Below are 56,548 nucleotides of genomic sequence, written 5' to 3'. Positions count from 1 at the left end.
GGAGTTGAAACCAAAACCGTACGGCTATTGCAGGGGGAGGAGCAAACAACTAACTCTGCATCCTCCCCAGTACCGATGCCCCCACTAATCCACCGTCGGTCAGGAATTTCCCCGGTATCAGCAACGGTTCTGCATAAGTGTGCAGCACACCGCCGCGTACTTTCTCATCCAGCGCCGCGATAAGTTCTTTTGCCGAGGCCAGACCGCCACCTGCCACGATCCGCGAAGGGCCGAGGATGTTGATCAGCAGCGCCAGCGGTTCGGCGACCAGTTCCAGCCAGGCATTCACGGTCAGAGAACAGTCGGGATGCCCCTTCAGCCAGCCGGTTACAATGTCCAGACTGGTATTTTCCTGACGGTGGAAATGCTGATGCAGGCGTTCCATGCCGCGTGCGCCGCCGAGCATGTCGAGGCAGCCGGTCTGGCCGCAGCCACATCTGAGGCGTGGCACGGCGTAATGTTTGCTGCCGAGGGTCAGCTCCGTGCGGGTGATCGCACCGTGTCCCCATTCCCCGGTGACGCCACCGTGGCCGCGCACCAGCTGGCCGTTAATCACCAGACCGCCACCGACGCCGGTGCCTAAAATAATCGCCGCTACCACGGAATGATGTTGTGCATTACCCGCATGCGCTTCGGCGAGAGCGAAACAGTCAGCGTCATTGGCGGCAGTGACCGGGCGCTCAAGGGCTACGCTCAGATCATTCGCCAGCGAATGGCCGGTAAACGCGGGGATATTGGTTGCCAGCATTTCACCGGTTTGCGGCGACACCAGACCGGCGGTGGAAATCGCCAGCGGAGTTCCCGCCGGTAAATCCGCTCCGTAGGTATCGATCAGATATTGCATTGCGCCGACAAAATCCTGCCATGAGGCAACGGGTGTCGGGACTTTGCCACATTCTTCCACTTCGCCGGAACGGCGTGAAACACCAAATTTAATAAAAGAACCGCCGATATCGGCGCAAAAAACCGCAGAGTTCATGAGCGTGTGTCCAGTAAATCTCGCAGCCCGTCGCCCAGTACGTTAAAACCAAGCACGGTCAGCATAATGGCCAGACCCGGGAACAGCGAAAGGTAAATATTTATGCCGAGGAAGTTCCGGCCATCGCTCATCATGGTACCCCATTCCGGCATCGGCGGCTGTACGCCAAGCCCCAGAAATGACAGACTGGCCGCCGCGAGGATCACCGTGCCGGCGGTCAGGGTGGATTGCACGATTATCGGCCCGATAGCATTGCGCAGAATGTAATGCACGATGATGCGGTAATTCGACAAACCCAGCGCCTGCGCGGCTTCCACGTATTCCATCTGCTTTAAACCCAGCGTCAGGTTACGGCTCAGACGGGCATACACCGGTATGGCAAACAGTGAAATGGCGATCAGTAAATTCACCAGTCCGCCGCCGAGAATACTGACCACCAGAATGGCCAGCACGATGCCCGGAAAGGCAAACAGCATGTCCATAAACCACATGATGATCATGTCGGTATAACGGCCCGCCATCCCGGCGATAATGCCCAAAGGAATGCCGATGATCATCGCCAGACCGACGCTCAGCACCACTTCGATAATCGAAATCCGGGCACCGTAAATAACGCGGGCAAAGATATCGCGGCCATAATCGTCGGTACCAAACCAGTGGTCGGCACCCGGCGCAAGCAGGGTATCAATCAGATCCTGTGCGTACGGATCATGACGGGCGATCAGCGGTGCAAACAAACCCAACAGCACGATCAGGCTGACGATAAACCCGCCCGTCGTGACGGCAGGATGACGCCATAACCAGCGGAACAACCGCAGCGTGCGCGGTTTGCGACGGGGTAATTGCGTGATAATGGCAGACATTAATCGAACCTTATTTTTGGATTCAGGAAAGCAATCAGTAATTCACCGAGCAGGTTCATTACCACCACGCCGCAGACGGCAACCAGCGCCACGCCCTGAATCACCGGGTAATCACGATAGCGCACGGAATCCACCAGCAGGCGGCCGATACCCGGCCAGTTAAAGACGGATTCGGTGACCACCGCGCCACCGATCAGGCTGCCGAAATTGAGCGCCACAATGGTGACAATCGGGATCAGCGCATTGCGGAACGCATGGCTGCAATAGACGGTAGTGGCGGATAACCCTTTGGCGCGCGCGGTGCGGATATAATCTTCCGACAGCACGTCGAGCATGCTCGATCGCGTCATGCGCGCCATCACCGCCATCGGTAAAACCGCCAGCGTGACGGAAGGCAGAATGTAGCTTTTCCACGATGTCGCACCGAGTAATGGCAGCCAGCCGAGATTTACCGAGAAGGTGTTCATCGCCATCAGACCCAGCCAGAAGTTAGCGATCGACGCCCCGGCAATCGCCAGTAACATCACGCCAAAATCCGGCCAGCGGTTGCGATACACCGCGCCTATCATGCCCGCCGGAACGCCAACCGCCACCGCCAGAAAATAAGACAGAATGGCCAGCGCCAGCGTATACGGCATCCGCTCGCCGATTTCCTGCGTCACCGGTTGTTGCGACTGCAACGAGACGCCGAGATTGCCCTGCAACACGTTACCGGCGAAATGCAGATATTGCGTCACCAGCGGTTGATCTAACCCGAGGCGAACGCGCATGGCATCAACGGCTTCCTGCGTGGCTTCAGGCCCGGCCATCAGACGCGCCGGATCCCCCGGAAGCGCGCGGATCGACACAAAAATCAGCATCGACACGCCGATCAGGATGACCGGGAAGGCGATGAGTTTTTTGGCAAGATAGGCTTTCATGGCTATTTTCCACTGTAAATGCTGCGGTTATTTTTTCTGTGCATCTTTCACCACAATTTGTCCGCCGGGGATCATGGTGACGCCCGATACCCCGGTGCCGGTGGCATACAAATCGTTCTGGTAATACAACAGAACCTGCGGCGCCTGCTGGTTAATCTCCTTCTGCGCATCGACGTAAATGGCATTGCGGGTATTTTCATCCAGTGTCGAGGCCGCGTTGTCTAACATTTCATCGAGTTTTGCATCACTGAAGAAGCCCAGATTCGCGCCGCCCGGTGCGAAGCTTTTGCTGTAGTAAAGCGGACGAAGTTGCAGATCGGCGCCATTCGCGCCGGAAGACCATGACGCCAGCACCGCGCCGGTGTTATCGGCCTTTTTACCCGCCTGATCGGCAAACGCGGCTTTCGTCCACACGCCGCTTTCCATGATTTTCACGTCCAGTTTCACCCCGATTTTCGCCCACATGCTTTGCAGCACCTGACCGATACGCGCGTCCTGACCCTGCACGGCAATTGACATCGTAAAGCCGTCGGCAACGCCTGCTTCTTTCAGCAACGCTTTGGCTTTCGCCAGATCCAGCGGATACGGGTTCAGGGTTTTGTCATAACCGGCGGTGACCGGTGCCAGCGGGGAATTTGCCGGTTGTGCGAAGCCCGACATGATGGCGCGCACCAGTCCATCGCGGTCCGTGGCGTAGTTCAGTGCCTGACGCACGCGGACATCGCTCAGCGGTTTGAGGTCGGTATTCAGCGCGACCCAGAACACGGCCGCTCCCGGGCTTTCATGCAGACTGAATTTTGGATTGTTTTTCAGTAGACGGGCAAATTGCGGAGGGACCGGGTTGATAACGTCGGCTTCACCGGCCTGCAGGGCCATGTTCATGACGGACGGCTCGGCGCTCCAGGTCCATTTGATGTCGTCCGGCCCGGCGGCTTTATCGCCCCAGTAGCCCGGATATTTTTGTTCCAGCACGAATTCGCCGGTTTTGTATTGCACCATTTTGTACGGGCCGGTGCCGACAGCTTTGCTGTCCAGCGTGCCGGTTTTATCTGCCGCCGGACTGACCATCAGACAGGCGCCGGTGGTCAGTAAATTCAGGAAGGCCGGATACGGTTTTTTCAATTTGAACACGACGGTGGACTCGTCGGTTTTGGTCACGCTGTCGAGGAAGGTGCGCAGACGTCCGCTGGCGGCCAGACCGCGTTTTGTGTCGAGATGGCGGGCAAAGTTGGCGACCACCGCATCGGCGTTAAAAGGCGTGCCGTCGTGAAAAGTCACGCCGCTGCGTAGTTTGAATGTCCACACCAGACCACTTTCATCGCTGCTCCAGGAGGTCGCCAGCGCCGCTTCCGGCTTCAGTTGTGGCGACATGCGCAGCAGACCTTCATACATCGGATCCAGCACCGTGCCGGTAAAAGTCGCGGTCTGGTTGCCCGGATCCATGCTGCGCGGCGCTTCGTTTTGCATCACGTTCAGCGTGGCGGCAAACACCGGCAGCGAAAAGACGGCGAGAAGTGCGCTGCTCAGCAGCGATAACTGCACGGGACGCCGGATGTAACGGGTAATCTTCATGTTCTGCCCTCTGGGTAAAAATCGGATGAAGTGGCTCTGGCTCAGTCTGCCGGTTCGCTAAAACGCCGGTTTTAATCACAGTTTGTTTTAACAAAGAGATTTCATTAATAGTTCATATGAAATACTTATATCGCAACATTTAGTTTATTTTGTGAACTAATTAGCATTGATATATCCATTTCTACCGTTTAATGTCAATGCAGATGAGCGAAAACTGAGAGCGCCAAAACGAATATGCTAACAACTTTGCAACGTCAGATTTTAGGCGCAGTGAATGCCTCCGGCCATTTGAGTCGCACCGAACTGGCGCAAATCTCAGGAATGAGCAAGGCGGCGATCGGCGGCGTGGTGCGCGAGATGATTGAGGCCGGTTTTCTGCATGAAGCGGAAACGGTGCCGGGCAGCGGGCAGGGCAGACCGTCGGTCCGGCTGGTGGTGCATCCGGACGGGGCGTGGTTTGCCGGCGTTTCTTTGCTGCAAAATCCGGCGCAGATGGCGCTGATCAATTTGCACGGCGAAATCCTTTCGCGGGTGTCTTTTGCGGCCGATGCCGATCCGCAACAGCTGGCAGCGAATATCGCCAGCGCCTTACCGGCATTACTTGAGCCTCATCCCGAGGCGGCAAAAAAGCTGGTCGGGTTGGGCGTGACGCTCTCCGGTCTTATCGATGAACATCAGTCGACCTGCGTGCAGTCGGCGCTGCTGGGCTGGCGGGATGTGCCGCTGGCGAAGCTGATTTCGCAGGCCACCGGCATGGAAGTGGCCATTGAAAATGATGCCAAGGCACTGGCGGTGAGCGAGAAAAGTTTCGGTCAGGCGCGGGATCTCAGCAGCTTTACGCTGGTCAGCCACGACGCGGGGATCGGCAGTGCGCATTTTATTGCCGGGCAGTTGCATCGCGGTTTGCATGGCGGTGCGGGGGAAATCGCCCACTGTACGCTGGAGCTGAACGGCTCGCCGTGCCGCTGCGGCAAGCGCGGCTGCCTCGACACGCTGGCGTCACTCAATGCGATTGCCGAAATGGCGAAAACGGAGGGGCTGGAGGCCACGACGATCGGCGGGCTGGAACAGCTGGCCATGCAGGGCCAGACGGCGGCCATCCGCATTCTGCACCGCGCGGGTTCTGCGCTGGGTTTAGCCATATCGCATCTGATTCAAATCAATGACCCGGACTTGATCCTGATTGCCCATCAGGATGCCGATTTTTCCGGGCTGTTTGGCACGGTTGTCCATCAGTCTGTGGAGGCCAACGTGCTGCCGGGCAATGCCGGTAAAACGCCGGTTCGCACTTTTACCCTAAACGACGACACCTGGGCGCGCGCGGCGGCGAGTATTGCCGCACACCGCTTTCTGGTCGGTCTGAAGCCTGTCTGAGGAATGAGCAACATGCGTATAGCGGTCAGCGGTATCCATATTGAATGCAGCACTTACAATCCGGTGCTTAATGAGGAAAAGGATTTTACCGTGGTGCGCGATGCGCAGTTACTGGCATCGCCGCGTTTTCGTTTTTTGCAGGATTATCCGGCGACGTTTTTACCGACAATCCACGCCCGCGCCATTGCCGGTGGCCCGGTCGCACGGGCGACTTACGATAAATTTAAAGCGGAAATGCTGGCAGGATTAGAGGCGCAAAAGCCGTTCGACGGCGTGTATCTGGCGATGCACGGCGCGATGTATGTTGAAGGGCTGGAAGATGCCGAAGGTGACTGGATTGCCGCCGCCCGTAAGGCCGTCGGGCCGGATTGCCCGATCAGCGTCAGTTACGATCTGCACGGCAATGTCTCGCAGCGCATCATTGACGCCATTGATATGTTTTCGACCTACCGCACCGCGCCGCATATCGACGTGGAAGAAACTATGCGTCGTTCTGTCGCCATGCTGGTTAAGCATCTGCAAACCGGCGTGAAACCGACGTTGCTGTGGGTGCCGGTGCCGGTGGTGTTACCGGGCGAGCGCACCAGCACGGAAGATGAACCGGCGAAAAGTTTGTACGCCCGTCTGCCTGAAATGGATGAAGTTGACGGCGTGTGGGACAGTTCGCTGATGGTCGGTTATGTCTGGGCCGATGAGCCACGGGCAACAGCGGCGGTGATCATGACCGGCACTGACCGCGCTGTGCTGGAACAGCAGGCGACTCAACTGGCGCAGGCTTACTGGGACGCGCGGGAAGATTTTGTGTTTGGTTGTGAGACTGACACGGTGGAAGCCTGTGTGAAAAAGGCGATTGCCAGTGAAACGCGGCCGGTGGTGCTGGCGGATTCCGGCGATAATCCGACCGGTGGCGGCGTAGGTGACCGCGCGGATGTGTTGCAGGAACTGATCAAACAGTATGCACAAAATACCCTGGTGGCCGGGATTGCCGATGCACCGGCAACGGATGCAGCCTTTAATGCCGGTGTGGGATCCACACTGACGCTGACACTCGGCGCGTCACTTGATCATTCCAGCCCGCAGGTGAAAGGCGAGTTCGACGTGGTGTTCCTGCTCGACGCACTGACACCGGCTGACCGTCAGGCCGTGCTTCGCATTGGTGGAATTGATGTGGTGGTCTCGGCGCGCCGCCGTCCGTATCACAACATCAGCGATTTCACCGCGCTGGAACTGGATCCACATAACGCAGACATCGTGGTGGTGAAATCCGGTTACCTTTCGCCGGAACTGGCACCGATTGCCAGCCCGAACCTGATGGCGCTGTCGAACGGCGTGGTCGATCAGTTTGTCGAACGTCTGCCACGCAACCGCAAGCCGCGCAAAACTTTCCCGTTTGATCGTGATTTCAGCTATGTGCCGCAGGTGCAACTTTCCTCCAGGAGCAAATAAGATGAACCAGACCACCGGACAGCCTGTAAACCGTCAGCCCGTGCTGAGCGTGAAGCATCTCACCACCTCGTTTCGCGGCGATGACGACTGGCTGCCGGTGGTGCGTGATGTGTCTTTTGAGGTGTATCCCGGTGAAACGCTGGCGATCGTCGGGGAATCCGGCTCCGGGAAAAGCGTGACGTCGCTGTCAGTGATGCGTTTGCTGAAAGCGCAAAGCAGCCGGATTGAGGGCGAAGTCTGGCTGAATCAGCGCAATTTGCTGACCCTTTCGGATAAGCAGATGCGCGATATTCGCGGCAACGAGATGGCGATGATTTTTCAGGAGCCGATGACCTCGCTGAATCCGACTTTCAGTATCGGCAGGCAGATTGCCGAGAGCCTGAAGCGGCACCGTGGGATGTCGTCGGCGCAGGCGCGGGCGGAAACACTGCGGTTGCTGGAAAAGGTGCGCATTCCCAATGCGGCCAAAAGATTTGATGAATATCCCCATCAATTTTCCGGCGGTATGCGCCAGCGCGTGATGATTGCGATGGCGCTGGCGCTGAAACCTAAATTACTGATTGCCGACGAACCCACCACGGCACTGGATGTGACCATTCAGGGACAGATTCTGGATCTGATTAAAACGTTGCAGGAAGAAGAAGGAATGGCGGTGCTGTTTATCACGCACGATATGGGCGTGGTGGCGGAAATCGCCGACCGCACGCTGGTGATGTATCGCGGTGAAGCCGTGGAAAGCGGGGCGACGGAGGATATTTTCCATCGTCCGCAACATCCTTATACCCGCGCGTTGCTGGCCGCCGTACCGAAACTCGGCTCAATGCAGGGGCGTGGTTGGCCGTTACGGTTCCCGCAAATCAATCTGCAAACCGGTGAAGCCAGCGTGCCGGAGGAAGTGGCGGGAACAGTCGATACAGGGCTGACGCCTTTGCTGTCGGTGAAAAATCTCAGCGCCCGTTTTCCGGTTTATGGCGGTATTTTCAGCCGCCAGGTCGGTGCGGTGCATGCGGTGGAAAACATCAGCTTTGATTTATTTCAGGGCGAAACGCTGTCACTGGTCGGCGAATCAGGTTGCGGGAAATCGACCACCGGCCGCGCGGTAACACGTCTGCTGAAACCGCACAGCGGGGCGATCGATTTTGATGGCTTTGATGTGATGAATCTGGGAAAACGTGACGTTTTGCAGATACGCCAGCGTATCCAGATGATTTTTCAGGATCCGTTTGCCAGCCTGAACCCGCGTATGCGCATTGGCGACGCACTGATCGAACCGATGCTGCAACACAAACTGCACAACCGCCGTGATGCCAGAGAGAAAGCCGCTTCACTGCTGCAAAAAGTCGGGCTGTCACCGGACATGCTGCGCCGTTTTCCGCATGAGTTTTCCGGCGGTCAGCGCCAGCGGATTTGCATCGCGCGCGCCCTGACACTGGATCCGAAAGTGATTGTCGCCGATGAATCCGTCTCTGCGCTGGATGTCTCCGTGAAAGCGCAGGTGGTGAATCTGCTGCTCGATTTGCAGGAAAGCATGAATCTGTCTTATCTGTTTATTTCGCACGATATGGCGGTGGTCGAAAGGGTGAGTCATCGCGTGGCGGTGATGTATCTCGGGGAGATTGTGGAGATCGGCCCGCGTGCGGCGATATTCGATAATCCGCAGCATCCGTATACACGCAAACTGATGGCGTCAGTGCCGGTGCCGGATCCGTCGCGCAGAATGCTGAAACGACAAATGCAGGTGGATGAACTGAAAAGTCCGGTACGCGACAACGGCTATATTCCACCGCAAAGGCAGTATCAGGAAGTGTCAGCAGGACATTTTGTTCAGATTTAATATAACAGGAAGGTTTTTCTACAGAGAAACTCGAGGATGAATCTGGAAGATGGTGGTGGGGGAAGGATGACCCGGCCTTTGGCCTCGCCCTGCGGGTCGTTGCTGCGCAACGCTGTCTCGCTTCGCTCGGCTCAAACCTTCGGGTCGAAGGTTCTCTATCCTTCCCGATTTGTATTTTTATTTTGGTTTGGAGTTTTCGAAAGAGGCGGGAATATCTGGAAGATGGTGGTGGGGGAAGGATTCGAACCTTCGAAGTCGATGACGGCAGATTTACAGTCTGCTCCCTTTGGCCGCTCGGGAACCCCACCACAACTTTTGTGGCATTTACTACTTACTTCTGGCCTAAATCATCATGTGCTACATGGATGATTTTTGTCGCTGCAGCGGTTAGCTGCGAACGGGGCGCATAATACCAAATAAGCCGAAGGTGTAAAGCGCTGAAAGCGATAATAAAGTTCGTTTGCGGTTTTTTTGCCCTTAACGGTGTTTCTCTGAGCGAAAAACACCGTCAGGACGCGGATTACAGAATGACGGTACGGTTTCCGTAAACAAACACGCGTTGTGCCAGTACACGGTATAACGCACGGCTGAGCACGTTTTTCTCAACGTCACGCCCGGCACGCATCATATCTTCGGCGGTATAGGTGTGATCGACGTTAATCACGTCCTGCATGATGATCGGGCCTTCATCCAGATTGTCATTAACGTAATGCGCCGTGGCACCAATCAGTTTCACACCCCGCTCATACGCCTGATGGTACGGACGTGCACCAATAAAGGCAGGCAGGAACGAGTGGTGAATGTTGATCACCTGATGCGGATAATGCTGCACAAAGCCCGGTGTCAGCACACGCATGTATTTCGCGAGAACCACATAATCAGGCTGATACTGGTCGATTTGCGCAATCATCGCGCTGTCGTGCTGTTCGCGGGTCAGACCGTCGTGGCTCACCAGATGGAACGGAATATCAAAGCGTTCCACCAACGTTTGCAGGGTATCGTGGTTGCCGATCACCGCCGCAATTTCCACATCCAGTCCGCCATACGCGGCTTTCATCAGCAGATCACCCAGACAATGGGCTTCTTTGGTCACCAGGATCACGATACGGCGACGGCCGGTGCTGTTCAGTTCACGCACGGAACCCGCAGGCAGCGCGCTGTCGAGATCGGCGAGCAGGGTGGTGTCGTTGAAAATCCCTTCCAGCTCGGTACGCATAAAGAAACGTCCGGTGCGGTGATCCACGAATTCGTTGTTCTGCACGATGTTCAGTTCGTGCTTGTAGCAAATGTTGGTAATTTTGGCGATCAGACCTTTTGCATCAGGGCAAATGGTGCGTAATACCTTGGTTTGTACGTTCTGTTGCGGCATGAGGGAGTGGATCCTGTCCAAGACTTAAAATAATACGGTTGAATTATTTACCGCAGCACTTCTTATATTTTTTACCCGACCCGCACGGGCAGGCGTCGTTGCGGCCTGTCTGCGGTTTAATTCCGTCGATATAGTACCAGCGATCTTTCAAACGAAGAAATCGCGAACGCTCGTGGATCAAATGAAGGGAGTCGCTGCCGGTTTCGGTAAATCGCGCCGCAAACTCAACGAATCCTTCATTCGCATCGCGTCCTTCCGACTGGCTGATCACCTGCAAACCCTGCCAGTGCGTGCTGGCAAAGCCTTCCTGTAAACTGTCACGCCATTGTTCGGGTTGACAATCCGGGTGCCAGGTGGCGATCAGATAACTCGCATTTTTCAGGACGTAAGCAGTGTAGCGTGATCGCATCAGCGCGGACGGTGTGGGCGCCACGCGGGTCTCAGAAATGTATGGCTGGCAACATTCTTCGTAAGGAAGATGGCTGCAACATGGGCAAAGTTCTGACACGGAAACTCCTGATTCGCAGGGCTTACACATTCAATAGCGCAGGTTGCGCTATTGAATGCACCAAAGCGATATGTTACCTAACAACCTCGCCGGGTGACAACGCGCTTCCCCGCTGATTCTAACGCTATGTGCAATATAAGGTCATCAGATGAGCAGAAAAGTCACCATTGGTCTTGCCCTCGGTTCGGGAGCGGCGAAAGGGTGGGCGCACATCGGGGTGATCAATGCCCTGAAAGAAATGGATATAGAGATAGATGTGGTGGCCGGTTGTTCGGTCGGCGCACTGGTCGGCGCGGCGTATGTCAGCAACAGGTTACCGGCCATTGAAAGCTGGGTGCGGTCTTTCAGCTACTGGGATGTGTTGCGGCTGATGGATTTCTCCTGGAAACGTGGAGGATTGTTGCGCGGCGAGCGCGTGTTTAACGCCGTCGGGCAGTTGATCCGCATCGATGAATTTGAGAAGTGTTCGAAGAAGTTTGGTGCCGTCGCCACCAACCTGAGTACCGGACGCGAGTTGTGGCTGACCAAAGGGGATTTGCATGAGGCTATCCGCGCCTCGTGCAGTATGCCGGGGTTGCTGGCACCGGTGTGGCACAACGGTTACTGGCTGGTGGACGGCGCGGTGGTGAACCCGGTGCCGGTGTCGCTGACCCGGGCATTAGGCGCGGATATCGTGATTGCGGTCGATCTCCAGCATGATGCGCATCTGATGCAGCAGGATTTGCTGACCGTGCAGCCGACCGGCGAAGCACTGAATACTGACAAAGAAGTGAGCTGGCGTGACCGGATCCGCCAGCGTCTGACCCGGCCAAATGCCCGCAAGCCGAATGTCAGTCCGTCAGCCATGGAAATCATGTCGACCTCCATTCAGGTGCTGGAAAACCGGCTCAAGCGTAACCGCATGGCAGGCGATCCGCCTGATGTGCTGCTTCAGCCCTATTGTCCGCAAATTTCGACGCTGGATTTCCACCGGGCAGAAGAAGCCATCGAAGCGGGGCGTCTTGCCGTTGAAAAACAAAGAGAGCAATTGCTGCCCCTGATAAAAAATAGACAGTTCTGAACGGCTTAAAATGTGTTTGGGTGAATCTGACAATTCTGCCAAGCAAAAACGGGCTTTATGAGCCACTATTAGAATAAGAAATTCTGGGGGACCCTGATGGACAAGCCACTTACAAGCAAGCATATTCTCATCGTTGAAGACGAAGCCGTTTTCCGATCCATACTTGCTGGGTATGTAAGTTCACTGGGTGCCACCTTTACCGAAGCTGAAAATGGTCTTGAGGCTTTGTCCCTGGTCGAAGACTACCCGCCTGATCTGATCCTCTGTGATTTAGCCATGCCTGAGATGGGGGGCATGGAGTTCGTCGAAAATCTGCGCTTGCAGGGGAATAAAATTCCTGTTCTGGTGATCTCGGCCACCGACAAAATGACCGATGTCGCTTCAATGTTACGTCTCGGTGTAGAAGACGTCCTGCTCAAACCGATTAACGATCTCAATCGGTTGCGTGAAGCCTTACTTTCTTCTTTATACCCAAAGTTGTTCTCATCCCAGGCGATGGAGGAAAGTTCGCTGGTGCAGGACTGGGAGGCGCTGTGCCGTAATCCCAACGAAGCACAACGCCTGTTACAGGAATTGCAGCCGCCGGTTCAGCAGACGCTGGCGCATTGCCGCATTAATTACCGTCAGCTGACCAGTGCGGAAAATCCGGGGCTGGTGCTGGATATTGCCGCGCTGTCTTCCAAAGATCTGGGCTTCTATTGTCTGGACGTCACCCGCGCCAGTGAAAATGGTGTGCTGGCCGCTTTATTGTTACGCGCAATCTTTAACAGCTTATTACGTGAGCATTTGAGCAATCAGAATCAGCGATTGCCGCAGATGTCTACGCTGCTCAAACAGGTCAATCATTTATTCAAGCAGGCGAATCTGGAAGGGCAATTTCCTTTGCTGCTGGGTTATTATCACGCCGGTTTCAAAAATCTCATTCTGGTTTCTGCGGGTTTACATGCCAACGTCAATACCGGCAGCAATATGATCCAGCTCAGTAACGGTGTCCCGCTGGGAACGACCGGCGCGACATACTCCAATCAAATCAGTCAGAAATGCGATGCCTGGCAGTGTCAGGTCTGGGGATCGGGTGGGCGTCTGAGATTAATGCTGTCTGTAGAATGAGCGGATTTATTGTTGTTGATAATAATACGTTAATAATATTGAGTATTTTTTCTGCACGTTATTAGGCCTGCATTTTCCATTTCAATCTTCTAAGACCTATCTTAATGCAAAATATGCCTTTGCAGGCGCACTCCTGTGTGAAACTGGTATAATGCGTGCGGAAAATTCTAGAACGGTAATTTATGTTGTTTGGACAAAACAAATAGGAATTCGCTGATGAAAGTAACAGTTTTTGGTATCGGTTACGTAGGACTTGTTCAGGCTGCGGTTCTTGCAGAAGTCGGGCATGAAGTATTGTGCATCGATGTGGATGCAAAGAAAGTAGAAAACCTGAAAAACGGGCAGATTCCAATTTTCGAACCAGGCCTGACTCCACTGGTTCAGCGCAACTATGAAGCAGGGCGTCTGCTGTTCAGCACCAATGCGGCTGAAGGCGTGGCGCATGCAACGGTCCAGTTTATCGCCGTGGGAACTCCGCCGGATGAAGACGGTTCTGCTGACCTGAAATATGTGACTGCGGTGGCGCGGACCATTGCTGAACATATGACTGAACCTAAAGTCGTGATTGATAAGTCAACCGTTCCTGTCGGTACTGCGGATAAAGTGCGCGCGGTCATGGCAGAAAAACTGAAAGAACGCGGCGTTGATATCAGTTTCGATGTGGTCTCCAACCCGGAATTCCTGAAAGAAGGTGCCGCGGTTGCTGACTGTATGCGACCTGAGCGTATTGTCATCGGTACGGATAACCCGGATGCCATCGACCCGATCCGTGAACTCTACGAACCCTTTAACCGTAATCACGATCGCATGATTCTGATGGATATCCGCAGTGCTGAGCTGACCAAATATGCGGCGAACTGCATGCTGGCAACCAAAATCAGCTTCATGAACGAAATGTCCAATCTGGCAGAGATGCTGGGCGCGGATATTGAGAAAGTGCGTCAGGGCATCGGTTCAGACTCCCGCATTGGCTACCACTTCATTTACCCTGGCTGTGGCTATGGCGGCTCCTGCTTCCCTAAAGATGTGCAGGCGCTGATCCGCACTGCTGAGCATATTGGCTATCAGCCAAAACTGCTGCAGGCTGTGGAGCAGGTGAATTATCAGCAAAAATATAAACTGCCCGCGTTCATTCAGCGCCATTTTGGCGAGGATCTGAAAGGCAAAACGTTCGCTCTGTGGGGCCTTTCCTTTAAACCTAATACCGACGACATGCGTGAAGCATCCAGCCGTGTATTAATGGAACAGCTCTGGGCTGCAGGCGCAAAAGTAAAAGCCTACGATCCGGAAGCCATGAATGAAACCCAGCGTATTTACGGTCACCGTGATGATCTGGAATTGATGGGCACCAAAGAATCCGCGTTACAGAATGCTGATGCGCTGATTATTTGTACTGAGTGGCAGAGTTTCCGCGCCCCGGATTTCGATGTGATCAAAAAAGCTTTAAAAGAACCGGTTATCTTCGACGGTCGCAATTTATTCGATCCTGAACGTTTGGAAAAACGCGGATTTACTTACTACGGCATCGGCCGTGGCGCATCAATCAATCCCGTTTTGTAAGGAGTTTTCATGAAATATCTGGTCACCGGCGCGGCGGGCTTTATTGGCTTCTATGTGTCAAAACGTTTGTTGGCGGCCGGTCATTCAGTTATCGGCATTGATAACCTGAACGACTATTATGACGTCAATCTGAAACTTGCCCGCCTGGCGCAGCTGGAAAATAAAGACGGCTTTGAGTTTATTAAGCTGGATTTGGCTGATCGCGAGGGTATGGCGGCATTGTTTGCTGAACAGCGTTTTGAACGTGTTATCCATTTAGCGGCGCAGGCGGGTGTCCGATATTCAATCGAAAATCCTCTGGCTTATGCTGATTCAAACCTGACAGGATTTGTTAACGTTCTCGAGGGCTGTCGCCATAATAAGGTGGGGCATTTGCTTTATGCCTCATCCAGTTCAGTTTATGGTCTGAACAAAAAACAGCCTTTTTCGACGGATGATTCTGTAGACCATCCTGTTTCGTTGTATGCGGCGACCAAAAAAGCCAATGAATTAATGGCTCACACCTATTCACATCTTTATAGCTTACCTACCACCGGATTACGTTTCTTTACCGTATACGGTCCGTGGGGACGCCCTGATATGGCTTTGTTTAAGTTCACCAAAGCAATACTGGCGGGTCAGAGCATTGATGTTTATAACCACGGTGAAATGCGTCGCGACTTCACTTATATCGACGATATCGCCGAAGCCATTGTTCGTTTGCAAAACGTTATTCCGCAGGCTGATCCTGACTGGACGGTGGAGAACGGTTCCCCGGCCAGCAGTTCAGCACCGTATTGCGTGTATAACATTGGGAATAGCAATCCGGTGAAGCTGATGACGTATATCAGTGCGCTGGAAAAAGCGTTAGGAATTGAAGCAGCGAAGAATATGCTGCCAATGCAACCCGGCGATGTACACGAAACCAGTGCGGATACTGCGCCATTATCCAAAGCCATTAACTTTAAGCCTGAGACGCCGGTTGAGCAGGGCGTACAGCGTTTTGTTGACTGGTATCGGGACTTTTATCAGGTGTAAGTCGGAATGTTTTGCTTACAGAAAGGTCGCTGATGCGGCCTTTTTTTATGGAATCAGTTAAATCTTATGGATATTTAATTCCCTGACGGTGGCGGGTGTTTTATCTGCATTTTTTGTATTTGTCAGAAGAATATGACAGCCTATTAAAAACAAAAAGCCCATCATAAAGATGGGCTTTTTAGTATTAACTCGAGGGTTAATACGGGCAATTACAGCAGGAAATCGTCCAGTGATTTGCCTTGCTCTTCGATTGCTTTTTTGATCACGGCTGGAGTACGGCCCTGGCCGGTCCAGGTTTTGTTTTCGCCGTTTTCATCAACGTATTTGTATTTAGCCGGACGTGCAGCACGTTTAGCTTTACCGGTTGCTTTAGTCGCTGCCATAGTTTGCAGCAATTCATTTGGATCGATGCCGTCAGCAATCAGCATTTCGCGGTATTGTTGCAGTTTACGGGTACGCTCTTCAATCTCAGCAGCTGCCTGAGAATCTTCTTCGCGACGCTCGTTCACAACAACTTCTAATTTTTCCAGCATCTCTTCCAGAGTTTCCAGAGTGCATTCTCTCGCTTGTGCGCGCAGAGTACGGATGTTGTTCAGAATCTTTAATGCTTCGCTCATTATACTAGTCTCAAATTATATTGGTGGGGGGCGTTTGGCTAATAATAGAATGCTCTTCTGTATTCTGCAATAGCCAATTTGTTTACCTGACCTTAATTTACGCATTTAAAGCAAATAACGTTTCCGGAAGGGTAAATATAGCCAGGTCCATTCACGCTATTTATCTGAGGGGGATTACCCTATTTTCAATACTCAGTCGGGGGTAATTGTTGCGTTACGTATGCTGTTTTATAAGCCTGCGATTGTTCACAAATTTAAACGCAAAGTGAAGTTATGTTATGTAAGGATATGGAAAAACAGGGCACTAAGGCCGCACTGCCTCAAAAGCTTCTCTGTGATAAAGCATTCTATTCATCAGGATGAATGTATAGACAAACCAATAACCCTGCGGTATTTGCATATAAGAAATGCGGTCTTTACGGGTATTGAGGCGAGGTGATAACAAGATATTGTTCCATGCCATTATAATTTTTGATTGTAAGTTTCTGTGATTTTTTTAAATGAGACGGTTGTATCCGTTGCGGATTACCCAGATGACGCGCGTTGTTATCGACTGCCGGGCATGTGGTACAATGCACGCCGAAAATTTACGCCATCCATTACTTTATGGGGTCACTCCTTCATGGCTCAGCTTTATTTCTATTACTCGGCGATGAATGCCGGTAAATCCACCTCGTTGTTGCAATCTTCATATAATTATCAAGAACGTGGTATGCGCACGCTGGTACTCACTGCCGAATTAGACCACCGCTTTGGTGTGGGCAAAGTCAGTTCACGCATCGGCCTGTCATCGCCTGCAGAACTCTACAATAAAGATACTGAACTCTTTGACCTGGTCGCTCAGGAGAACCGTTCACAGCGTCTGAGTTGCGTCCTGATTGATGAGTGTCAGTTCCTTACTAAGACTCAGGTTTCGCAGCTCACGGATGTGGTGGATGATTTAGACGTGCCGGTGCTCTGTTATGGCTTACGCACAGATTTTCGTGGGGAGCTTTTCGAAGGCAGCGAATATTTGCTGGCGTGGGCGGATAAGCTGGTTGAGCTTAAAACCATCTGCCATTGTGGCCGTAAGGCAAACCGCAACCTGAGACTCGATGAAAAGGGCAATGCTCTGCACGATGGTGCACAGGTCGTTATCGGGGGGGATGAAAGCTATGTGTCTGTGTGTCGCAGACACTACAAGGAAGCGATGGCCGCGTTAGACATAAAGGATAATGACCCGCTTCTCTGAGGCTTTTAAAATCCCCTGTCAGCATTGTCAGCATTGTCAGCATTGTCAGCATTGTCAGTATGACGCATAAAAAAACCCGCCTTTTCAGCGGGTTTTTTACTATCAGAATCTCAGCAGATTATTTTTTGCTGGTTTTCTTTTCAGCTTTTGGCGCAGGAATAACCACTTCTTCTGCAACATCTTCGCTGAATTCACGGCCGTAGTAAGTATCCATCAGGATTTGTTTCAGCTCAGCAATCAGTGGGTAACGTGGGTTAGCACCGGTACACTGGTCATCGAAAGCATCTTCAGACAGTTTGTCTACTTTAGCCAGGAAGTCAGCTTCCTGAACGCCTGCTTCGCGGATTGAGGTTGGGATACCCAGTTCCGCTTTGATTTCATCCAACCATGCCAGCAGTTTCTGGATTTTCTGTGCAGTACGGTCACCAGGTGCGCCCAGACCTAAATGGTCGGCAACTTCTGCGTAACGGCGACGCGCCTGAGGGCGGTCATACTGACTGAAAGCAGTCTGTTTAGTTGGGTTATCGTTGGCGTTATAACGGATAACGTTGGAAATCAACATGGCGTTAGCCAGGCCGTGTGGAATGTGGAACTCAGAACCCAGTTTGTGGGCCATTGAGTGACAAACCCCAAGGAAGGCGTTAGCAAACGCGATACCTGCGATAGTCGCCGCGTTGTGAACACGTTCACGGGCAACCGGGTTTTTAGCGCCATCTTTGTAGCTGGCTGGCAGGTTTTCTTTCAGCAGTTTAAGCGCCTGCAGAGCCTGACCATCTGAATATTCGTTTGCCAGTACAGAAACGTAAGCTTCCAGTGCGTGAGTCACCGCATCCAGACCACCGAAAGCACACAGTGATTTCGGCATGTTCATGACCAGGTTGGCATCAACGATAGCCATGTCCGGGGTCAGCGCATAGTCAGCCAGTGGGTATTTCTGACCTGTCGCATCGTCAGTCACCACAGCGAACGGTGTGACTTCTGAACCAGTACCTGAAGTGGTAGTGACGGCGATCATTTTCGCTTTCACGCCCATTTTCGGGAACTTGTAGATACGTTTACGGATATCCATAAAGCGCAGAGCCAGATCTTCAAACTGAGTGTCCGGATGTTCGTACAGGACCCACATGATTTTGGCCGCATCCATCGGTGAACCACCACCCAGCGCAATGATGACGTCTGGTTTGAAGGAGTTCATCTGCTCAGCACCTTTACGAACAATGCTCAGTGTTGGATCCGCTTCCACTTCGAAGAAGACTTCAGTTTCAATACCGTGGCCTTTCAGAACACTGGTGATCTGGTCAGCGTAACCGTTATTGAACAGGTAGCGGTCAGTCACGATGAAGGCGCGTTTTGCTCCATCGGTCGCCACTTCTTCCAGTGCGATTGGCAGAGAGCCACGACGGAAGTAGATAGATTTCGGAAGTTTATGCCACAACATGTTTTCTGCTCGCTTCGCTACAGTTTTCTTGTTGATCAAGTGTTTAGGACCGACGTTTTCAGAGATGGAGTTACCACCCCATGAACCGCAACCCAGCGTCAGAGAAGGAGCAAGTTTGAAGTTGTACAGGTCACCGATACCACCCTGAGAAGCCGGGGTGTTGATCAGAATACGTGCTGTCTTCATTTTGTTGCCAAAATAGTTAACACGTTCTGGTTGGTTGTCCTGGTCAGTGTACAGACAAGAGGTGTGACCGATACCGCCCATTTCTACCAGTTTCTCTGCTTTAGAGACCGCATCTTCAAAATTCTTCGCGCGGTACATCGCGAGGGTAGGGGACAGTTTTTCATGTGCGAAAGGTTCAGATTCGTCAACAACACTGACTTCACCGATAAGCACTTTGGTATTTGCTGGCACTTTGATGCCGGCCATTTCAGCAATTTTCACCGCTGGCTGACCCACGATTGCCGCATTCAGGCCGCCGTTTTTCAGGATGATGTCTGAAACCGCTTTCAGTTCTTTCCCTTGCAGCATGTAGCCACCGTGGGAAGCGAAACGTTCGCGAACTGCGTTGTAAGCAGATTCAACCACGATAATGGACTGTTCAGACGCACAGATAACGCCGTTATCGAAGGTTTTGGACATCAGAACGGAAGCCACGACACGTTTGATATCTGCAGTTTCATCAACGACAACCGGGGTGTTACCCGCGCCAACGCCGATGGCTGGTTTACCAGAGCTGTAAGCTGCTTTCACCATGCCCGGGCCGCCTGTTGCCAGAATCAGGTTCAGGTCAGGGTGATGCATTAACTGGTTAGACAGTTCTACACTTGGTTCATCAATCCAGCCGATGATGTCTTTTGGCGCACCCGCAGCGATGGCGGCTTGCAGAACAATATCCGCAGCTTTGTTCGTTGCATTTTTAGCACGTGGGTGTGGGGAGAAGATGATGCCGTTACGGGTTTTCAGGCTGATAAGCGCTTTGAAAATCGCAGTAGAAGTTGGGTTGGTAGTCGGAACGATACCGCAAATCAGACCAATTGGCTCTGCAATGGTGATGGTACCGAAAGTGTCATCCTGACCCAGGATGCCACAGGTTTTTTCATCTTTGTAGGCATTGTAGATATATTCAGAGGCGAAGTGGTTTTTAATCACTTTGTCTTCGACGATACCCATTCCGGATTCTTCAACAGCCAGTTTTGCCAGCAGAATTCGAGAATCGGCAGCAGCCAGGGCGGCGGCAGCGAAAATCTTATCGACTTGCTCTTGACTGAAGTTGGCATATTCGCGCTGTGCTTTTTTGACCCGAGCGACGAGTGCGTTCAGTTCAGCGACATTTGTTACAGCCATAATGCTCTCCTGATAAAGTTAAACTCTTTTAGTAAATAACCTGCCAAAGACTAGTATAGACCTGCTATCAGTCACCGTGAGAAACTAATTAAAGCTAGATTTCTCAATGTGTTGTCTTTGTCTCTTTATTTGCTCAAAGAGCTTTCAGTAATGAAGCACCTGTGTAGTCAAAAAGTTGTCATCCGGCGACATAAATGAACATTTGTTCTACAAGTACCGCTGAGTGACTATGCACTGAGATTACCTATTTGTGGGCAGGGTTAATTTGATCTGGATCACTAAACCATAATGCTGACACCTTTCAGCATGGGGTAAGTGCGATTGATTATCAAATTTGCTCAAATTGAATACAATTTATCTGTGATTTGTGTCGTTAAAATTACGCTGTTTTAACAAAAGTGGTATTCACTGCTTTTTAATCAAATTCTGGTGATAAAAGTTGTGAATCGGCGTGGCGCCTTTACTGCAATTCCAGTACATTAGCGCCCATCAAAACCTTCATCTGCTGGCATAATTGTGCGGAGTTCTGCGTGAGCCAATCTTTATTAGATTTTTCAGGGTATATCAAATTCTTTGTCGGGCTGTTTGCGTTGGTCAACCCTGTGGGGATTTTGCCCGTGTTCATCAGCATGACCAGTTATCAGGCGGCAGCAGGGCGCAATAAAACCAATATGACGGCAAACCTGTCGGTAGCCATTATATTGTCGACCGCACTTTTTCTGGGCGACGCGATTTTACACCTCTTCGGCATCTCCATTGATTCGTTCCGCATCGCGGGCGGCATTCTGGTGGTGACGATCGCGATGTCGATGATCAGCGGTAAACTCGGTGAAGATAAACAGAACAAGCAGGAAAAATCAGAAACCGCGATCCGTGAAAATGTCGGTGTCGTGCCTCTTGCGCTGCCGCTGATGGCCGGACCCGGTGCGATCAGCTCGACGATTGTCTGGAGTTCGCGCTATCACAGCTGGCCAAATCTGCTGGGGCTGACGCTGGCCATTATCTTCTTTGCGTTTTGCTGCTGGTTGTTGTTCCGGGCGGCACCTTTACTGGTTCGCCTGTTGGGTCAAACCGGGATTAACGTTATTACCCGTATCATGGGACTGTTACTGATGTCTCTGGGCATTGAATTTATTGTGACAGGCATTAAAGCGATTTTCCCCGGCCTGCTTTAATCCCTTAGTCCCCGAATTATCACGGAAACACTTATGGATTTCCGTGATAATTATTACCCTTCCTTATAATGCAATGCATTAATATAGTGCAGCTAATGACGTAATTAAGAGCGATTGCACCCAAATGTGGCGTAAAGCCCTGTCTCATTCTTCTTTTTAATCCAAGTCTTCATTTCTTCTAATAAACTTAGCGAATATTTCGCTAAACCCCCCTCTTTATTGCCCGCTTTGGCGCTAATTTATCCACATCATTCTGTAAGGCTTGTGCATGCCGTATCGAGATGTTATTAGTGTTAATACAGCAGTTAACAGGTGTTTATCCTTGAAAACCTCAGAATGTTAACTGATTGTATCAGGATGCTTCCTGAGCAGCCCGCAACCTGAATTTCGCGCCACAACCTGATATAAAGATGATGTAATACAACGGTTTGGGCCGGCGTTCTAAGTATTACTCAACCGGGGTGCTTTACGGTCTGTAACCGGTAAAAGAGAATTGCGTAACAAATTTGCAAAATTTATTGGCGCCGGTATCAGGCTTCTGATAATTTTCAAATCGCCTTCAAAAATGGAATTTTGTTAAGCGGAATGCTCTAAGTGAGAATGAATCTTGCTAGAGACAGAAAGATAGAAGCCATTTCATTTGTTTTTGGAGAGTGTCGTGTCGCATTGCCTGCCACAAAATTATCCTCACCTGCTTTTTGCGAAAAGAAAGCCGGGTATTGCGCTGACGACATTGCACGGCCTGCTGTTGACTCTGTCTGTTCAGCAAAACAACTCTTCAGCTTTTCTTCTGATTAATTGATTTCGGGCGCTTAACCGCGAAGGACTTTCTGTTGCCCTAAGTCGGGCGAATAAGAAAATAATATTGTTAAGGTTCGGAATAACAGTATGTGATTACCTGGTGCGCGGTGAAATGCAGTTTTATTGCGCACGGGGTGGATCTAATGGAGTGGGGTCATCCTTAACGACCCCGGAAACCGCATGGCGAACAACAGCCAGACGTTTCAAGCGCATTATCAGGTAACACGTGCAGTAATAGGGGACAGCCATCTGCGGGTGGCAACAACATGGGGGGCTTTTCTTGAGCAATTCGTTCCTGCTTTTGAAACCCATTGACCCAGCAAGGGTTTATCTTGCACCCCAGCGTGCAAGTTCATAATAAAAACTGGAGTTGAAATACAATGACCAACATCACAAAAAAAAATCTGCTGGCTGCCTGCATTCTTGCTGCAGTGAGCTCAGTTTCCATCAATAACGCATTCGCGGCGAATGTGCCTGCAGGCGTGACACTGGCGGCTAAACAGGAGCTGGTGCGTAACAACGGTTCTGAAGTTCAGTCCCTGGACCCACATAAAGTCGAAGGCGTACCGGAATCCAACGTAATCCGTGATCTGCTGGAAGGTCTGGTGAATACCGACAGCAAAGACGGCAGTGTGATCCCGGGCGTCGCTACCACCTGGGACAACAAAGATTTTAAAGTCTGGACCTTCCACCTGCGTCCGGATGCAAAATGGTCAAATGGCGACCCTGTCACCGCGGCGGATTTCGTCTACAGCTGGCAGCGTCTGGCTGATCCAAAAACAGCCTCTCCGTATGAAAGCTACCTGCAATACGGTCACATCGAAAACATCGATGACATCATCAGCGGTAAGAAAAGCCCTGATACTCTGGGTGTGAAAGCGATTGACGACCATACCCTGCAGGTGACCCTGACCGAACCTGTTCCTTATTTCGTAAAGATGCTGTCTCACACCGCGATGAAACCGGTAAACAAAAGTGTTGTGGAGAAATTTGGCGACAAATGGACCCAACCAGAAAACTACGTGAGCAACGGCGCTTACAAACTGAAAGCCTGGACCGTCAACGAACGTATCGTTCTTGAACGCAGCCCGACTTACTGGGATAACGCGAAAACCGTGATCAACCAGGTCACTTACCTGCCAATCTCTTCAGAAGTGACTGACGTTAACCGCTACCGCAGCGGCGAAATCGACATGACCTACAACAACATGCCGATCGAACTGTTCCAGAAGCTGAAAAAAGAAATCCCAACTGAAGTTCACGTTGACCCGTATCTGTGTACTTACTACTACGAAATCAACAACCAGAAAGCCCCGTTCACTGACTCACGCGTGCGTGAAGCTCTGAAACTGGGTCTGGATCGCGACATCATCGTCAATAAAGTGAAAGCACAGGGCGACCTGCCAGCGTATGGCTATACCCCGCCTTACACTGACGGTGCAAAACTGACGCCTCCGGCCTGGTTCAAAGAAACCCAGGCACAACGCAACGAGCAGGCTAAAAAATTGCTGGCAGAAGCAGGTTACACGTCTGCCAAGCCTCTGACTTTCGAACTGCTGTATAACACCTCTGATCTGCACAAAAAGCTGGCTATCGCCGCTGCCGCTATCTGGAAGAAAAACCTGGGTGTTGACGTGAAACTGGTTAACCAGGAATGGAAAACCTTCCTGGACAGCCGTCATCAGGGTAACTTCGATATCGCGCGTGCAGGCTGGTGCTCCGACTATAACGAGCCTTCTTCCTTCCTGAACACCATGCTGTCTGACAGCAGCAACAACACTGCCCACTATAAGAGCCCGGCGTTTGATAAAGACATCGCTGACACTCTGACAGTGAAAACCGATGACGAACGCGCGGCGCTGTATCAGAAAGCTGAAACCCAGCTTGATAAAGACTCTGCCATTGTCCCTGTCTATTACTACGTGAACGCGCGTCTGGTGAAACCTTACGTCGGCGGTTACACCGGTAAAGATCCACAGGACAACGTCTACGTGAAAGATCTGTATATCATCAAACACTAATCCATCAGTGTCCGGGCAAGGCATCCCCGAGCTGCCTTGCTCGTTCTATTTTGATGAAGGTAATGATTTCAGCACCGGCTTTCGGCGCTGAAACAAAGAGCCACCACGATGTCCTTTGTTCAGGGGCATCGTGACCAAGCCAAAAACTATCAAGCTGTAGTGACAGGCTTAGAAACAGGTACGGGCAATGTTAAAGTTTATTTTACGCCGCTGTCTGGAAGCGATTCCGACGCTATTCATTCTGATCACCATTTCGTTTTTTATGATGCGTCTCGCACCGGGCAGCCCTTTTACGGGTGAGCGTAATCTTCCGCCAGAAGTCATGGCGAACATTGAGGCGAAATATCACCTCAATGACCCAATGTATAAGCAGTATTTCCACTATTTAGAACAACTGGCAAAAGGCGATTTCGGCCCGTCGTTCAAATATAAAGACTACACAGTGAATGACCTGGTGGCGGCGTCGTTCCCGGTTTCAGCAAAACTGGGTCTGGCGGCATTCATCATGGCGATTGTGTTTGGTGTGAGTGCAGGGGTGATTGCAGCACTGAATCAAAACACCAAATGGGATTACACGGTGATGGGCATTGCGATGACCGGGGTGGTTATCCCCAGTTTCGTGGTCGCGCCGTTACTGGTGCTGATATTTGCCATTACGCTTAAATGGTTGCCTGGCGGCGGCTGGAACGGCGGTGGCACGAAATATATGATCCTGCCGATGGTGGCACTTTCACTGGCTTATATCGCCAGTATCGCGCGTATCACCCGGGGTTCGATGATTGAAATCCTGCATTCCAACTTCATCCGTACAGCACGTGCCAAAGGGTTGCCGCTGCGCCGCATTATTTTGCGTCACGCACTGAAACCTGCCTTGCTGCCGGTATTGTCATACATGGGACCGGCCTTCGTAGGGATTATCACCGGTTCGATGGTCATCGAGAGCATTTTCGGATTGCCAGGTATCGGCCAGTTGTTTGTTAACGGGGCATTAAACCGTGACTACTCCCTGGTACTGAGCCTGACCATTTTAGTGGGCGCATTAACCATTTTGTTCAATGCGATCGTCGACGTGCTGTATGCCGTCATCGACCCGAAAATCCGTTATTAATGCCGGAGTACGTCAATGATGTTAAGTAAGAAAAATAGCGACGTCGTGGAAAACTTCAGCGAAAAACTGGAAGTTGAAGGCCGCAGTTTGTGGCAGGATGCACGACGCCGTTTCATGCACAACCGTGCTGCGGTCACCAGCCTGATCGTACTGGCGTTTATTGCGTTATTCGTGGCATTTGCCCCGATGTTATCGCAGTTTGCCTACGACGATACTGACTGGAATATGATGTCAGCGGCACCGGATTTCGCCTCTCACCACTATTTCGGGACTGACTCCTCAGGCCGTGATTTGCTGGTGCGCGTGGCGATTGGTGGACGTATTTCCCTGATGGTTGGTGTGGCGGCTGCGCTGGTGGCGGTGATCCTCGGTACGCTGTACGGATCCCTGTCTGGCTATCTGGGCGGTAAAATTGACTCCGCGATGATGCGTCTGCTGGAAATTCTCAACTCCTTCCCGTTCATGTTCTTCGTGATCCTGCTGGTGACCTTCTTCGGGCAAAATATTCTGCTGATTTTCGTGGCGATCGGGATGGTGTCCTGGCTCGACATGGCACGTATCGTGCGCGGTCAGACCCTGAGCCTGAAACGTAAAGAATTCATCGAAGCGGCGCTGGTCAGCGGTGTGAGCACGCGAAATATCGTGTTGCGCCACATTGTGCCAAACGTGCTGGGTGTCGTGGTGGTGTATGCCTCACTGTTGGTACCGAGCATGATCCTGTTTGAATCCTTCCTGAGCTTCTTAGGATTAGGGACACAGGAACCACTGAGCAGTTGGGGCGCGTTATTAAGCGATGGTGCCAACTCGATGGAAGTTTCACCTTGGTTACTGCTGTTCCCGGCAGGCTTCCTGGTTGTAACTCTGTTCTGTTTCAATTTTATCGGCGATGGCCTGCGTGATGCCCTCGACCCGAAAGATCGTTAAGGAGTGCAACCATGAGCACGATTGAACATATGCCCGCTTCTGCACTGCAGAATGCGAAGGGCAGCCAGACGCTTCTGGATGTCAAAGATTTACGTGTCACCTTTGAAACGCCTGACGGCGATGTCACGGCGGTTAACGATCTGAATTTCGACCTGCGTGCCGGTGAAACCTTAGGCATCGTCGGTGAATCCGGTTCCGGTAAATCCCAGACCGCGTTTGCCCTGATGGGCCTGCTGGCCAGCAATGGTCGCATCGGAGGGTCGGCGAAATTTAATGGTCGCGAAATCCTCAACCTGCCGCAAAACGAGCTGAACAAGCTGCGCGCAGAACAGATTTCGATGATTTTCCAGGATCCGATGACCTCCCTCAACCCGTATATGCGGGTCGGCGAGCAGCTGATGGAAGTCCTGATCCTGCACAAAAAGATGAGCAAGCGCGAAGCGTTTGAGGAATCCGTACGCATGCTGGATGCGGTGAAAATGCCGGAAGCCCGCAAGCGTATGAAGATGTTCCCGCATGAATTCTCCGGCGGTATGCGCCAGCGGGTGATGATTGCGATGGCATTGCTGTGCCGTCCAAAATTGCTGATTGCCGATGAGCCAACGACCGCCCTGGACGTGACCGTTCAGGCGCAGATCATGACCTTGCTTAATGAACTGAAGTCTGAGTTCAATACCGCCATTATCATGATTACCCACGATCTGGGTGTCGTCGCCGGGATCTGTGACAAGGTGCTGGTGATGTACGCAGGGCGTACGATGGAATATGGCCGTGCCCGCGATGTTTTTTATGAGCCGTGCCATCCGTATTCTATCGGCCTGCTCAATGCGGTTCCTCGTCTGGATGCTGAGGGCGGCGCGATGCTGACCATTCCGGGCAACCCGCCAAACCTGCTGCGTCTGCCAAAAGGCTGTCCGTTCCAGCCCCGCTGCCCGTATGCGATGGATATTTGCGCCTCAGCGCCACCGCTGGAGCGTTTCGGTGATGGTCGCCTGCGTGCCTGCTACAAGCCGCTGGAGGAACTGGTATGACAGACAACACAATCATGAACAGCGCGGCGATGAACACTCACGCCCCTGAGAAAAAAGTGCTGCTCGAAGTGGCCGATCTGAAGGTTCATTTCGACATCAAAGACGGCAAACAATGGTTCTGGCAGCCTTCGAAAACCCTGAAAGCGGTGGATGGTGTCACCCTGCGTCTTTATGAAGGTGAAACGCTGGGCGTGGTCGGTGAATCCGGTTGCGGTAAATCCACCTTTGCCCGTGCGCTGATTGGGCTGGTGAAAGCCACCGATGGTCGTGTGGCCTGGCTGGGCAAAGATCTGCTGAACATGTCGGATAACGAATGGCGCCACACGCGCAGCGATATCCAGATGATTTTCCAGGATCCGCTGGCGTCCCTTAATCCGCGTATGACCATCGGTGAAATCATTGCCGAGCCGCTGAAAACCTATAATCCGAAAATGCCTCGTCTTGAGGTGAAGGAAAAAGTGAAGGCAATGATGTTAAAGGTCGGGCTGCTGCCTAACCTGATTAACCGTTACCCGCACGAATTTTCCGGCGGTCAGTGTCAGCGTATTGGTATCGCGCGCGCCCTGATCCTTGAGCCGAAACTGATTATCTGTGATGAGCCGGTTTCTGCGCTGGATGTGTCCATTCAGGCGCAGGTCGTCAACCTGCTGCAACAACTGCAACGCGAGATGGGATTATCCCTGATCTTCATCGCGCACGATCTGGCGGTGGTTAAACACATTTCTGATCGCGTTCTGGTGATGTACCTCGGGCATGCCGTCGAGCTGGGGACGTATGATGAGGTGTATAACAATCCTCAGCATCCGTATACCCGTGCGCTGATGTCTGCGGTGCCGGTGCCGGATCCGGATAAAGAGCGCAATAAAGTGATTCAGTTACTGGAAGGGGAGTTACCTTCGCCGATCAACCCGCCATCAGGCTGCGTGTTCCGTACCCGTTGCCCGATTGCCGGACCTGAATGTGCGGTGACCCGTCCGTTGCTGGAAGGCAGCTTCCGCCACGCGGTGTCCTGCCTGAAAGTCGATCCGCTCTGATTGTTTTCCTCAGACGCAATGCATAAAAAAACCTGCCAGTGGCAGGTTTTTTTTCGTCTTCGTTTTCTTTACGTATCGTTCTGCTACGTCATTCAGATGGGATTAAAGCTGCAATTGAATGAATCCCCGGAATCTGACTTATATCAGTGACCGGGGTGAATGAAAGCCGCCAACACAGCGCCAGTCTGAAGGACGACGGAGACGGTTATTCTTTCCAGAGGATATGGCAAAGCTTATGGTCTTTCTCGCGACACAAAAGAACACGGGCGAAAATATCATTGATTGGCTGATCTTCCGCGTCAGCCAGACCGATCACCACTTCAGCAAAGAAGTCCGGGTTCAGGTCGAAATCCACATGCTCAACCCAGTCTTCTGCCGGGTCATATAATTCAGCGCCGCCGCGTTCTTCAAATTGCAGATTGAAGATCAGGATATCTGCCGGATCGAGGTTATCTCCGGCCAGCTCCAGAAAGATGTCATAGGCTTGTTCAAGCGTTTCGTCTTCGGTCAGGCGATTATTCAGGTCCATATCATTCTCGTTTACAGATGAGTGTATTCTGGCTCTTGCAAGCCGGTACTGGGGGTATTACATCATGCCCGACGCGGCATTTACAGCAGCGGACTGAAAAAGTAGAACAAACGTTCGACGATGCGGTGCCAGAACGGGCGTTTAATCCAGGCTTCAACATCCAGCAGATGTGAGCGGGCAATGTAATCGTCCTGCACGCGCCCGAGATCATCCCCAAAACCGGCATCGTCAATCACCAGTGTTATCTCAAAATTGAGCCACAGGCTGCGCATATCCAGATTCACGGTGCCCACCAGACTGAGCTGACCATCAACCAGCATACTTTTGGTATGCAGTAAGCCATCTTCAAACTGGTAAATTTTGACCCCGGCTTCCAGCAACTCGCCAAAGAATGATTTACTGGCCCAGCCCACCATCATCGAATCGTTTTTCATCGGCAGGATGATACTGACATCAACCCCGCGCTGTGCCGCAGTACAAATCGCATGTAACAAATCATCGCTGGGGACCAGATACGGCGTGGTCATCACCAGTCGCTCGCGGGCCGAGTAGGTGGCGGTCAGCAGTGCCTGGTGGATCATATCTTCCGGGAAGCCGGGACCGGAGGCGATAACCTGAATGGTATGGCCGCTCTCCTGTTCGAAGGGCATCTGATTGCTGTCAGGTTCCGGCGGCAGAATACGCACGCCGGTTTCAATTTCCCAGTCGCAGGAATAGACAATACCCATGGTGGTCGCGACGGGGCCTTCCATACGGGCCATCAGATCGATCCACTGACCGACGCCAGCATCCTGCTTGAAGAAACGCGGGTCGACCATGTTCATGCTGCCGGTATAGGCGACATAGTTGTCGATCAGCACCACTTTACGGTGCTGACGCAAATCCATGCGGCGCAGGAACACACGGAACAAATTAACCTGCAAGGCTTCGACCACTTCAATACCAGCGTTGCGCATCATTGCCGGATAAGGGCTGCGGAAAAAGGCGACGCTGCCTGCGGAATCCAGCATCAGGCGGCAATGAATACCACGGCGCGAGGCGGCCATCAGCGATTCGGCGACCTGATCAACCAGACCGCCCGGCTGCCAGATATAGAACACCATCTCGATATTGCTGCGGGCCAGTTCGATATCGCGCATCATGGCATGAAGCACATCATCGCTGGTGGTCAGCAGTTGCAACTGATTACCTTTTACGCCAGCAATGCCCTGACGGCGTTCGCACAGCTGGAAAAGTGAGGCGGCAATTTCACTGTTTTCGGTGGCAAAAATACGCTTGCAGTCTTTGAGATCATTCAGCCAGCGGGCGGTTGAAGGCCACATGGCTTTCGCCCGTTCAGCACGGCGTTTGCCTAAGTGCAGTTCACCAAACGACAGATAGGCAATAATACCGACCAGCGGAATGATGTAGATGATCAGCAACCATGCCATCGCGGAAGGGACCGCCCGGCGTTTCATCAGAATACGCAGGGTGACGCCGGCAATCAGTAACCAGTAACCGAAAACCAGAAGTCCGCTGATTACTGTATAAAATGTTGTCATAAAGGCGAAAAGTCCTGTTCGCAAGCCATTGGCGTGAGTGTACGTGAAAGGGGCAACCTTTTAACTAACTTTATCCGGCCAATCAATCGGCTACCTCTTAAATCGCTATCCGCTCAGTAAATTGCCACTGTCCTGACTTCAAGGTTAGCTGATAACGGGGAGAAAGGACAAAAACAAGACTTGGATCACACCGCCATCGGCCTATAATGTCCCCGCAGTTTTTTCCGCTAAAAGACACTTAAAGACATTCTTCCGTTAAAGAAGCAGCGACGGCATCACGGGACATAAGTGAATGAAACGCAGTAGAAATGAAGTTGGCCGGTGGCGGATGTTACGCCAGACTCAGCGCCGGAGAAGCCGCTGGCTGGAAGGTCAGTCAAGACGCTATCGTCACATCTATCGTATTCGCCAGATCCACCATCAGCAGCATCAGCGCCTGTCTTTGTATGCCGTTAAGTACGAATGGAATGCCTGATTACCGGGATTTAGGCTGAAACAGCGCGCCACATTTTTTGCAGACCAGCGTTGAGTTTTTGCGCACTTTTGCACTCATCTGTTCGGCAACATAACCGCATTCCGGGCAGGTGACCTTGGTGGTCGTACTGGTTAGAAACTTCAATCCGTCGAAGAATGACATATTGCTTACCTCATGGGCAGGGGTAAGCATCCTAGCACACAAGCGATGAAAGCAATGTGACGGCATTCGGGGAAATCGCGCCATGGGTATTATGCTATGGCGCGGGATGGCAGAAATCAGTCGAAAAGCTCTGAAAGGAAACTCTTCTTTTTATAGGGTTTTTGCGAGGAATAATGCCCGCGATTGTCGTAATTGCCTTGCGGGCGGTGATCGTCCCGGCGGTCGCGTTCCTCGTAGCGCGGCGTTGCTGGCCGCTCTGCGGACTGCGATGCAGCCGATTTCTCGATGATTTTATCCAGCTCACCGCGATCCAGCCACACTCCGCGACAGTCAGGACAATAATCGATTTCAATGCCCTGACGTTCGGACATCACCAGCTGACTTTCTTTGCATACCGGACATTGCATATCAGGTTCTCCGCTCAACGGTTCAAGAAATAGGGCACAGGTAACTGTTTGAGTAACCGGATATTTAGACAATCAACTGACGTAAGCAAAAGTAAAGTTGATTAAAGAGTGGCACGGCGGGGAAGCAGGGCATCGGGCAGTTCGGAAAACTGCCCGCAAAACATCAGAATACGCGTTTGAAGGGCTTTACGGTGACGGATTTGTACACGCCTGCCGCGACGTAAGGATCCGCATCAGCCCAGATTTTGGCGTCTTCCAGCGTTTCAAACTCAACCACCAGCAGGGAACCTGTCATTCCTGCCGCGCCCGGATCTTCGCTGTCGATGGCGGGCGTCGGCCCGGCAATCAGCACGCGGCCTTGCTCGTGCAGGTTTTTAAGGCGTTCGATATGAGCAGGGCGGGCAGCAGCGCGTTTTTCCAGTGAATCTGATACATCTTCAGAATAAATCACGTAAAGCATGAGTCACCTATCAATGGGTTTATGAAGTCCTGTGCGGCAGCCTGTGGCCGCCTGACGATTTTACAGAATTAACATAGCTAAACCTGAAGCCGGGGGAAAGCGCTTTGCGTGGGATCAAAGCAAAGGTTATTTGAGAATAGTTGTCATCTCGGTGTTGAATATGATTGCTATTTACATTTAAACTTGCGGCTTCACGGGGAAAATGAATCATTATGCCGCTAAAAAAGTTTAGATTTATCCGCAAGGTGACGGTGCCTGTCGCGCTGGCTGTCAGTTTACATGTCGCTGTTATCGCTGGCGTGTTGTATATGACGGTCGGCGAGTCAATAAAATTACCGAGCCAGGATCAGAAAGTGATGAGTGTGACGATGGTCAATCCGGCGGATTTTGCGCCCCCACCGCCGCCGCCTCAGCCTGAACCGACGCCGCCGCAACCTGAGCCTGAGCCGGAAGTGGTGCCTGAGCCGCCACCGCCGCCGGAAGCCGTGGTCATTCCGGAACCGCCGAAGCCTAAGCCGAAACCGGTGAAAAAGCCGGTGGTGAAACCGAAGGTGAAGCCGGTTGAACGTCCGGTAGAAAGACCGACCCAGACAGTCCAGACGCCGGTGACCAGTAATCAGCCACTGACCAAACCGGTGAGTCAGCCGCCTGCGTCTTCCAATGCCAAAAGCGACACCGGGCCGCGACCGTTGCAGCGCGGACAGCCGGGTTATCCGGCACGTGCGCTGGCGTTACGCATTGAAGGCCGTGTACGCGTGCAGTTCGATGTGGACAGCGATGGCCGCGTGCAGAATATCCGGGTGCTGTCAGCCGAACCGCGCAATATGTTTGAGCGTGAGGTAAAACAGGCGATGAACAAGTGGCGCTATGAACCTAAAGCGGCCAGCAACTTAATCGTGAATCTGGTGTTCAAAATTAAAGGCGGCACTTCTGTCGAGTAAGCCGACACCGCGGTGTTTGCCCCAATAAAAAAGGTCGCCTCTGAAGGCGACCTTTTTACTTTCTGAAGAGCCGGTTCGTCACTCAGTCCTGAGAAACGCCTTCCGAGTCGACACTGAAATTGCTGCGTCCGTCAGGTAACTGGCGCGATTTGCCTTCGTCATCGACGGCGACATAGGTAAACACCGCCTCAGTGGCTCTGTAACGCTGTCCTATCGGCTCAGAAGAGACTTTCTTCACCCACACCTCAACATTGATGGTAATCGAGCTGTTGCCGGTACGGATGCAGCGTGCGTAACAGCACACCACATCACCGACGGCCACCGGCTTGAGGAAGGTCATCCCGTCAACACGCACAGTCACCACGCGACCCTTGGCGATTTCCTTCGCCTGGATCGCGCCGCCCATATCCATTTGCGACATCAGCCAGCCGCCGAAGATATCACCGTTTGCATTGGTGTCAGCCGGCATTGCCAGCGTACGCAGAACCATTTCACCATTGGGTAAGCTATGTTTTTCGTTCATACGATAAAATTCACAGTGCTCAACAAACTGAAAAAGTAAGGCCTTTCAAAGAAAGGCCCGTGCAGAAGAATGCTTATTTTTTTTCATCATCCGGCATATGCCGGTAAATATAGACGCCGCTTAACAAAGTGAAGACCAGCGTCAGCGCGGTCAGACCAAACACCTTGAAATTGACCCAGATGTTTTGCGGCAACCAGAACGCCACATAAATATTGGCCAGACCGCACAGCAGGAAAAAGATCGCCCAGCTGATGTTCAGTTTATTCCAGACATGATCCGGCAACGTCAGTTCTTTGCCGAGCATACGCTGGATTAACGGCTTTTTCAGCACCAGCTGACTGATCAGCAATGCGCCGGAGAAAAGCACATAAATGACGGTCACTTTCCATTTAATGAATTCATCATTATGGAATACCAGTGTCAGGGTGCCGAAAACCGCCACCATTGCGAAGGTGATCAGCGTCATCTTCTCAATTTTGCGGTACAGAACCCAGGTAATGATTAACGCTAACGCGGTGGCTGCGATCAACGCGCCCGATGCGACAAAAATGTCGTAAAGCTTATAAACCACAAAAAAGACAATCAGGGGAAGAAAATCGAGGAGCTGCTTCATACTTCATTCCATGTTTTATGTATGGGATGACTATACCGGATTCAAATCGCGGACAAAAGAAAAGGGCGCCGGAGCGCCCCTGAAAAACGTATGTCTATATTATGCTTGTAATTTCATGTAAAGACGGAACATATAAATCAGCATAAAGGCGCTGATCATGTTGCTTAATGCGCCGAGGATCACCGCACCGAGCATCGGATTTAACGCGCTCAGTACGCCAACAAACAGCATCAGAACCACCTGAGCCACGATCCACAGCATCACCGCCGGCGCAACCAGACGCACATTACTGAAGGATAACCGGGTACTCATGCCCAGCGCGCGAAAGACGCCGACATTCTCTTTACAGGCAATCACCGGCGACATCGCCCAGGCGATGGCCACCAGGAAAGCAGGCACCAGCAACAGCGCAAGACCGAAGCGGAACATAATGCTGCAAATAAACAGCAGGATGATCAGACGCGGCAGCACCGGCAGCGACGCGGTCATGACCTGAACAACACTGGCCCGAACGCCCTGAGACACCAGCTGAACCAGCGTTAGTACGCCCCCGACCAGAATGACATTCCCGGCCAGTGTGGAAAACAGCGCCGCCAGGCTGTAACGGAAAATCGCGCTTTGCTGCTCAGGCGTGATCTGCTGTTCAAGATACCCCATCATATCGCCGACGCTCATCCCCGTGATATTGCTCATCAGTTGCCCGATAGCGTCGACCTGCTCTGCGGAAGGACTCAATATCCAGCTCAAAATGACGGTAATTAATGCGGCCAGAACGGACAGCGCGAAAACGCTACCCAACTGATTACGCATAAAATTATAACTGTCACGGTACAATGTACTGGCCGTGATAGACATGGACGCTCCTTGGCAAAAAGCAAAAATCAATAAGGCGGCGATTGTACCCTTTAAATGCCCCCCGCCGATAGTTTTGCGCTGACTTCCTGTCAATCTGCCTGATGAATCTCTGCTTATACGCAGGTGACATGCCACAGATCTGACGGTGTGGCATCCATCTCCAGCGGCGGCAGACCATATTGTGCACGCGCGCGGTCACAGGCGGAATTGGCGACGCCATTCAATCCAGACTGATTGAACTCCCGGCACGGTGACGGGCGGTTAAGGTAAACGGAGCAGGAAACCGACTGTCCCACTTCACCTTTCAGGGCGATGCAGCGCGGGCGTTTACTGTTCGTCCCCTGCATACAACTCATAAAAGGAGTGACCTGCTCGGTCAAAGCTTGCGGAACCACGCCGCCGGCCTCTTCAGATTCAGCCCAATAAAATGAAACGCGGAAATAGGCGCAGCACGCGCCACAGGTCATACAGGGATTGTTAATTTCGCTCATCTTGGGAAGCCGCCGACTCCTTACGGCACCAAACCAAAACCAACAGTGAACAAGCAAAGTACGCAGCGTCATTTTTTTTAGCAACTGAAATATCACCTGTTAACAAAACAACAAAATCTCCTCATTTTTGATGCAGATCAATTCCTTTGTTTTTATAGATTTAGATCGCTTTGCGGAAGATGCATTTTCTGACTTTTTGTTTTAAAGATGTGATCCGGCATTGATCAAACCATACCAAAGAGTAGGTATCATTCGCGCGGTTGATAAATAATCCACACAAAGGAAAGGGATAATGAAAGCAGCATATTGGGCATTAGTCGCAGCAGCGGCATTTCCGGCAGTCGCGAGTGCACATCAGGCAGGGGATGTGATTTTTCGTGTAGGGACAGCGACCGTTCGTCCAACCGAAGGGTCAGACAACGTGCTGGGGCTGGGATCGTTTAATATCAATAATAATACTCAGATGGGGTTAACGCTGGGGTACATGTTTACCGACAATATCGGGATGGAGTTACTGGCCGCCACGCCGTTCCAGCATAAAGTCGGACTGAAAAGCACCGGCACCATTGCGGAAGTGAAACAGTTACCTCCGTCCCTGATGGCGCAGTATTACTTCGGTGACAGGCAGGACAAATTGCGTCCGTACCTCGGTGTGGGCATCAACTACACCACGTTCTTCGACACGGATTTCAACCAGACCGGGCGCGATGCCGGGCTGTCTGATTTAAGCGTCAAAGATTCCTGGGGTGTGGCCACCCAGGCCGGTCTCGATTACAACCTGGACGACAACTGGTTAATCAACATGTCTGTCTGGTGGATGGATATTGATACCGAGGTGAAATTCAAAGCCGGTGGTGAGCAGCAAAACATCAACACCCGGATCGATCCCTGGGTCTTTATGTTTGGCGTCGGCTATCGTTTCTGAGTCTTCAGCCCGCGCATAAAAAAAGAGGCGCTTCTGCGCCTCTTCGCTGTGTCACCCGTTCTGTTTCAGGCTACTTCACCCGCATGTCATTCTCAATCGAACGAACCCCGGCCACGCCGCGCGTCACTTCTACCGCACGGTTTGCATCTGCTGTCGAGGTGACAAAACCACTCAGCTGAACACGGCCTTTAAAGGTCTCGACGCTGATTTCCGTGGACTTGATGGTCTTATCTGCCAGCAGCGCGGATTTCACTTTGGTGGTGACCACGGTGTCATCAATGTAGCCACCGGTTCCTTCTGATTTTTTAGTAGGCGCACAGGCTGCAACGGCCATGACCACAACAGCTGCCATGCAGAATGCGGACAATGTTTTGAATAGCTTCATAAATAACTCTCCATGCTTTGTTATAAAACCAAAAGAAACGACCTGCAGACACTCAGACAGGCGATAGCCGCAATGGCCGTATTATCATAGGCCTGATGAGTAGTTTGAGTTTGGTTTATTGATGGCGTTAATACAAATAAATCGAAGTAAAAAAGCGTAAGAATTTAAAAAGAAACAGAACGTTAGCGGGTTCAGCCACGAACGTTCTGTTCAGGGGAGGTTATGCGCGGGTGGCGGCTTTCATTTCACTGACGAAACGGGAAAGCTGTGCCAGCATTTCTGAAGGCTGATGTTGATTGTTTTCGATAATACGCACGGTCGCCGAGCCGGAAATCGCGCCCGCCGCACCGGCAGCCAGGGTTTCCTTCACCTGTGAAGGTTCGGAAATCCCAAAGCCCTGCAATGGCGGTGCTGCGTTATATTCACGAAGCTTATCAACCAGATGATTCAGCGGAGTCAGCGCACGTTTTTCCGTCCCCGTTACGCCTGCGCGGGAAAGCAGATAGGTATAACCCCGGCCATGAGAGGAAATCTCACGCAGCAAATCATCGGATGCATTCGGCGGGCAGATGAAGATTGGCGCGATACCGTGGCGCAATGCGGCAGCACGGAACGGCGCGGATTCTTCAAATGGCACGTCGGCAACCAGCACGGAATCCACACCCACTTCGGCGCAACGCTGATAGAAGGTTTCGATGCCGTTGTGGAAGACCAGATTGGCGTACATCAGCAGACCAATCGGAATATCAGGATGCTTTTCGCGGATGCGCGCCAGCATGTTGAAACACTGCGTCGGCGTCACACCGGCGGCGAAAGCGCGCAGGTTGGCGTTCTGGATTGTCGGGCCATCCGCCAGCGGATCAGAGAACGGAATGCCCAGTTCCAGCGCATCGGCACCGGCTTCAATCAGCGTGTCGATAATGGACAGTGACAGCTCAACGCCCGGATCGCCCAGCGTAACGAAAGGAACAAATGCGCCTTCTTTTTTGCTTTCCAGACGCTTGAATAATTGCTGATAACGTTCCATTAAATTTCTCCCCGGGCAGTCAGGATGTCATGTACGGTGAAAATATCTTTGTCGCCGCGGCCGGACAGGTTCACCACCAGAATTTGTTCTTTCTCCGGGGTTTCCTTGATCAGTTTCAGCGCGTAAGCCAGCGCATGTGACGATTCCAGCGCAGGAATGATCCCTTCGTGACGGGACAGTTCTTTAAAGGCTTCCAGGGCTTCATCATCGGTAATCGACACGTATTCCGCGCGGCCGGTGCTGTTGAGGAAGGCGTGCTGCGGGCCAACCGACGGGAAATCCAGACCGGCAGAGATAGAGTAGGATTCCTCAATCTGGCCTTCGGAGGTTTGCATCATCGGCGCTTTCATACCGAAATAAATACCGACGTGACCGTGTTTCAGCGGCGCGCCGTGCTGTCCGGTTTCAATGCCGAGACCGGCAGGTTCGACACCGATCAGCTTCACGCTGGTCTCGTCAATGAAATCAGCAAACATGCCGATGGCGTTGGAACCGCCGCCCACGCAGGCGATCACCGCATCCGGCAGACAGCCTTCGCGTTCCTGCATTTGTGCTTTGGTTTCCTCACCGATCATGCGCTGGAATTCACGCACAATGGTCGGATAAGGGTGCGGACCCGCCGCCGTCCCCAGCATGTAGTGGGATTTTTCGTAGCTGCCGGACCAGTCGCGCAGCGCCTCATTACAGGCATCTTTCAGCGTGGAAGAACCGCTGTGTACCGGGATCACTTCCGCCCCCATCAGACGCATACGGAACACGTTTGGCGACTGACGCTCAATGTCTTTCGCGCCCATATAAATACGGCATTTCAGGCCGAGCAGGGCACAGGCCAGTGCTGAGGCCACGCCGTGCTGACCGGCACCGGTCTCGGCGATAATTTCAGTTTTGCCCATGCGTTTAGCCAGTAACGCCTGACCCAACACCTGGTTCGTTTTGTGCGCGCCGCCGTGCAGCAAATCTTCACGCTTGAGGTACAGCCTGGTTTTGGTTCCGGCGGTCAGATTTTTGCACAGCGTCAGTGCTGTCGGGCGACCAGCATAGTTTTTCAGCAGATCAATGAATTCAGCCTGAAACTCCGGGTCGCGCTGCGCGCTGACAAAAGCTTCTTCCAGCTGGGCCAGCGCAGGCATCAGAATTTGCGGTACATACTGGCCGCCAAATTCGCCGAAGTAGGGATTAAGTAAAGTCATGTTATTCCGTCCTGTCTGTCAATTTTTGCGTCATTGCGTGCGGCTTAATACGCCCGCAATGTCTGGAATACGGCGGTAATTTTTTCGGCATCTTTGATGCCCGGCTCACTTTCAACACCGGAGTTGAAATCCAGCCCTGCACAACCGAGCTGTGCAGCTTCGACACAATTGTCGGCGCTCAGTCCGCCAGCCAGCAGTACGTTGCTCAGATCCTGCCCGGCCAGCTTGCTCCAGTCGAAACGATAACCGGTGCCACCTTTACCGTTGTCGAGCACATAGCGGTCGACATGATTCAGATCGCGTGCCGGCATCGTGTCTTTCACACTCAGCGCTTTCCAGATCTGAACGGACTGCGGTAATGCGCTGCGTAACGCGTCGATGTACGCCTGATTTTCATCGCCGTGAAGCTGCACGGCAGTCAGGGCTAATGCTTTCGCTGTTTCTGCCACGGTATTCAGGTCTTCATCCCGGAACACGCCGACATACTTCAGCGGTGCGCCGTTTTGTACTTCTTTCGCCAGCGTGTGGGTCACAAAGCGCGGCGAGGTGTCGACGAAAATCAGTCCGCCATAAATAGCCCCTGCGTCGTGCGCGGCTTTGGCATCCTGCGGGCGGGTCAGGCCGCACACTTTATTATCACCCAGCAACACGCGCCGGACGGCGCTGCTGAGGTCTTGTTCTGACATCAGTGCGCTGCCAATCAGGAAACCATTGGCGAAGCGGCTGAGTTCGCGGATTTGTCCGTAGGTGTTAATGCCCGACTCGCTGATGACTGTGACACCATGCGGCACACGCGGTGCCAGCTCGCGGGTGCGGTTCAGGTCGATGGACAAATCGCGCAGATCGCGGTTATTGATACCGACCACTTTCGCTTTCAGCTTCACGGCGCGATCCAGTTCTTCTTCATTACTGGCTTCGGTCAGCACGCCCATATTCAGGCTGTGAGCGACGGCGGCCAGCTGAACGTACTGATCATCATCGAGTACGGAAAGCATCAGTAAAATCGCATCGGCCTGATAAAAACGGGCCAGATGGATCTGATACGGGTCGATAATAAAATCTTTGCACAGCACCGGCTGCGTGACGGTTTTGCTCACCAGCGGCAGGAAATCAAAACTGCCTTGGAAATATTTCTCATCGGTTAATACCGAAATAGCGGAAGCGTAGTCTTTATAAACGCTGGCGATTTCTACCGGATCGAAGTTCTCGCGGATCTTGCCTTTCGACGGAGACGCTTGTTTGCACTCCAGAATGAAGGCAGTTCTGGCCCCTTGCAGGGCATGGTAGAAACTACGCTGGCTCTGAGTTATTTCGTTCTGAAAGCTGGCCAGCGGTTGTTGTTCTTTGCGTGCCGCGACCCAAACTTCCTTATCGCGAACAATTTTGTGGAGCACGGTTTCCTGCTGCATCACTTATCCTCTTGCTGCCAATGCCAGCACGCGCTGGTAAGGTTCACCGCTGCGCATGACGGCCAAAGCCTGTTGTGCGTTTTGCTTTACGTCTTCCTGACCGAACAGACGCAGTAACATCGCCACATTGACGGCTACCGCGGCTTCATGGGCCGGATCTCCTTTACCTTGTAATAAGCGTGCCAGAATGTCACGGTTTTCTTCCGGCTCGCCGCCCAGCAAGGATTCAATCGGATAATTATCCAGACCGAAGTCCTGCGGGGTCAGTTCATACGTGGTAATTTTGCCGTCTTTCAGCTCGGCCACCAGCGTGGCTGCGTGGATTGCCACTTCATCCATTCCGCCACCGTGAACCACTGCCGCACGCTCATAACCCAGCGCACGCAATGTTTCGGCAATCGGCTGCACCAGTTCCGGGCTGTATACGCCAATCAGCGCCAGCGGCGGACGTGCCGGATTAATCAGCGGACCCAGCACGTTAAACAGCGTGCGGGTTTTCAGGGATTTACGTACCGGCATCGCATGACGAAAACCGGTGTGGTATTGCGGGGCGAACAGGAAACACACGCCCAGATCATCGAGCGCCGCACGGGATTGTTCCGCAGGCATATCCAGACGGATGCCAAACGCGGCGAGTAAATCCGATGAACCCGAACGGCTGGACACGCTGCGGTTGCCGTGTTTTGCCACCCGTGCGCCACAGGCCGCCGCCACGAAGGCGCTGGCGGTAGAAATGTTGATGCTGTTGGTGCCGTCGCCGCCGGTGCCGACAATGTCCGCGAACGGATAATCAGGACGCGGGAACGGCTCGGCGTGTGCCAGTAACGCTTTGGCCGCTCCGGCGATTTCAGCCGGTTGCTCGCCACGCACTTTCATGCTGATTAATGCACCGGCCAGTTGCGCCGGTTCCAGTTCGCCATTCACGATGGCGGTAAATAACTGCTGGCTTTCTTCCTGTGTCATCGTCTGAGCGCGGAACAGATTTTCGAGAATGCCGGGAATAGTTTGCGTTTGCATGACAGTTCTCCTTACGCCAAAGCCCAGGCCAGTGTCTGCTCAAGCAGACGGGCGCCCTGTGAAGTTAAAATGGATTCCGGATGGAACTGGAAACCGCAGACGCGATCTTCTTCGTGACGCACTGCCATGACCATGTCACCGAAACGGGCGTTAACGGTCAGCCCGTCAGGGATCTGGCTGCCCACCAGCGAGTGATAACGCGCCACCGGCAGCGGATTGTTCATACCGGCAAACATCGCTTCGTTGTCATGGTTAACAGATGAGGCTTTACCGTGCAGGATTTCACCGGCCTGGCCGACGAAACCGCCATACGTTTCCACAATCGCCTGATGGCCGAGACAGATACCGATAATCGGTAACTGACCGCGCAGACGTTTCAGCAGTTCCGGCATGCAACCGGCTTCGGACGGCGTACCGGGTCCCGGCGAAAGCACCAGCACCGGTTTTTCCAGCTGGCTGAGTTTTTCGATAATCACGTCAGCCGGGATCTGATTGCGGTAAATCACCACGTTGTGGCCGCTGGAACGCAGCTGATCAACAAGGTTGTAAGTAAAGGAATCGACGTTATCGATAAGTAAGATATCGGCCATCTTAAAATACCTCTTTCGCATTGTGGGCGGTGGCGATGGCACGCAGCACGGCACGGGCTTTGTTACGGGTTTCGTCGGCTTCGGCTTGCGGCACGGAGTCCAGCACCACGCCGCCGCCTGCCTGCACGGTGGCAATGCCGTCTTCGACATACGCCGAACGGATCACGATGCAGGTATCTAAATCACCGTGAGCGGTGAAGTAACCCACTGCGCCGCCGTAGCTGCCGCGACGGGTTTGCTCGGAGGCGGAAATCAGCTGCATGGCGCGCACTTTCGGTGCGCCGGTCAGCGTGCCCATGTTCATCACCGCCTGATAGGCATGCAGCACGTCGAGGTCATGACGCAGCGTGCCGACCACGCGGGACACCAGATGCATCACGAAAGAGTAACGGTCAACTTTGGTCAGGTCGGCGACGTAACGGCTACCCGGCTCGCAGATACGCGCCAGATCGTTACGCGCTAAATCCACCAGCATCAGGTGCTCGGCCAGCTCTTTATGGTCGGTACGCATTTCCAGTTCGATACGGCTGTCGAGATCCAAATCCAGCGAGCCGTCAGCACGGCGGCCGCGCGGACGGGTACCGGCAATCGGATAGATTTCAATCTGGCGATTGGTCGCGTCATATTTCAGTGCGCTTTCCGGTGATGCGCCGAACAGGGTGAAATCGTTATCCTGCATAAAGAACATATACGGGCTTGGGTTGTTGTTTTTCAGCGTTTCATACGCGGCCAGCGGCGCAGGGCATGGCAGTGAGAAACGGCGTGACGGCACCACCTGGAAAATTTCACCGGCGCGGATCGCCACTTTCATTTTCTCCACCACCGCACCAAATACTTCATCGCTCTGGTTCACGCTCAGTTGCATCTCCGGCACGCTCTGGTGCGGAATGGCGTGTGGCGGCAGTTGTAACTGATGTTGCAGTTGTTCCAGACGCTCGTGCAGGCGCTGTTTCTCTTCAGCGGAAGGCGTAAACAGGCTGGCCTGCAAACGGCAGGTGCGGTTCTGGTGGTCGAGTACCAGCAGGGTTTCTGCCAGATAGAAGCAGAAATCCGGGCAACGCTGGTCAGAATCTAATGCCGGCAAATCTTCAAAACCGGCGACCAGATCGTAAGCAAACAGACCGCCGAGGAACATCGCTTCGCGCTCATCGGCAGGGGTTTCAACGCAGGTCAGGATGCTGCGCAGCGCATCAAAAACGGAGCGGGAGCGCAGACGCGCGTCTTCGTCCTGCATCTGGTCGATGGCCGGGAAGCTCAGTTCACGGCCATTCGGACGCACATCATTGCGAATTTCAGCCGGTAACGCGGCATCAATCAGTGGCAGTAAAGAGGCGCCGTTTGGCGTCAGTGCCTGAACCGACACCCGGGAACCCAGCGCGGTGATGCGCAGGGCGCTGTCGACAATCAACAGGCTCTTCAGGTTTTCTTTGCTGGTGACTTCAGAGGATTCCAGCAACAGGGTCGCCGGACGGGCGCCGCACAACTGGTGGAAAATGGCCGTCGGGTCGCCGCGATAACATCCTTCTGCGGTCAGCAATTCTAAACGTGGTTTCTGAATAGTCATTGTGCTTCCTGAAATTTTCTCAACGTTTGTATTAAACGGATGACAAAGAGACGGCCACAAAAAAGCCCGCGTTATGCGGGCTTCGGGAATCTTGCAGCGTCTGATGACAGCTATGCGTGATTACTCCGCCCGCCAAGGGGAAGTACGCCACCAGCTGAGAACCGCCATCATGTAAGTTTTCATCATCAGACACTCTTGTTTGTTTATGAAGCTAACGTCTTTAAAACGTAAGCTTTCTGAATCGGTTTGTCACGTTGTTCATTTCTGAACTGTCCCGTGAACTTGCGTACTAGTAAACTAGTTCATGGATGTAATGTCAACCCTCTTTTTCCTGCAAATCCCACCTTTAGTGCGGCTGCATTGTGCAGAAAGTGTTATCGCACCGTAACAGTGCGTAGCGGCCGGGTGAAATCATTCCTGACGCGTGCCTCCCTGACGCGTTATGATGGGGACTGCATTCAGAAACAGGTTAATTCCCCACGTGACGATGACTTTGCCAACAAACACTTCGCCTTCAGCAGACGACCAGACTTCCAGCACCGCCTTCACTCTCTACGATCTTCACAGCCACACCACGGCATCTGACGGCTATTTAACGCCGGAAGCGCTGGTGGCACGGGCCGTAGACATGCGTGTCGGCGTGCTGGCGATCACCGATCACGACAGCACGGAAGGGCTGGCGCGCGCGGCGCAGGCGATTGCGGACCAACAGTTGCCGCTGCATCTGGTGAACGGCGTCGAAATTTCCACGCTGTGGGAAAATCATGAAATCCACATCGTCGGGCTGGGCATCGACCCGGCCCATCCGGCCATGGTGGCATTACTGAAAGTGCAGGCAGATTTACGCCAGCAGCGGGCACAGGAAATGGGCCGTCGCCTGGCAAAAGCGCGCATCGAAGGCGCATGGGAAGGCGCACTGCGTCTGGCCGACGGTGGCGCGGTGACGCGGGCGCATTTTGCCCGTTTTCTGGTGGAATTTGGCGCGGCCGACAACATCGCTCAGGTGTTCAAAAAGTACCTTGCCAAGGGCAAGACCGGCTACGTTCCGCCACAGTGGTGTACAATAGAACAAGCGATTGATGCGATTCATCAGTCTGGCGGACAGGCGGTTGTCGCTCATCCGGGGCGTTATGACCTGTCCACAAAATGGCTGAAACGCTTACTGGCTTTCTTTGCTGAACAGGGCGGGGATGCCATGGAAGTCGCGCAGTGCCAGCAGGCACCGAACGAGCGCGCACAACTGGCGGCGTATGCCCGTGATTACCATTTGCTGGCCTCGCAGGGTTCTGATTTTCATCAACCCTGCTCGTGGATCGAACTGGGGCGCAAACTTTGGCTGCCCGCAGGCGTGGAACCGGTGTGGCAACACTGGCCGGTCGCCGGAAAACAGCCTGAAATTGAACCGGTCTGAAGCCCGACCGCAGAAGAAGAATTAAGAGGGAACAATGAGTCAATATTTTTATATTCACCCTGAAAACCCGCAGCCACGTCTGATTAATCAGGCCGTCGAATTGCTGCGCAAGGGCAATGTGATTGTGTATCCGACCGACTCAGGCTACGCGCTGGGTTGCCGTCTGGAAGAAAAGAACGCCATGGAGCGCATCTGCCGTATCCGTCAGTTAGACGGGAACCACAACTTTACGCTGATGTGCCGCGACCTGTCAGAACTGTCTACCTACGCTTACGTGGACAACTCGGCGTTCCGGCTGATCAAAAACAATACGCCGGGTAACTACACGTTCATTCTCAAAGCGACCAAAGAAGTGCCGCGTCGCCTGATGAGCGAGAAGCGTAAAACCATCGGCCTGCGTGTGCCGTCTAACCCGATTGCGGTCGCGCTGCTGGAAACGCTGGGTGAACCGCTGATGTCGACCACGCTGATGCTGCCGGGCAATGATTTCGCGGAATCGGATCCGGAAGACATCAAAGATCATCTGGGCAAAGTGGTGGATCTGGTGATTGACGGCGGATCACTCGGTCAGCAACCGACCACGGTGATTGACCTGACCGAAGCGACGCCGGAAGTGGTGCGCGAAGGGGCGGGCGATCCGGCGCCGTTCCGTTAACATTGCCTGAAAAATAATCAGTCCGTCATCGCCTTTGCAGGATACAAATTGCAGATAACTGTGTATAATGGCGGGCTGACTTTTTTGTAAGTCGTTGTATTACTACGTAATAACTGAATTTTGGCGGGCAGACGACAATCACGTCGTGCTGCCGGCTCCCCCCGACGCCTGTGAAGGCGACAAATGAGGCTGCTCAATGAGCGAGAAGTATAATTCCCAGAAGCACTCCAGCGACAAGTCCAAACCGGCACGTTCGTCTGGTGACAAGCCAAAAAGCGGCAGAAATTCCGGCGCTGCAAAAGGCCGTCCGGAACTGTCACGGGCTGAAAAGCGCGGCGAAAAGCCACGTACTGACAAACCACGCAGCGACAAGCCACGTTCAGACAAACCACGTTCTGATGCAGGTCGCGGCGATTCACACATTGAAAATTCACGTATCGAAAAACCGCGCAGTGGCAAACCGGGTCGTCCGGAAAATGCCCGCGCTGAAAAACCACGTGCGCCGCTGAAACCGCGTGGCACCAAACCGAAAGCGGAAGCACTGTTTGATGAAAACGGTGACGAAGAAGAAGTGAAATACCAGAAGCCGAAGAACGCACTGGACAGCACCGAAGGACAAAGCGAAAAGCTGCAAAAAGTCCTGGCGCGCGCCGGTCACGGTTCACGTCGCGAAGTCGAAGCGATGATTCAGGCTGGCCGCGTCAGTGTTGACGGTAAAATCTCAACACTGGGCGATCGTGTGGAAGTCACCGGCGGCACTAAAATCCGTCTCGACGGCCACATCCTGTCGGTGATGGAGTCGCAGGACACCGTCTGCCGCGTGCTGGCGTACTACAAGCCGGAAGGCGAGTTGTGTACCCGCAGCGATCCGGAAGGCCGTCCGACCGTCTTTGACCGTCTGCCAAAAATGCGCGGTTCCCGCTGGATCGCCGTCGGTCGTCTCGACGTCAACACCTCGGGCCTGCTGTTATTCACGACCGACGGTGAACTGGCTAACCGCCTGATGCACCCGAGCCGTGAAGTTGAGCGCGAATATGCCGTGCGCGTTTTCGGTCAGGTTGATGATGAAAAAATCAAACAGCTGAGCCGTGGCGTGCAGCTGGAAGACGGTCCTGCGGCATTCCGCTCGATCAAATTCCAGGGCGGCGAAGGCCTGAACCAGTGGTACAACGTGACCCTGACAGAAGGGCGTAACCGTGAAGTTCGTCGTCTGTGGGAAGCCGTTGGCGTGCAGGTCAGCCGTCTGATCCGCGTCCGTTACGGTGATCTGAACCTGCCTAAAGGTCTGCCTCGCGGCGGCTATAAAGAGCTGGATCTGCCGGATATCAACTATCTGCGCACGCTGGTCGATATGACCGAAGAAACAGTCAGCAAACTGCCGGTTGAGCGTGACCGTCGTCGCGTGAAGGCCAACCAGATCCGTCGCGCTGTTAAGCGCCATACGCAGGTTGCACCGGCACGTCGTACCACCGGACCCGCAAAACGGGGTTAATCGCTGACAAGCGACGGACTTCCCACTATGCTCATAAGCCGCAGTCAGTGACTGCGGTTTTTTTTGCTCAAATTTCAGGGCATAACGTCATTACTGACCCCTGTTAAATGAACATACAGAAAGTAAGGAGCCGATTATGATGCTGATTACCGGCGGTGCCCGCAGCGGCAAGAGCCGTTTTGCCGAACAGGTGGCACAAAACCGTGGCGGTGACGTGCTGTATATCGCCACGTCCGTGGTGACTGATGCCGAAATGGCGGACCGCATCCGTTATCACCAGCAGCAACGTCCGGCTCACTGGCATACGTTTGAAAGCTGGCGTGATCTGGGTGAAGTGGTGCTTGCGCATCAGGAACAGTTTCCGACCATTATTATCGAATGCATCACGACGATGATGACTAATCTGTTGTTTGATATAGCCGGTGAATCCCAACCGGAAGAGATGGATTTTGACGCCATTGAACAGCATATCTTTGCGCAAACCGCGCAGTTGCTGGCGGCGGCACAACATCCTGAATCAGAAGTGATTATCGTCACCAACGAAGTGGGCATGGGGATTGTGCCGGATAACCTGCTGGCGCGGCGGTTTCGTGATATTGCCGGTCGGGTGAATCAGCAACTGGCCGCGGCGGCAGACGATGTTTATCTGATCGTCTCCGGGATCCCGGTGCCGGTGAAAACCTCCGAATAACACGACTCAGAAAGGGCATGGGTATGACGACATGGCGTCTGTTTCTGGCGACGTTACAGTTTCTCACCCGCATTCCGGTGAAGGAACGCTGGTGTGACGGCATCGGACTGAAAGATTATCCCCGCGGTATTGTCTGTTTCCCGCTGGTCGGGCTGGTCATCGGTTTACTCACCGCACTGGTCTGGCAGATTCTGATGCCCCATGTCGGCGTGCTGGTGGCGGCGATTGCCGTGGTGGCCACGCACATTATGCTGACCGGCGGTCTGCATCTCGACGGGCTGGCCGACAGTTGTGACGGCTTATTTTCAGTGCGCAGCCGGGAACGCATCCTCGAGATTATGCGCGACAGCCGGATCGGCACCAACGGCGCGCTGGCATTGATCGTGGCTGTTGTGCTGCGGTCGACGCTGATTTACCAGATCAGTATTGAAGGATTACCGGTGCTGGCGTTTCTTATCATCACGCCGGTGGTCGGACGGGGCATGATGGCGGTGATGATGTTTCATCAGGCCTATGCCCGTGAGTCTGGCATGGGAAATTTGTTTATCGGCAAAATCAGCGAGGGACGTTTCTGTTTCACCCTGCTGCTGATGGCGGCGCTGACGCTGGCGATTGGCGGGATATCGTCACTGCCTGCGCTGCTGATCATGCTGTTATGTGTGCTGGGCTTGCGGCGTTTTGTCGCTACCCGCATCGGCGGACAAACCGGCGATACACTGGGTGCGGCCTGCGAGTTAAGCGAGCTGGCCATGCTGTTCTTTCTGTTATGGCACTGAGATAAGGGACAACATCATGAAACTGTATCTGATAAGGCACGGACAAACTCAGGCTAACGTCAACGGGGTATTTTGTGGCAGCAGCGATATCGCGCTGACCGCCGAAGGCCAGCGTCAGGCACAACATGTTGGCCGCCAGCTGGCGTCAACGCCGCTTGATGCGCTGATCCACACCGGTATGCGCCGCAGTCACGAAACCGCCAGCATCATTGCGCAAGGCCGCCAGCTGGCGATGGAAACCCAGCCGCTGTTGCAGGAGATGGCGTTCGGCGACTGGGAAATGCGCCATCACAAAGAACTGGAGGCCACTCAGGCCGAAGGTTATCAGGCATGGTGTCAGGACTGGCAGAAAGCCGATGTTCCGCAGGGCGAATCGTTTACGGCGTTTACCCAGCGTATCCGTCAGGCGTTGCAGCAGCTGCATTTACGTCCGCAGGAAAGCAGGCTGGCAATCGTCGCGCATCAGGGGTCGCTCAGCCTGCTGCTGGCGATGATGCTTAAACTGGCGCCTGCCGACATGTGGCGTTTCCCGTTTAAGCAGGGCTGCCTGTGTGAAATCGATCTGAGTCACGGCGCTTGTGTGATCCAGCGGTTTAACGACAGCGGTATTTAACTTTTTAAACCCGTAAGGACAACCGATGGCTTCGCTGGAAAATATCCTCCGTCAGATTGCTGAACCCGATGCCCAGGCCGCACAAACGGCTGCGGCCCGGCTCGACAGTCTGGTAAAACCTTTAGGCAGCCTTGGCCGTCTGGAACAACTGGCGATCCAGCTGGCCTCCATTCGTGGTGATCAGCCGTTGCATTTTCCGGCCAAAGAAGTGCTGGTGATGGCCGCCGATCACGGGGTCTGGCAGGAGGGCGTCACGCCCTCTCCGCAGGTCGTCACGGCCATTCAGGCCGTGAATATTGTGCAGGGCAAAGCCGGAGTTTCGGTACTGGCAAGGGCGGCAGGGGCGCAGGTGACATTGATTGACTGCGGTATTATCGGCCCGGATATTCCCGGTACCCTCAGCCATAAAATCGCGCAGGGCACGGGTAACATTGCCACCGGCCCGGCGATGACCCGCGAACAGGCGCAAGCCTTGCTGGTGTGGAGTGCGGAAAGGGTGATTGCCAAAGCCGAAAGCGGTTTGTCTCTGCTGGCAGTGGGCGAACTGGGTATGGCGAACACCACACCGGCGGCGGCAATGGTGGCGGTGCTGACCGGTGCTCAGCCTGCGAAAACCGTCGGGCTGGGGGCGAATCTTCCGCCAGACCGTCTGGCGCATAAAATCCGCGTGGTGGAAAAAGCCATCGCGGTGAATAAGCCCGATCCGGCCGATGCGCTGGATGTGATGGCGAAAGTGGGCGGCTTCGAACTGGTGGCGATGGCGGGCGCGATGATCGGCGCAGCGGCGGCGGGTATTCCGCTGGTGCTGGACGGTTTTCTGTCTTATGCCTCGGCGCTGGCGGCCTGTCAGATCGCCCCCGCGCTGAAACCCTACCTGATCCCTTCGCACCTTTCAGCAGAGCAGGGCGCGACGCTGGCGCTGGAAGCGCTGGGGCTGCAACCCTATTTTGATCTGAATCTGCGACTGGGCGAGGGCAGCGGTGCGGTGCTGGCGTTACCGCTGATTGATGCCGCCTGCGCCATTCACAATGAAATGGCGACGCTGGCGGAGTGTCAGATAGAACTTTGATAAATGAAGGCGGGCGTTACCAGTCGATGCCCTGCTGCGCCATAATACCGGCGTCAAAGGCATGTTTTACCGGGCGCAGTTCGCTGACCGTATCGGCCATTTCCAGCAGATCACGATGGCAGCCACGGCCGGTAATGATCACCGTCTGATGCGCCGGACGGGCATTCAGCGCATCCACCACGTCCTGCAAATCCAGATAACCAAAACTGACCATGTAGGTCAGTTCATCGAGTACCACCAGATCTAATGAGGCATCGGCCAGCATGCGTTTTCCATGCTGCCAGACCGCCCGACAGGCCGCAGTATCGGTTTCTTTATTCTGCGTTTCCCAGGTAAAGCCGGTCGCCATCACCTGAAATTCCACGCCGTGCGGTTCGAGCAGATTCTTCTCGCCGTTCGGCCATTCACCCTTAATAAACTGGATCACCGCGGCGCGCATGCCATGCCCGACGACGCGGGTGACGGTACCAAAGGCCGCCGTGGTTTTGCCCTTACCGTTGCCGGTAAACACAATCAGAATGCCGCGCTGTTCTTTGGCGGCATCAATACGTGCATCAACCTGTTCTTTCAGTTTTTGCTGGCGTTGCTTGTGGCGATCTTCGGTCATCAGTGACTCCGTGATTATTCTGCCGGTCCGGCTTTACGGCCCGGCTGGGCATCAAAACTGATCCCGGTTTTACGGCGGCTGTCGTCGCCCATCAGGTACAGATACAGCGGCATAATGTCAGCCGGTGTTTTGAGTTTGTCTTTATTTTCATCAGGGAAGGCCGAGGCACGCATGCTGGTGCGCGTGCCGCCCGGATTAATACAGTTCACGCGCAGACCGGTATGTTTATGTTCTTCGGCCAGCACCTGCATCATGCCTTCGGTGGCGAATTTCGACACGGCGTACGCGCCCCAGCCGCTGCGGCCTTCGCGTCCTACGCTGGAAGTGGTGAACACCAGTGACGCACTGGCGGATTTCAGCATCATCGGCAGTAATGCCTGGGTCAGCATAAAGGTCGCATTGACGTTAACCTGCATGACGTTCATCCAGTCCTGCAACTTAATCTCAGCCATTGGCGTGATGTCCGTCAGCAAACCGGCGTTATGCAATACGCCGTCGAGATGCGGCACCCATTGCGCGATCTGACCGGCAACGCGCTGGCAATCCTGCTGACTGGCCGTCAGTAAATCCAGAGCATAAATGAACGCCGGACGCAGGTTACGCGCGGCAATTTCCTGCTGCACGCTGGCCAGTTTGCTCTCCGTGCGGCCCAGCAGAATCACCTGCGCGCCGAAACGGGCATAGGTCAGGGCGGCTTCACGGCCAATGCCATCGCCAGCGCCGGTCACCAGGATAATGCGGTTATTCAGCAGGTCGGATTTAGGATGATAATGCACGGTCTGTCCTCATATTTTTTCAGCAATGTGGCGGCAAAAGGCCGTCATCACATCGGGCGCTCTTAAAATCAAAACGCCGGGAACGGGAGACAGTGGCTCAACCAACATCCGGCATTTTGGCGAAATTTTTGGGCGTTTCGGGTTAGATCACCGGTTATATGCCTCAAATGCGCATGAGTTTCAATGATTAACCGAAAAACGGACAGCTCTTTTGTAACAAAATTGGAACACTGGCGCACTCAGTTTTACGTACGGTTGACAATGTCATATTCAAACAAGACGCCGCCGTGGCGATTGTCTAGAATGTTCAGCATCTTTCTGACCACAGTGAAAAGGCGGTTTTGTGGATTTACTTTCTCTTTATGGGCTGTTTCTGGCCAAAGTCGTGACCGTAGTGATCGCCATCGGGGCGCTGGTGGTATTGGTGGTGGGCCTGCGCCATCGTAAAGCTCACAGCAAAGGTGAGCTGCAACTGATCGATTTGGGTGAGCAGTATCGCGACATGCAGCGGGAAATGCGCAGCGCGCGTATGAACCCGGCTGAACTGAAGATTCACGGCAAGGAACTGAAGCGAAAAAATAAAGCTGAAGCAAAACAGAAAAAACTGCAGGCCAAAACCGGCGGTTCGGCAACTAAACCTTGCCTGTATGTGCTCGACTTTAAAGGCAGCATGGACGCGCATGAAGTCACGTCGTTGCGGGAAGAAATCTCTGCGGTACTGGCGGTGGCTACGCCGGAAGATGAAGTGCTGCTGCGCCTTGAAAGTCCGGGCGGGGTGGTACACGGTTATGGTCTGGCGGCGTCACAACTGGTGCGTCTGCGTCAGGCTGGCATTCGTCTGACCGTGGCAGTGGATAAAGTGGCTGCCAGCGGCGGTTACATGATGGCGTGTGTGGCAGATCGCATTGTCGCCGCGCCGTTTGCCATCATCGGTTCCATCGGCGTCGTGGCGCAGATCCCGAACTTCAACCGTCTGCTGAAACGCAATGACATTGATATCGAGCTGCACACGGCGGGCGAGTTCAAACGCACGCTGACCCTGCTGGGGGAAAATACCGAGGAAGGGCGTGAGAAATTCCGCGAAGATCTGAATGAAACCCACGTTCTGTTCAAGGAGTTCGTGCACCAGAATCGTCCGTCGCTCGATATTAATGCGGTCGCCACCGGTGAACACTGGTTCGGGACCCAGGCGCGTGAAAATGGTCTGATTGATGCCATTGGTACCAGTGATGATTTACTGATCGCCGAGATGAAAAATCACGAGGTGATTGCGGTGCGTTACAGCCGTCGCAAACGCATGATGGATCGTTTTACCGGCAGTGCGGCAGAAAGCGCCGATCGCCTGTTCCTGCGCTGGTTGCAGCGTAGCCAGAAACCGCTGTTGTAAGGCCGTTTCAGACGGCGTGAGGGTAAATAACAAGCAAAGAAAAAGGGACATACGTCCCTTTTTTTATCACGCTAACCTATCACTGAAGTTTATCGGTTGCGTGCACCTTTATTAGCGATTCTTTTATCTCAATCTTCGAGATGGTATTTTTCTGAAAAAAGATGAGCCAGGTGTTTAAACATATTAAATACCGCAGTGGTTTTTCTGGTCGGTAAACCGTCGTCATCCATGAAAAACTCTCCGCGGAAAACCAGCACATTGCCTTTCTGCTCAACCTCTGTCGCCAGCATCCCGTGCATGTAATCTTCGTGCTCACGGATAACCTTATTCGCTTCGATCAGTAAAGCTTCGCGACTAATTGCCGATGTATTTTCGTGCATGATATTTACTCCCCACTATAATTGCTGACGTTATTGTAATCCTGACGTGGATAAAACCGCAAATCGGCTGGGGGTAATCGGGGAATGTTCAGGTCATAAATTGAGCGTTTCTTTAAAAACCCTGAGCACGTTGGCGAAAAGAGCGTTTAGGTGTTAATTAGTTTGCGTGGCGATTTTTATCAGGTAGAGTGTGGGATTTTGTGGCTTCAGGTGGAATGTTTTGTTTACGCTTGGTCATTATTTGACATAAAAACGGGCGCATTCTGCTGAGCCCTGTCTGGTTAATCCCTCGCAGAATCAGTGTTTTGAACCTCTGGAAGTCAGTTCTCGCCTTCTTTGAAAGAAATAAGTTGACGTTCTGACTCACTGCCGCAATATAAAAAAAGACGTGATATTGTGCCGCGGCATAACAAGACAAAATCTTCTTCAGGTTATGAAGAATCATTCAGGTAAAGGTAATTATGGGCAAAGCTCTCGTAATAGTTGAGTCCCCGGCAAAAGCCAAAACGATTAATAAATATTTAGGAAATGACTACGTGGTGAAGTCCAGCGTCGGTCATATCCGTGATTTACCGACCAGTGGATCCGCTGCGAAAAAGACCGCCAACTCAACCGAAGAAAAAACAAAGAAAAAAGTAAAAAAGGATGAGAAAACCGCGCTGGTAAATCGCATGGGCGTCGACCCGTATCATGGTTGGGAAGCGCAATACGAAATACTTCCGGGTAAAGAAAAAGTGGTTGCTGAGTTAAAAGCGTTAGCGGAAAAAGCTGACCACATCTATCTCGCAACCGACCTTGACCGCGAAGGAGAGGCGATTGCCTGGCATTTGCGGGAAGTGATTGGCGGCGATGAAAAACGTTTCAGCCGCGTGGTATTTAACGAAATTACCAAGAACGCGATTCAGAATGCCTTTAAAGAACCCGGCGAACTGAATATTGATCGTGTGAATGCTCAGCAGGCGCGTCGTTTCATGGACCGCGTGGTGGGTTACATGGTGTCTCCGCTGTTGTGGAAGAAGATTGCCCGTGGTTTATCCGCTGGCCGTGTTCAGTCCGTGGCGGTGCGTCTGGTGGTAGAGCGCGAGAAAGAAATCAAAGCGTTCGTGCCGGAAGAATACTGGGAATTGCATGCAGATTTGCTGGCGAAGAAAGACACCGCGCTGCAAATGGAAGTCACGCATCATCTCGAAAAACCGTTCAAGCCGGTCAATAAAGAACAAACTCACGCGGCCGTTTCGCTGCTTGAGAAAGCGCGCTACACCGTGGTGGATCGTGAAGATAAACCGACCAGCAGCAAGCCGGGCGCGCCTTTCATTACGTCCACCTTGCAACAGGCGGCCAGTACGCGTCTGAGCTTCGGTGTGAAGAAAACCATGATGATGGCGCAACGTCTGTATGAAGCCGGTCACATCACCTATATGCGTACTGACTCCACCAACCTGAGTCAGGATGCGGTGGAAATGGTGCGTGGCTATATTGGTGAGAATTTCGGTGATAAATACCTGCCGAAAGCCCCGCTGCAATACAGCAACAAAGAGAATTCACAGGAAGCGCACGAAGCGATCCGTCCTTCTGACGTGGCGGTGGTGTCCGAACAACTGAAAGACATGGAAGCGGATGCGCAGCGTTTGTATCAGCTGATCTGGCGTCAGTTCGTGGCCTGTCAGATGACACCGGCCCAGTACGACTCCACCACGCTGACGGTGAAAGCGGGCGATTATTCCCTGCGCGCCAAAGGCCGTACGCTGCGTTTCGATGGCTGGACCAAAGTGATGCCTGCGTTGCGTAAGGGCGACGAAGACCGCACCTTGCCGGTGATTGAAGTGGGTACCGATCTCGAACTGCAACAGTTGCTGCCAACCCAGCACTTCACCAAGCCCCCTGCGCGTTTCAGCGAAGCGTCACTGGTGAAAGAACTGGAAAAACGTGGCATTGGCCGTCCGTCTACCTATGCGTCGATCATTTCGACCATTCAGGATCGCGGCTATGTTCACGTGGAAAACCGTCGTTTCTACGCCGAGAAAATGGGTGAGATCGTCACGGATCGTCTGGAAGATAATTTCCGCGAACTGATGAACTACGATTTCACCGCGCGCATGGAAGACGGTCTGGATCAGGTCGCCAACAACAAGGCGGAATGGAAAGCCGTGCTGGATGAATTCTTCACCGAGTTCAGCAAGCAACTGGAAACCGCTGAGAAAGACCCTGAAGAAGGCGGTATGCGCCCGAATCAGATGGTACTGACCAGCATCGAGTGCCCGACCTGTGGCCGCCCGATGGGGATCCGTACCGCCAGCACCGGCGTGTTCCTCGGCTGTTCAGGCTATGCCCTGCCGCCGAAAGAACGCTGCAAAACCACCATCAACCTGATTGCTGACGCCGAAGTGCTGAACATTCTGGAAGGTGACGAAGCCGAAGCCAACGCGCTGCGTGCCAAACGTCGTTGCGGTAAATGCGGCACGGCGATGGACAGCTACCTCATCGATAACCAACGCAAATTGCATGTCTGTGGTAACAACCCGGAATGTGATGGCTATGAAATCGAGCAGGGTGAATTCCGCATCAAAGGCTATGACGGCCCGATTGTTGAGTGCGAGAAATGTGGTTCTGAAATGCACCTGAAAATGGGACGTTTCGGTAAGTACATGGGCTGTACCAACGACGAGTGCAAAAACACCCGTAAGATTTTGCGTAACGGTGATGTTGCGCCGCCGAAAGAAGATCCGGTTCCATTGCCAGAACTGCCGTGTGAGAAATCAGACGCCTATTTCGTTCTGCGTGACGGTGCGGCAGGTGTCTTCCTGGCGGCCAATACGTTCCCTAAATCGCGCGAAACCCGTGCGCCGCTGGTGGAAGAACTCAAGCGCTTCAAAGATCGCCTGCCGGAAAAACTGAGTTATCTGGCCGATGCGCCGGTAACCGATCCGGAAGGCAATAAAGCCATGGTGCGTTTCAGCCGTAAGACCAAACAGCAATACGTGTCTTCGGAAAAAGACGGCAAAGCCACTGGCTGGACGGCGTTCTTTGTTGATGGTAAGTGGGTCGAAGGCAAAAAGTAATTTTCGCCGCCTTCCTGCAACCTGAATTATTCAGGCGATAAGCCGTAACTCATAAGCTGTTGCGCAGTTGTAAAAAACCAGTCCTTTGGGCTAATGCCGATCAGTTAAGGATCACTTGAACGATCCTATGGCTGTGTAAAAATCCGGAAACGTTCTTCGTTTCCGGATTTTTTTATGCGTATTGCT

The 56,548-nt window shown here is 53.1% G+C and carries 52 protein-coding genes, 1 tRNA gene, 1 other RNA gene, 1 pseudogene and 1 other annotated feature; of the genes and pseudogenes, 27 read left to right on the top strand and 28 right to left on the bottom strand.

Annotated features, from left to right (window positions below):
• Positions 1-49: 49 nt before the first annotated feature.
• From EDF78_RS16560 to EDF78_RS16545, 4 genes are read right to left on the bottom strand one after another with little or no spacing between them, the layout of a single operon-like run.
• Complete coding sequence (locus tag EDF78_RS16560) at positions 50-979, bottom strand: ROK family protein (protein ID WP_133823511.1); 930 nt, start codon at positions 977-979, stop codon at positions 50-52.
• A complete protein-coding gene (locus EDF78_RS16555) occupies positions 976-1,842 on the bottom strand; it encodes an ABC transporter permease (RefSeq protein WP_095921628.1) in 867 nt (288 codons plus the stop codon). Before EDF78_RS16555 ends, EDF78_RS16560 begins: the two co-directional genes overlap by 4 nt.
• Positions 1,842-2,762 carry an ABC transporter permease gene (locus EDF78_RS16550; protein ID WP_095921629.1) on the bottom strand — a complete coding sequence of 307 codons (921 nt, stop codon included), beginning with the start codon at positions 2,760-2,762 and terminating at the stop codon, positions 1,842-1,844. Before EDF78_RS16550 ends, EDF78_RS16555 begins: the two co-directional genes overlap by 1 nt.
• A 27-nt stretch (positions 2,763-2,789) precedes the next feature.
• Positions 2,790-4,334 carry an ABC transporter substrate-binding protein gene (locus EDF78_RS16545; RefSeq protein WP_133823510.1) on the bottom strand — a complete coding sequence of 515 codons (1,545 nt, stop codon included), beginning with the start codon at positions 4,332-4,334 and terminating at the stop codon, positions 2,790-2,792.
• Positions 4,335-4,568: 234 nt separating this feature from the next.
• On the opposite strand from EDF78_RS16545, the gene EDF78_RS16540 reads away from it, so the two are divergent.
• From EDF78_RS16540 to EDF78_RS16530, 3 genes are read left to right on the top strand one after another with little or no spacing between them, the layout of a single operon-like run.
• Positions 4,569-5,708, top strand: coding sequence for an ROK family transcriptional regulator (locus tag EDF78_RS16540; protein WP_133823509.1), 1,140 nt, complete (start codon positions 4,569-4,571; stop codon positions 5,706-5,708).
• Positions 5,709-5,720: 12 nt separating this feature from the next.
• Positions 5,721-7,154 (top strand): M81 family metallopeptidase, encoded by a 1,434-nt coding sequence (locus EDF78_RS16535; protein WP_131693312.1) that lies wholly within the window; start codon positions 5,721-5,723, stop codon positions 7,152-7,154.
• 1 nt (position 7,155) lies between these two features.
• Positions 7,156-8,988 (top strand): ABC transporter ATP-binding protein, encoded by a 1,833-nt coding sequence (locus EDF78_RS16530; protein ID WP_133823508.1) that lies wholly within the window; start codon positions 7,156-7,158, stop codon positions 8,986-8,988.
• Positions 8,989-9,038: 50 nt separating this feature from the next.
• Here the strand turns inward: EDF78_RS16530 and EDF78_RS16525 are convergent.
• The 4 genes from EDF78_RS16525 to EDF78_RS16510 all read right to left on the bottom strand — a co-directional run bounded on the left by EDF78_RS16525 (position 9,039) and on the right by EDF78_RS16510 (position 10,865).
• A non-coding RNA gene (locus tag EDF78_RS16525) (RtT sRNA) lies at positions 9,039-9,168 on the bottom strand.
• A gap of 43 nt (positions 9,169-9,211) precedes the next feature.
• A tRNA-Tyr gene (locus EDF78_RS16520) sits at positions 9,212-9,296 on the bottom strand.
• 212 nt (positions 9,297-9,508) lie between these two features.
• Positions 9,509-10,357: a formyltetrahydrofolate deformylase gene (purU, locus tag EDF78_RS16515; protein ID WP_013575956.1), complete on the bottom strand. Its 849-nt coding sequence runs from the start codon at positions 10,355-10,357 to the stop codon at positions 9,509-9,511.
• Between the two features lie 43 nt (positions 10,358-10,400).
• Positions 10,401-10,865, bottom strand: coding sequence for a YchJ family protein (locus EDF78_RS16510; RefSeq protein ID WP_131693314.1), 465 nt, complete (start codon positions 10,863-10,865; stop codon positions 10,401-10,403).
• A gap of 148 nt (positions 10,866-11,013) precedes the next feature.
• Between EDF78_RS16510 and rssA the strand changes: the two genes are divergently transcribed.
• From rssA to EDF78_RS16490, 4 genes are all read left to right on the top strand, one after another.
• A complete protein-coding gene (rssA, locus tag EDF78_RS16505; protein WP_095921635.1) occupies positions 11,014-11,925 on the top strand; it encodes a patatin-like phospholipase RssA in 912 nt (303 codons plus the stop codon).
• Between the two features lie 96 nt (positions 11,926-12,021).
• Positions 12,022-13,035 (top strand): two-component system response regulator RssB, encoded by a 1,014-nt coding sequence (gene rssB, locus EDF78_RS16500; protein ID WP_095921636.1) that lies wholly within the window; start codon positions 12,022-12,024, stop codon positions 13,033-13,035.
• Between the two features lie 216 nt (positions 13,036-13,251).
• Positions 13,252-14,595: a UDP-glucose/GDP-mannose dehydrogenase family protein gene (locus EDF78_RS16495; protein WP_095921637.1), complete on the top strand. Its 1,344-nt coding sequence runs from the start codon at positions 13,252-13,254 to the stop codon at positions 14,593-14,595.
• 9 nt (positions 14,596-14,604) lie between these two features.
• Complete coding sequence (locus EDF78_RS16490) at positions 14,605-15,612, top strand: NAD-dependent epimerase (protein WP_133823507.1); 1,008 nt, start codon at positions 14,605-14,607, stop codon at positions 15,610-15,612.
• 209 nt (positions 15,613-15,821) lie between these two features.
• Here the strand turns inward: EDF78_RS16490 and hns are convergent, their stop codons facing one another.
• Positions 15,822-16,229: a histone-like nucleoid-structuring protein H-NS gene (gene hns, locus EDF78_RS16485; protein WP_013575950.1), complete on the bottom strand. Its 408-nt coding sequence runs from the start codon at positions 16,227-16,229 to the stop codon at positions 15,822-15,824.
• Positions 16,230-16,851: 622 nt separating this feature from the next.
• Between hns and EDF78_RS16480 the strand changes: the two genes are divergently transcribed.
• A complete protein-coding gene (locus tag EDF78_RS16480; protein WP_133823506.1) occupies positions 16,852-17,460 on the top strand; it encodes a thymidine kinase in 609 nt (202 codons plus the stop codon).
• Positions 17,461-17,578: 118 nt separating this feature from the next.
• Here EDF78_RS16480 and adhE read toward each other — a convergent pair whose 3' ends face one another.
• A complete protein-coding gene (gene adhE, locus EDF78_RS16475) occupies positions 17,579-20,248 on the bottom strand; it encodes a bifunctional acetaldehyde-CoA/alcohol dehydrogenase (protein ID WP_119827368.1) in 2,670 nt (889 codons plus the stop codon).
• Between the two features lie 530 nt (positions 20,249-20,778).
• Here adhE and EDF78_RS16470 point away from each other — a divergent pair.
• The 7 genes from EDF78_RS16470 to oppF all read left to right on the top strand — a co-directional run bounded on the left by EDF78_RS16470 (position 20,779) and on the right by oppF (position 28,342).
• A complete protein-coding gene (locus tag EDF78_RS16470; RefSeq protein WP_013575947.1) occupies positions 20,779-21,423 on the top strand; it encodes a YchE family NAAT transporter in 645 nt (214 codons plus the stop codon).
• Between the two features lie 981 nt (positions 21,424-22,404).
• The gene (locus tag EDF78_RS25975; protein ID WP_279586831.1) at positions 22,405-22,539 is read left to right on the top strand and encodes a hypothetical protein; all 135 of its coding nucleotides are present in this window, start codon (positions 22,405-22,407) and stop codon (positions 22,537-22,539) included.
• Positions 22,540-22,604: 65 nt separating this feature from the next.
• On the top strand, positions 22,605-24,245 hold the full coding sequence (gene oppA / locus EDF78_RS16465) for an oligopeptide ABC transporter substrate-binding protein OppA (RefSeq protein ID WP_095921641.1): 1,641 nt from the start codon (positions 22,605-22,607) through the stop codon (positions 24,243-24,245).
• A 187-nt stretch (positions 24,246-24,432) separates the two neighbouring features.
• Positions 24,433-25,353 (top strand): oligopeptide ABC transporter permease OppB, encoded by a 921-nt coding sequence (gene oppB, locus EDF78_RS16460; RefSeq protein WP_095921642.1) that lies wholly within the window; start codon positions 24,433-24,435, stop codon positions 25,351-25,353.
• A 15-nt stretch (positions 25,354-25,368) separates the two neighbouring features.
• The gene (oppC, locus tag EDF78_RS16455; RefSeq protein ID WP_095921643.1) at positions 25,369-26,277 is read left to right on the top strand and encodes an oligopeptide ABC transporter permease OppC; all 909 of its coding nucleotides are present in this window, start codon (positions 25,369-25,371) and stop codon (positions 26,275-26,277) included.
• A gap of 29 nt (positions 26,278-26,306) precedes the next feature.
• A complete protein-coding gene (locus tag EDF78_RS16450; RefSeq protein ID WP_195817028.1) occupies positions 26,307-27,308 on the top strand; it encodes an ABC transporter ATP-binding protein in 1,002 nt (333 codons plus the stop codon).
• 29 nt (positions 27,309-27,337) lie between these two features.
• Complete coding sequence (oppF, locus tag EDF78_RS16445; protein WP_095925114.1) at positions 27,338-28,342, top strand: murein tripeptide/oligopeptide ABC transporter ATP binding protein OppF; 1,005 nt, start codon at positions 27,338-27,340, stop codon at positions 28,340-28,342.
• 205 nt (positions 28,343-28,547) lie between these two features.
• On the opposite strand, the gene EDF78_RS16440 is transcribed toward oppF, so the two are convergent.
• Positions 28,548-28,871: an HI1450 family dsDNA-mimic protein gene (locus tag EDF78_RS16440; protein ID WP_013575941.1), complete on the bottom strand. Its 324-nt coding sequence runs from the start codon at positions 28,869-28,871 to the stop codon at positions 28,548-28,550.
• An 80-nt stretch (positions 28,872-28,951) separates the two neighbouring features.
• Positions 28,952-30,412, bottom strand: coding sequence for a cardiolipin synthase (gene cls, locus EDF78_RS16435; protein ID WP_095921645.1), 1,461 nt, complete (start codon positions 30,410-30,412; stop codon positions 28,952-28,954).
• Positions 30,413-30,704: 292 nt separating this feature from the next.
• On the opposite strand from cls, the gene EDF78_RS16430 reads away from it, so the two are divergent.
• Entirely contained in the window at positions 30,705-30,887 is a 183-nt protein-coding gene (locus tag EDF78_RS16430; protein ID WP_133823505.1) for a YciY family protein, read from the top strand.
• On the opposite strand, the gene EDF78_RS25835 is transcribed toward EDF78_RS16430, so the two are convergent.
• The 3 genes from EDF78_RS25835 to EDF78_RS16420 all read right to left on the bottom strand — a co-directional run bounded on the left by EDF78_RS25835 (position 30,888) and on the right by EDF78_RS16420 (position 31,916).
• A complete protein-coding gene (locus EDF78_RS25835) occupies positions 30,888-31,049 on the bottom strand; it encodes a YnfU family zinc-binding protein (RefSeq protein ID WP_162928688.1) in 162 nt (53 codons plus the stop codon).
• A 116-nt stretch (positions 31,050-31,165) separates the two neighbouring features.
• Positions 31,166-31,456 carry a zf-TFIIB domain-containing protein gene (locus EDF78_RS16425; RefSeq protein WP_095921647.1) on the bottom strand — a complete coding sequence of 97 codons (291 nt, stop codon included), beginning with the start codon at positions 31,454-31,456 and terminating at the stop codon, positions 31,166-31,168.
• Between the two features lie 163 nt (positions 31,457-31,619).
• Entirely contained in the window at positions 31,620-31,916 is a 297-nt protein-coding gene (locus tag EDF78_RS16420) for a YciI family protein (RefSeq protein WP_119827363.1), read from the bottom strand.
• Positions 31,917-32,128: 212 nt separating this feature from the next.
• On the opposite strand from EDF78_RS16420, the gene EDF78_RS16415 reads away from it, so the two are divergent.
• Positions 32,129-32,857, top strand: a complete 729-nt coding sequence (locus tag EDF78_RS16415) for an energy transducer TonB (protein ID WP_119827361.1) — start codon at positions 32,129-32,131, stop codon at positions 32,855-32,857.
• A gap of 82 nt (positions 32,858-32,939) precedes the next feature.
• Here the strand turns inward: EDF78_RS16415 and yciA are convergent, their stop codons facing one another.
• The 4 genes from yciA to EDF78_RS16395 all read right to left on the bottom strand — a co-directional run bounded on the left by yciA (position 32,940) and on the right by EDF78_RS16395 (position 35,339).
• A complete protein-coding gene (gene yciA / locus EDF78_RS16410; RefSeq protein ID WP_095921650.1) occupies positions 32,940-33,380 on the bottom strand; it encodes an acyl-CoA thioester hydrolase YciA in 441 nt (146 codons plus the stop codon).
• A gap of 73 nt (positions 33,381-33,453) precedes the next feature.
• Positions 33,454-33,993 (bottom strand): septation protein A, encoded by a 540-nt coding sequence (locus EDF78_RS16405; RefSeq protein ID WP_095921651.1) that lies wholly within the window; start codon positions 33,991-33,993, stop codon positions 33,454-33,456.
• Between the two features lie 99 nt (positions 33,994-34,092).
• Entirely contained in the window at positions 34,093-34,848 is a 756-nt protein-coding gene (locus tag EDF78_RS16400; protein ID WP_095921652.1) for a YciC family protein, read from the bottom strand.
• 113 nt (positions 34,849-34,961) lie between these two features.
• Complete coding sequence (locus tag EDF78_RS16395) at positions 34,962-35,339, bottom strand: YkgJ family cysteine cluster protein (RefSeq protein ID WP_095921653.1); 378 nt, start codon at positions 35,337-35,339, stop codon at positions 34,962-34,964.
• A gap of 292 nt (positions 35,340-35,631) precedes the next feature.
• On the opposite strand from EDF78_RS16395, the gene ompW reads away from it, so the two are divergent.
• The gene (gene ompW, locus EDF78_RS16390; RefSeq protein ID WP_095921654.1) at positions 35,632-36,264 is read left to right on the top strand and encodes an outer membrane protein OmpW; all 633 of its coding nucleotides are present in this window, start codon (positions 35,632-35,634) and stop codon (positions 36,262-36,264) included.
• A gap of 70 nt (positions 36,265-36,334) precedes the next feature.
• Here the strand turns inward: ompW and EDF78_RS16385 are convergent, their stop codons facing one another.
• The 6 genes and pseudogenes from EDF78_RS16385 to EDF78_RS16355 form a co-directional block, all read right to left on the bottom strand.
• Entirely contained in the window at positions 36,335-36,649 is a 315-nt protein-coding gene (locus EDF78_RS16385) for a BON domain-containing protein (RefSeq protein ID WP_095921655.1), read from the bottom strand.
• Between the two features lie 220 nt (positions 36,650-36,869).
• The gene (gene trpA, locus EDF78_RS16380; protein ID WP_095921656.1) at positions 36,870-37,676 is read right to left on the bottom strand and encodes a tryptophan synthase subunit alpha; all 807 of its coding nucleotides are present in this window, start codon (positions 37,674-37,676) and stop codon (positions 36,870-36,872) included.
• Entirely contained in the window at positions 37,676-38,866 is a 1,191-nt protein-coding gene (gene trpB / locus EDF78_RS16375) for a tryptophan synthase subunit beta (protein ID WP_095921657.1), read from the bottom strand. Before trpB ends, trpA begins: the two co-directional genes overlap by 1 nt.
• 44 nt (positions 38,867-38,910) lie before the next feature.
• A complete protein-coding gene (gene trpCF / locus EDF78_RS16370; protein WP_133823504.1) occupies positions 38,911-40,275 on the bottom strand; it encodes a bifunctional indole-3-glycerol-phosphate synthase TrpC/phosphoribosylanthranilate isomerase TrpF in 1,365 nt (454 codons plus the stop codon).
• A gap of 3 nt (positions 40,276-40,278) precedes the next feature.
• Positions 40,279-41,882 (bottom strand): annotated as a pseudogene (gene trpD / locus EDF78_RS25830) (bifunctional anthranilate synthase glutamate amidotransferase component TrpG/anthranilate phosphoribosyltransferase TrpD).
• Between the two features lies 1 nt (position 41,883).
• Positions 41,884-43,446 (bottom strand): anthranilate synthase component 1, encoded by a 1,563-nt coding sequence (locus EDF78_RS16355; RefSeq protein WP_133823501.1) that lies wholly within the window; start codon positions 43,444-43,446, stop codon positions 41,884-41,886.
• 56 nt (positions 43,447-43,502) lie between these two features.
• Positions 43,503-43,605, bottom strand: a sequence feature (Trp leader region).
• 328 nt (positions 43,606-43,933) lie between these two features.
• On the opposite strand from EDF78_RS16355, the gene EDF78_RS16350 reads away from it, so the two are divergent.
• The 7 genes from EDF78_RS16350 to cobT all read left to right on the top strand — a co-directional run bounded on the left by EDF78_RS16350 (position 43,934) and on the right by cobT (position 50,153).
• Positions 43,934-44,857 (top strand): PHP domain-containing protein, encoded by a 924-nt coding sequence (locus EDF78_RS16350; protein ID WP_133823555.1) that lies wholly within the window; start codon positions 43,934-43,936, stop codon positions 44,855-44,857.
• Positions 44,858-44,891: 34 nt separating this feature from the next.
• On the top strand, positions 44,892-45,512 hold the full coding sequence (locus tag EDF78_RS16345) for an L-threonylcarbamoyladenylate synthase (RefSeq protein ID WP_095921663.1): 621 nt from the start codon (positions 44,892-44,894) through the stop codon (positions 45,510-45,512).
• Positions 45,513-46,083: 571 nt separating this feature from the next.
• Positions 46,084-47,004, top strand: a complete 921-nt coding sequence (rluB, locus tag EDF78_RS16340; protein WP_232770494.1) for a 23S rRNA pseudouridine(2605) synthase RluB — start codon at positions 46,084-46,086, stop codon at positions 47,002-47,004.
• A gap of 136 nt (positions 47,005-47,140) precedes the next feature.
• A complete protein-coding gene (cobU, locus tag EDF78_RS16335) occupies positions 47,141-47,695 on the top strand; it encodes a bifunctional adenosylcobinamide kinase/adenosylcobinamide-phosphate guanylyltransferase (protein WP_095921665.1) in 555 nt (184 codons plus the stop codon).
• Between the two features lie 23 nt (positions 47,696-47,718).
• Positions 47,719-48,471, top strand: a complete 753-nt coding sequence (gene cobS, locus EDF78_RS16330) for an adenosylcobinamide-GDP ribazoletransferase (protein ID WP_133823499.1) — start codon at positions 47,719-47,721, stop codon at positions 48,469-48,471.
• A gap of 16 nt (positions 48,472-48,487) precedes the next feature.
• On the top strand, positions 48,488-49,084 hold the full coding sequence (gene cobC / locus EDF78_RS16325) for an alpha-ribazole phosphatase (protein ID WP_119827348.1): 597 nt from the start codon (positions 48,488-48,490) through the stop codon (positions 49,082-49,084).
• 25 nt (positions 49,085-49,109) lie between these two features.
• Entirely contained in the window at positions 49,110-50,153 is a 1,044-nt protein-coding gene (gene cobT, locus EDF78_RS16320) for a nicotinate-nucleotide--dimethylbenzimidazole phosphoribosyltransferase (protein WP_133823498.1), read from the top strand.
• Between the two features lie 16 nt (positions 50,154-50,169).
• On the opposite strand, the gene cobO is transcribed toward cobT, so the two are convergent.
• Positions 50,170-50,760 (bottom strand): cob(I)yrinic acid a,c-diamide adenosyltransferase, encoded by a 591-nt coding sequence (cobO, locus tag EDF78_RS16315; RefSeq protein WP_133823497.1) that lies wholly within the window; start codon positions 50,758-50,760, stop codon positions 50,170-50,172.
• A gap of 14 nt (positions 50,761-50,774) precedes the next feature.
• On the bottom strand, positions 50,775-51,536 hold the full coding sequence (locus tag EDF78_RS16310; RefSeq protein WP_095921669.1) for a YciK family oxidoreductase: 762 nt from the start codon (positions 51,534-51,536) through the stop codon (positions 50,775-50,777).
• 343 nt (positions 51,537-51,879) lie between these two features.
• Between EDF78_RS16310 and sohB the strand changes: the two genes are divergently transcribed.
• The gene (gene sohB / locus EDF78_RS16305; RefSeq protein ID WP_119827339.1) at positions 51,880-52,923 is read left to right on the top strand and encodes a protease SohB; all 1,044 of its coding nucleotides are present in this window, start codon (positions 51,880-51,882) and stop codon (positions 52,921-52,923) included.
• 128 nt (positions 52,924-53,051) lie between these two features.
• Here the strand turns inward: sohB and EDF78_RS16300 are convergent, their stop codons facing one another.
• A complete protein-coding gene (locus tag EDF78_RS16300) occupies positions 53,052-53,303 on the bottom strand; it encodes a YciN family protein (RefSeq protein WP_095921671.1) in 252 nt (83 codons plus the stop codon).
• Between the two features lie 461 nt (positions 53,304-53,764).
• On the opposite strand from EDF78_RS16300, the gene topA reads away from it, so the two are divergent.
• Positions 53,765-56,362: a type I DNA topoisomerase gene (gene topA / locus EDF78_RS16295; RefSeq protein ID WP_131693327.1), complete on the top strand. Its 2,598-nt coding sequence runs from the start codon at positions 53,765-53,767 to the stop codon at positions 56,360-56,362.
• Positions 56,363-56,548: the final 186 nt, after the last annotated feature.

This window comes from Rahnella sp. BIGb0236, from assembly GCF_004364755.1.
Lineage (GTDB): Bacteria > Pseudomonadota > Gammaproteobacteria > Enterobacterales > Enterobacteriaceae > Rahnella > Rahnella victoriana.
This window is presented reverse-complemented; position numbering and strand designations above follow the sequence as displayed.

What these genes read in the sequence shown, in the direction of transcription:
- EDF78_RS16560 (WP_133823511.1), bottom strand. Translation starts at nt 979, where the DNA reads ATGAACTCTGCGGTTTTTTGCGCCGATATCGGCGGTTCTTTTATTAAA.
- EDF78_RS16555 (WP_095921628.1), bottom strand. Translation starts at nt 1,842, where the DNA reads ATGTCTGCCATTATCACGCAATTACCCCGTCGCAAACCGCGCACGCTG.
- EDF78_RS16550 (WP_095921629.1), bottom strand. Translation starts at nt 2,762, where the DNA reads ATGAAAGCCTATCTTGCCAAAAAACTCATCGCCTTCCCGGTCATCCTG.
- EDF78_RS16545 (WP_133823510.1), bottom strand. Translation starts at nt 4,334, where the DNA reads ATGAAGATTACCCGTTACATCCGGCGTCCCGTGCAGTTATCGCTGCTG.
- EDF78_RS16540 (WP_133823509.1), top strand. Translation starts at nt 4,569, where the DNA reads ATGCTAACAACTTTGCAACGTCAGATTTTAGGCGCAGTGAATGCCTCC.
- EDF78_RS16535 (WP_131693312.1), top strand. Translation starts at nt 5,721, where the DNA reads ATGCGTATAGCGGTCAGCGGTATCCATATTGAATGCAGCACTTACAAT.
- EDF78_RS16530 (WP_133823508.1), top strand. Translation starts at nt 7,156, where the DNA reads ATGAACCAGACCACCGGACAGCCTGTAAACCGTCAGCCCGTGCTGAGC.
- purU (WP_013575956.1), bottom strand. Translation starts at nt 10,357, where the DNA reads ATGCCGCAACAGAACGTACAAACCAAGGTATTACGCACCATTTGCCCT.
- rssA (WP_095921635.1), top strand. Translation starts at nt 11,014, where the DNA reads ATGAGCAGAAAAGTCACCATTGGTCTTGCCCTCGGTTCGGGAGCGGCG.
- rssB (WP_095921636.1), top strand. Translation starts at nt 12,022, where the DNA reads ATGGACAAGCCACTTACAAGCAAGCATATTCTCATCGTTGAAGACGAA.
- EDF78_RS16495 (WP_095921637.1), top strand. Translation starts at nt 13,252, where the DNA reads ATGAAAGTAACAGTTTTTGGTATCGGTTACGTAGGACTTGTTCAGGCT.
- EDF78_RS16490 (WP_133823507.1), top strand. Translation starts at nt 14,605, where the DNA reads ATGAAATATCTGGTCACCGGCGCGGCGGGCTTTATTGGCTTCTATGTG.
- hns (WP_013575950.1), bottom strand. Translation starts at nt 16,229, where the DNA reads ATGAGCGAAGCATTAAAGATTCTGAACAACATCCGTACTCTGCGCGCA.
- EDF78_RS16480 (WP_133823506.1), top strand. Translation starts at nt 16,852, where the DNA reads ATGGCTCAGCTTTATTTCTATTACTCGGCGATGAATGCCGGTAAATCC.
- adhE (WP_119827368.1), bottom strand. Translation starts at nt 20,248, where the DNA reads ATGGCTGTAACAAATGTCGCTGAACTGAACGCACTCGTCGCTCGGGTC.
- EDF78_RS25975 (WP_279586831.1), top strand. Translation starts at nt 22,405, where the DNA reads ATGGCGAACAACAGCCAGACGTTTCAAGCGCATTATCAGGTAACACGT.
- oppA (WP_095921641.1), top strand. Translation starts at nt 22,605, where the DNA reads ATGACCAACATCACAAAAAAAAATCTGCTGGCTGCCTGCATTCTTGCT.
- oppB (WP_095921642.1), top strand. Translation starts at nt 24,433, where the DNA reads ATGTTAAAGTTTATTTTACGCCGCTGTCTGGAAGCGATTCCGACGCTA.
- oppC (WP_095921643.1), top strand. Translation starts at nt 25,369, where the DNA reads ATGATGTTAAGTAAGAAAAATAGCGACGTCGTGGAAAACTTCAGCGAA.
- EDF78_RS16450 (WP_195817028.1), top strand. Translation starts at nt 26,307, where the DNA reads ATGCCCGCTTCTGCACTGCAGAATGCGAAGGGCAGCCAGACGCTTCTG.
- oppF (WP_095925114.1), top strand. Translation starts at nt 27,338, where the DNA reads ATGAACACTCACGCCCCTGAGAAAAAAGTGCTGCTCGAAGTGGCCGAT.
- EDF78_RS16440 (WP_013575941.1), bottom strand. Translation starts at nt 28,871, where the DNA reads ATGGACCTGAATAATCGCCTGACCGAAGACGAAACGCTTGAACAAGCC.
- cls (WP_095921645.1), bottom strand. Translation starts at nt 30,412, where the DNA reads ATGACAACATTTTATACAGTAATCAGCGGACTTCTGGTTTTCGGTTAC.
- EDF78_RS16430 (WP_133823505.1), top strand. Translation starts at nt 30,705, where the DNA reads ATGAAACGCAGTAGAAATGAAGTTGGCCGGTGGCGGATGTTACGCCAG.
- EDF78_RS25835 (WP_162928688.1), bottom strand. Translation starts at nt 31,049, where the DNA reads ATGTCATTCTTCGACGGATTGAAGTTTCTAACCAGTACGACCACCAAG.
- EDF78_RS16425 (WP_095921647.1), bottom strand. Translation starts at nt 31,456, where the DNA reads ATGCAATGTCCGGTATGCAAAGAAAGTCAGCTGGTGATGTCCGAACGT.
- EDF78_RS16420 (WP_119827363.1), bottom strand. Translation starts at nt 31,916, where the DNA reads ATGCTTTACGTGATTTATTCTGAAGATGTATCAGATTCACTGGAAAAA.
- EDF78_RS16415 (WP_119827361.1), top strand. Translation starts at nt 32,129, where the DNA reads ATGCCGCTAAAAAAGTTTAGATTTATCCGCAAGGTGACGGTGCCTGTC.
- yciA (WP_095921650.1), bottom strand. Translation starts at nt 33,380, where the DNA reads ATGAACGAAAAACATAGCTTACCCAATGGTGAAATGGTTCTGCGTACG.
- EDF78_RS16405 (WP_095921651.1), bottom strand. Translation starts at nt 33,993, where the DNA reads ATGAAGCAGCTCCTCGATTTTCTTCCCCTGATTGTCTTTTTTGTGGTT.
- EDF78_RS16400 (WP_095921652.1), bottom strand. Translation starts at nt 34,848, where the DNA reads ATGTCTATCACGGCCAGTACATTGTACCGTGACAGTTATAATTTTATG.
- EDF78_RS16395 (WP_095921653.1), bottom strand. Translation starts at nt 35,339, where the DNA reads ATGAGCGAAATTAACAATCCCTGTATGACCTGTGGCGCGTGCTGCGCC.
- ompW (WP_095921654.1), top strand. Translation starts at nt 35,632, where the DNA reads ATGAAAGCAGCATATTGGGCATTAGTCGCAGCAGCGGCATTTCCGGCA.
- EDF78_RS16385 (WP_095921655.1), bottom strand. Translation starts at nt 36,649, where the DNA reads ATGAAGCTATTCAAAACATTGTCCGCATTCTGCATGGCAGCTGTTGTG.
- trpA (WP_095921656.1), bottom strand. Translation starts at nt 37,676, where the DNA reads ATGGAACGTTATCAGCAATTATTCAAGCGTCTGGAAAGCAAAAAAGAA.
- trpB (WP_095921657.1), bottom strand. Translation starts at nt 38,866, where the DNA reads ATGACTTTACTTAATCCCTACTTCGGCGAATTTGGCGGCCAGTATGTA.
- trpCF (WP_133823504.1), bottom strand. Translation starts at nt 40,275, where the DNA reads ATGCAGCAGGAAACCGTGCTCCACAAAATTGTTCGCGATAAGGAAGTT.
- EDF78_RS16355 (WP_133823501.1), bottom strand. Translation starts at nt 43,446, where the DNA reads ATGACTATTCAGAAACCACGTTTAGAATTGCTGACCGCAGAAGGATGT.
- EDF78_RS16350 (WP_133823555.1), top strand. Translation starts at nt 43,934, where the DNA reads ATGACTTTGCCAACAAACACTTCGCCTTCAGCAGACGACCAGACTTCC.
- EDF78_RS16345 (WP_095921663.1), top strand. Translation starts at nt 44,892, where the DNA reads ATGAGTCAATATTTTTATATTCACCCTGAAAACCCGCAGCCACGTCTG.
- cobU (WP_095921665.1), top strand. Translation starts at nt 47,141, where the DNA reads ATGATGCTGATTACCGGCGGTGCCCGCAGCGGCAAGAGCCGTTTTGCC.
- cobS (WP_133823499.1), top strand. Translation starts at nt 47,719, where the DNA reads ATGACGACATGGCGTCTGTTTCTGGCGACGTTACAGTTTCTCACCCGC.
- cobC (WP_119827348.1), top strand. Translation starts at nt 48,488, where the DNA reads ATGAAACTGTATCTGATAAGGCACGGACAAACTCAGGCTAACGTCAAC.
- cobT (WP_133823498.1), top strand. Translation starts at nt 49,110, where the DNA reads ATGGCTTCGCTGGAAAATATCCTCCGTCAGATTGCTGAACCCGATGCC.
- cobO (WP_133823497.1), bottom strand. Translation starts at nt 50,760, where the DNA reads ATGACCGAAGATCGCCACAAGCAACGCCAGCAAAAACTGAAAGAACAG.
- EDF78_RS16300 (WP_095921671.1), bottom strand. Translation starts at nt 53,303, where the DNA reads ATGCACGAAAATACATCGGCAATTAGTCGCGAAGCTTTACTGATCGAA.
- topA (WP_131693327.1), top strand. Translation starts at nt 53,765, where the DNA reads ATGGGCAAAGCTCTCGTAATAGTTGAGTCCCCGGCAAAAGCCAAAACG.